The sequence below is a fragment of the Gemmatimonas groenlandica genome, assembly GCF_013004105.1.
GTDB lineage: Bacteria > Gemmatimonadota > Gemmatimonadetes > Gemmatimonadales > Gemmatimonadaceae > Gemmatimonas > Gemmatimonas groenlandica.
Genome location: NZ_CP053085.1, coordinates 3,861,878 through 3,919,548, shown reverse-complemented (window position 1 = coordinate 3,919,548; position 57,671 = coordinate 3,861,878). Strand labels below are relative to the sequence as shown.

Genomic DNA, 57,671 nt, shown 5'->3' with positions numbered 1-57,671 from the left:
CCAGACCACGTTGTGCAAGCCAGGCTGGCCGGGACCCGTGAGTGAGCGAATCGTGTCGCCGCTGGCGTCCTGCACGATCATACGCACCTGGCCACCAGCATTCTCCGACAGCCGGTACCAAATGGAGGCGCCGTACGTCGGGCTCGGGCCCTGAAACACACCCTGTCCAACGTTGCCGCCGTTGATCGTCTGCTCGCCCCACTGGAACGCCGTGCGCGGTGCAAACAGCGTGGCCTTGGCCGCGATCACGGCCGGCGTCAGCTGCTGCAGCGGCGTGATGTCGGCAATCCAGATCGAACGACCGTGCGTGCCCGCAATGAGCTCGCCGTCGCGCGGGTGAATGAGCAGATCATGCACCGGCGTGGTGCCCAGACCGCTCATGAAGCGCTGCCACGACTGCCCGCGATCGATCGACACGTATGCACCCACGTCGGTGCCCACGAAGAGGAGGTTCTGATTCTTCGTGTCTTCACGGATCACGTGCACGAAGTCCGTTTGACCCTTGGGCAGGTTGTTCACGATCGACGTGAACGTGCGGCCGAAGTTCGTGGTCATGAACACGTACGGCGTGTAGTCGTCGTTGCGATGATTGTCGAACGTGACGTAGAAGGTCGCGCTGTCGAAGTGTGACGGCTCGATGCGCGACACGTAGCTACCCGCCGGCACGCCCGTGAAATTCTTCGTCACTTCTTCCCACTGCGCGCCATCATTGCGCGTGAGCCACACGCGTCCGTCATCGGTACCGGCGTACAGCAGCCCCGGGCGCACCGACGATTCGTTCAGCGACACCACGGTACCGAACGTTTCCGCACCCGTCACGTCGGGCGTGATGCCGCCGGTGGTCTTGAGCGCCACGAACAGCTTGGCCGAGTCGGCGTACGACAGTTCGCCGGAGATCGGGAACATCTCGTCTCCATACTTCACGCTCTTGAGCACGCGGTTGGCGCCGAAGTACAGCGTGGCCGGATTGTGCTTCGAGATGATGTACGGCGTGTTCCAGTTCCAACGAAGCGCATACGCCACCGAGTCGGCCCGCTGACGGGTGCGATAGCCTGCCATCTGCTTCTTCTGCGAGGCAGTGGCCGGCTTCGTGGTATCGGGCCACACGGCGTAGATGGAGTCGTTCCACTGCAGGTAGCCCCCGTCGCGCCACGTGGGCTTGCGCAATCCCGTGCGCTCGCCGGTCGCGAAGTTCAGGCGACCCATGTTGCCGCCCTGCGACGTGGAGTAGATGATGTCGGTGTTCGTCTGATCCTGCTGCGTCACGAACCCGTCGCCGCCGCCCACGTTGTGCCACATAGCGTTGGTGACCGGACCCTGCTTGCGCCGACTCGGACCGCACCACGATCCGTTGTCCTGCAAGCCGCCGCATACGCGGTAGGGCACGCCCATGTCGGCCGAGATGTTGTAGAACTGGCCGATGGCGATGGAGTTGGGGAAGAACCAGTTGCCACCGCGATCGTTCGACACGCCGATACCACCGTCGTTGCCGGTGATGATGCGCTGCGGATCATTGGGGTCGATCCACATGGCGTGATGATCCACGTGAATGCCTTCCGTGGTGCTGCCCGCCGTCTTGCCGCCGTCGCTCGAGTACTTCACCGGCGTGGACGACCAGTACACGCGATTCGGATCCTTCGGGTCGACGCGCACCTGCGAGTAGTAGAAAGGACGCGTGTTCTCGGGGCTCATGTAGGCCCACGTCTTGCCGCCGTCTTCCGAGCGATACAGGCCACTGGGCCGCTTCTGCGGCGCGACCTTGGCGTCCTTCTTGAGATTGGGCGCCGTGTCGGCTTCGACCATGCTGTACATCACGTCGGGATTCGAGCGCGCGATCGCGATCTCGATGCGTCCCTTGGTGGTGGCGGGGAATCCGCCGCCCTTCACTTCGGTGAACGTCTCACCGCCGTCGGTGCTCTTCCAGAGCGCCGATCCGGTGCCGCCCGACTTCAGGAAATACGGTCCGCGCACGCGCTCGTAACTCGAGGCCCACACGGTGTTCGGATTGCGCGGGTCGAGCTGCACGTCCACGAAGCCGGTCTTGTCATCGATGAACTTGACGAGGCGCCAGTTCTTGCCGCCGTCGGTGGTTTTGTAGAGTCCACGTTCCTTGTTCGGTCCCCACGGATGGCCGAGGGCGGCCACCCACACGGTGTTGGGATCGGTGGGGTGTACCTGAATGCGACCGATGGACCGCGTGTCGGCCAGGCCCAGGAACGTCCACGACTTGCCGCCGTCAGCCGACTTGTAGATGCCGCCGCCCGGGGAGATGGAATTGCGCGAGTTCGCTTCGCCGGTGCCCCAGTAGATCACGTTGGTGTCTGATGGGGCGATGGCGAGATCACCACCCGACGACACGCGGGCCGTGTCCATCACAGCCTTGAACGTGGTGCCGTTGTTGGTGGTCTTCCACAAGCCGCCGCCGGCGGTGGACACGTAGAACGTTTTCGAGGGCGAGGCGATGCCTTCGATATCAACGATGCGCCCCATCATGTTGGCGGGGCCGATGTTGCGCCAACGCAGGGCGTTGACGACGGCATCGTCGATTGAAGCCTTTGGCGGCAGCGCCGTCTGGGCTACGAGCGGACTGGCCATCAGACCGGTCAAACCGGCACCGAGGGCAAGGACGCAAATATTTCGCATGAGCGAGATGAGCATAGGTGGACCGACACGGCCCGTCGGAACGCGGGCGGGACCAACTATGGGCTACGCCGTGGCGACCCGCAATGTTGTCGCGACGGGGTCTGATTGGCCGGGACGGGTGGCGTTGCGGGCCGCTGCGCGCTGCTAGGCGGTCGCGTGGTGGCTGGATCGCTCACAGCCGGAACAGCCTTACCGCGGATTTTCGCGGGCGCAGCGCGGATCTGCTTCGCGAGTGCGACAAAGGTCGCTGGCACGACGGCCCGGCATTTTTTGATTGAACAACGCGGGCGAGCTCCGCTCGAGGTGCGAAAGAGGCACTCGCGCCGTTTGCTTATCTGTGTTGATTCTGTGTAATCGATGTGATCCGTGTTCCGGCCGTTGCGATCTGTCCGATTCACCACCGGTCGTGTCACGGACAGACCGGAAGCAGCCTTACCGCGGATTTTCGCGGGAACAGCACGGATCTGCTCCGCGTGTGTGACAAAGGTCGTCGCTGGCACGACGGCCCATCATTTTTTGTTGAACAACACCGGCGACCACCGGTCGAGGTGCGATGGATGCCCTCGCGCCGTTTGCTTATCTGTGTTGATTCTGTGTGATCGGTGTGATCCGTGTTCCAGCTGTTGCGATCGTACCGATTCGCCACCGGTTGTGTCATGGACCGATCGCTAACAGCCGGAACAACCTCAACGCGGATTTTCGCGGGCACGGCACGGATCTGCTCCGGGTGTACGACAAAGGTCGAGGCTGTAGTGACGGATTCGCACATGCTTGTATTGAACAACGGGAGCGAACTTATGCGACAATTCTCGACGAGTACGTGGGCGATGCTGGTGCTGCTTGGCGTATCCGCCGTGTCGGTGACGCAGCAATTGCGCGAGGCCTCCTTCAATGCAAAGGGGCGTGTCGCGTTCGAGTCCGAGCCGATGCTGTCGTTGCCAGTTGAGTTCGCTGGACAGTCCGTTCGCATGGTCGATGCACTGCCCCACTCGAAGGACCGCTCGCAGGTCAGCCAGTCCGCTGAGGCGTCGGTGCTCGTGAACGACACCGTCGTGCTTGCAGCGCGAACGGCCGAGGTCCGGGCCGGAATGGAGAATCTCGGCCGATACCACCGATGGATCACCGTCCAGCGATTTGCTGAGCAGACAACGAAGCGATCATTCCTGTTGATTGGCCGTTTGCGTCCGCCGGGACGCCGAATGGACGTCGACTTGGTTTCGATTCAAAGTGATGGCACGCGGTCGATACGATCGATCTCCAGCGACAATCGCGGTGAGAGCTATCCGGTTCACCGCGTTCTCGCTGCGCTCGGCGACGAGAGCCTGGACGTGTATCCGTTCCAGTACTGGACATTCCTGCCGATTCTTCTGCTGCCGCTCAGTGGTCCGTGGATTGGCCTTGGGGTGTCGATCGTGGTGCTTGGGATCAAGGCGCTCACTGGCACGTGGTATCGCCGGAGTAGACCGCAGTAGCATCGACGTTACGCTACGAGCGGGCCGGCACCGGCGTCGCTGGCGTACTGGCAGTCGCGCGGCGAGCCGACGCGACCGGCCGCTATCTCCTTGGCGGCATGCCGCGTGACCGCCCGATACGGATCAAGGTCACGACCGCCGGAAGCAGCGAGGGCGACGCTGGACGCTTCACGATTCGGCTACGACGCGAGTCAACCGCAGCAACCTTCGATTTTCAGTCTCCCAAGTGCCCGTACGGCGACCAGCGGCAGCTCGCGCGACCCGCGGTATGCGCGGCCCGCGCCGTTTGCCTATCTGTGTTGCTTCTGTGCAATCGGTGTGATCCGTGTTCCAGCTGTTGCGATCGTGCCGGTACGCCACCGATTGTGTCACGCAGAGATCGCAAACAGCCAGATCACGGAGACCGCGGATCGCGCCGTAACAACACCGATCTGCTCCGCGTGCGCTACGCCGATGCGGTGGCGTCGACCTGCGGCAGCCGCGCCAGCAGCAGCGCCAGCTCCGCGTGGTCGACGGGCTTGACCAAATGCGCCACGAAGCCGGCATCGCGCGATCGTCGTCGGTCGTCATCTTGCCCCAACCCGGTCAGGGCGACCAGCGCGATGGAACGTCCCCACGGCTCCGCACGAATACGTCGTGCTGCGTCATAGCCGTTGAGCTTCGGCATTTCAAGGTCCAGGACGATCAACTCAGGGCGGAACAGTTCAGCCACCTCGATCGCCTCCATGCCGTCGAACGCCACTCGCGATTCGTTCCCGCGAAGCTGCAACGCGAGGGCCAACGAATTGGCGGAGTCATGATTGTCATCCACCACCAGCACCCGCCGGCCCGCGGCGCGATCCAGCTGTTCGGATGCAACCTCTCGGATGGGCGTCGGTGTGAACGCGTCGACCATGATCGGCAGCCGCACGGTGAACGTGCTCCCCGTTCCCGGTCCCTCGCTCATGGCATCGACCGACCCGCCATGCAGCTCAACGAGTCGTTGTACCAAGTTGAGGCCGATCCCGAGTCCGCCGCGGGCGCGCTCGAGGGTGTGGTCCACCTGACGAAACAGTTCGAAGACGGCGCCGAGCATCGACGTCGGGATGCCAACGCCGTTGTCGTGCACCTGAATCACCGCCTCATCGCCCTGTCGCTGCGTCGTGATCACGATGCGTCCACCAGACGGCGTAAACTTGCCCGCGTTATCGAGCAGATTCCCGAAAACCTGAATGAGCCGAGTCGCATCGGCATCGATGTACAACGGCTCCACGGCAAACGAGACCTGTATCTCATGCCCCGCGCGTTCGATGGCTGGACGCGCCGTTTCGATCGCCTGTTCAATCACCATGGTCAGATCCACGGTGGCACGCTTCAAGGCGATGGTGCCACGGCTGATGCGACTCACGTCGAGTAGCTCATCAACCAGACGGATCATCTGTGTCGTTTGCCGTTCGATGATGCCCGATGCGAACTGTACGACACCAGGAGTGGGCTCACCCTGCGTCAGTATATCGAGCGCGTTGCGAATCGGCGCGAGTGGATTGCGCAGCTCGTGGGCAAGGGTCGCCAGAAACTCGTTCTTATGGCGGTCCGCTTCGGCTAATACACCGCCGGCACGCTGCGAGTCGATCGCGGCTTCGCGCAGCGCATGCATATCTGTGCTGGAGCCGACCCACATGATCAGCTCCCCGCTGGTGTCACGCATCGGGATCGCCCGGCTGATATGCCAACGATAGGTTCCGTCAGCGCACCGGAAGCGATGCTCGATGTGAATGGGCGTGCCATTCGGGAGATCCCGTTGCCAGATGCTTATCGTCATCGACAAGTCGTCGGGGTGAATCAGTGCGGAGCCGCTCCAGTCTCGTATATCGGCGGCCGGCAATCCCGTGTACTCCATCCATTGCGGGTTGAGATACCCGATCTCTCCCTCCGGTGATGCCGTGAAGATCTTCTGCGGCATCGAGTCCATCACGAATTCGAGTTGGCGCTGCGACTCCGCGCGCGCTTCGTCGGCTCGAATGCGATCGCTGATGTCGATGAACGAACCGATCGCACCCGTTGTCTCACCGTTCGCGTTCGACTGCGCCGCGATACTGAGCGACACCGGGAGCCGCGAGCCATCGGGCCGCTCGATAAGCACATGCAGGTTGCGCACCGGCGCGTCGCCGCTGAGGACCGCGACCATCGGATTGTTCGCGTCGAGCAACGCGGTTCCATCCGGCCGCCAAAGCCGGATGGCGCCGTCATACCTGTCCTGACCGTGCTCCGGTTGCCGACCCCAGACCTCGACCGCCAGTGCATTGTACGACAGCAATACGCCCGACGCGTCGCAGGCGAACATGGCGATCGGCGCGGACTGGAAGAGCTGTCGATACTGCGCCTCGGAATCGGCGAGGCGCCGTTGCGCGAACACGCTCGCCGAGGTGTCGCTGAAATAGCACACCACGCCGAAGCCGCCCTCGGGCAGCGAGATGCGGTTGATCTGCCACGCGTAGTATTCGGTCACCCTGCGGTCGGCGCGCATTTCCGTTTCGTGGGGTGTCGCGAACGGCTCGCCGGTTTCCAGTGTGTGCCGAAAGATCTTCACGAAGCCGTCCGCACGTTCGGGCGGCCAGACAATGTGCATGACCTCGTCGAAATCGCGACCGATGACACTCGCAATCCCCTCGAACGTCGACTGCGCTGCGGGGTTCATGGCGCGCACCCGAAAATCGGCGTCGATGAGGAATACGCCGAGCGGGGCCTCATTCAACAAGGTCTCGAACTGCGCGCTGCGACGCTGCAGCGCAAAATCGGCCTGCTTCCGCTCGCTGATATCCATGAAGACAACTGCGACCGTGTGATTCGCCGCGAGCCCGACGCGCGTCACGCTGATTTGAAACCAGCGACCCATTGCCTCCGATCCGGTCTCCGTTCGCTCCTGCACACCCGTCGCCGCGACACGTCCATACAGATCATTGAACCACTGCTCGCCACCAGGAACCAGTTCACTCGCGCACTTGCCCACGGGATTGCGCACACCGGTGTGTCGTTCGAAAGCCGCATTCGCTTCGAGGATCCGATGATCGACCGCGCGCCCCGTATCGTCGTACAGCAGCTCGACGATACAGAACCCCTCGTCCATGGCGTTCAGCACTGCCTGGTGGCGATCCACGATCGGGACTGACGCCGATACCTCGAGTCTCTCTGCGGCCATCGGCGGCAAACATCCTGATCGGTTGGGAAAAGCGATGGTGGCGGAGGGCCACCGTCTGAATATGGGATGGGCAAGACGTCCGCGCTTGCCGCGACCGCGATGTCGCGGCAGGCGAACCCGACCGGTGGCGAGGTCTCGTGGTCAGTGAACGACCGTCGCTGGCAGCGTCTCTCTAGACGGGAGACGGCACCAGATGCACTGAACCACGCACCAGCTCCGCCTCCTCACGCTCCTCCAGCGCCGGTGCCAGCAGCTTGTACAACACCGGCGTTACCAATCGCGCAATAAGCGTGCTCGACACCAGTCCGCCGATGATCACCCACGCCAGCGGCGAATAGAGACCCGATCCCTGAAACGCGAGCGGCAGGAGCCCGCCGATCGCCGTCATCGTGGTGAGCACGATCGGCAAGAAGCGGATCTCGCCAGCCTGCTGAATGGCATCATCGAGACTCACCCCTTGTCGCCGAAGTTGGTCGGTAAAGTCCACCAGCAGAATGCTGGTCTTGATCTCGATGCCCACCAGCGCCACGAAGCCGATCATCGCCGTGAACGACAGTGTATAGCCGCTCAACAGCAGCGCCACGATACCGCCCACCAAGCCCAGGGGAATCACCGATGCCACCACCAGCGTGGTGCGGAAGTCGCGGAACTCGAGCACCAGAATAGCGAGAATGGCGAACACCGCCACGATGATCGCGCCGCCGATGCCGCCGAAGCTTTCCTCGCGACTCTCGATCTCACCGGCCGGATGCATCACGTATCCCACCGGCAGCGCGATGGAATCGAGCGCGGCCATCACCTGCTTGGTGACGGCGTCGGTGTTGTACCCAGAGCGCACGTAGCTCGTGATCGTGACCGAGCGCTGGCGATTCACATGATCGATCGTGGTCGGCGACGCGCTGAAGCGCATGGTCGCGATCTGCGAGAGCGGTATCATCGCCCCCGTCACGCTCGCGACCTGAATGCGATCGAGTGCCTCGGGCGCCGGACGGCCGTTGTGCGCGATACGCACCATGAGCGGATACTCGTCGCCGTTGGCGCCCCGGATCTCCCCTGCCTCCAGCCCCGCGATCCCTAACCGGAGCGTGCGCTCCACTTCCACGCTCGGAATGCCCAGCAAGCCCGCCTTCTGCTTGTCGACCACCAGCGTGAGATCCGAGCGCCGCAGCCGTACGGGGTTGTTCACGTACTGCGTGCCCTCAGTGCGCTTGAACACGGCATCGTACTGCGCGGCGATCCGCTGCAACGTATCGAGGCTGGTGCCCTCAATGCGCATCGCGATCGGCGCGTCGATGGGCGGTCCGTTCTCGAACTCCTTCAGTTCAATGCGCGCGCCCGGATACAACGCCAACCGCTGCCGCAACGAGTCGAGCGCCAGTGGCGTGCGCCCATTGTCATACTCCTTCAACAGCACGATCAGCTGCCCACGATTCGGCGCCTCGGCCCGCTGGAACACATTGTAGTACACCGCCGGATTGTCCTTGCCTACGTTCGCGAACACCCCTCGCGTAGCAGGATGCTGCCGGATCACCGCTTCGGCATAGCGCGCCGCGCGATCGGTTTCCGCGAGCGACGTGCCTTCAGGCGTTTCGATGTCCACGTGATACTGTGGCGTGCCCGCCTTCGGGAACAGCGAGAAGCCCACCGCCGGTACCATCGCCACCGATCCCACCACCAGCAGCAGGGCGAGCACGAGCGTCGTGCGCGGCGCCGCCAGCGCACGATGCAGCAGCGGCGCGTAGGTGCGATGAATGCCGCGATCGAGCCACTGCAGCACCCGATTGCCCTCGGCGTGCTCGGTGCGCGGCATGAGTCGGCTGGCTAGCCACGGAATGATCGTGAGCGAGACGAACAGCGACGACACCACGGCGAACACCACCGCGATCGGCAGCGACCGGATGTACTTTCCCGCCAAACCGGGCAGGAACAACAGCGGCAGGAAGGCGAAGATCAGTGTGCCCGTCGCACCCAACACGGCCACGCCGATTTGCTTGGTACCTTCAATCGCCGCCTCGGTGCGCGTGTATCCGTTGCGCAGAAATCGCGAGATGTTCTCGACCACCACGATCGAGTCGTCCACCAACAACCCTAGCGCAATCACGAAGCCCACGATGGAGAGCTGATTGATGCTGTAGCCCGTGGCGTACAGCAACATCACCGCCATGGCCAGTGACAACGGAATCGAGATCATCACGATCACCGACGCCCGCGTGCCCAACGGCAACAGCGTGATCAGCACCAGCAGGAGGGCAATGGCAAAGTCTTCACCCAGCCGTGCAAGGCGCGTATCCACGTTCTGCGACTGATCGAAGCCGCGCGCCAGTGTGATGCCCGTCGGCAAGCCCTTCTCGAGGGCATCGAGCGCTTCCCACACGTCGGTCTTGACCGCCGACACGTTCTTGCCCTTCTGCACCGCCACCGTCACCCACATCGCGCGCTGACCATTCCATCGACCCATGTGCACCGCGTCGCCATCGCCCCACTGCACCGTGGCGACATCCTGCACGCGCACGATGGCGCCGTTGGCGCCCGCGATCACCGTGCGTTGCACATCCTCGGCGTTCTTGTAGCGACCGGTCGTGGCAATGTTGTAGCGACGCGTGCCGACATCCACCGATCCGCCGGGGATCTGGGCGTTGTCGCTGCCGAGGGCGTTCAGTACCTGCGCCGGCGTGAGGCCCAGTCGCGCCATGCGCCCCAAATCGAGCGTGACCTGCATTTCGCGCGGGGGCGCCGCCCATCGCTCGGCCTTCTTCACACCAGGCACGCGCTCGAGCGCGTCTTCGAAACGCTTGGCCATGTCGTCCACCTGCGCATACGGTGCCTGCGGCGCCACCAGCGCCACCTGAAACACCGTAAGGTCAGAGTTCTCATTGCGCAGCACCTCGAGCCGCTGCAATGCCGATGGCAGTTCGGCGCGCAGCGCGTTCACCTCACGGATGACTTGGTCGTACTTGCGCTCGGCGTCCGACTCCGCCTCGAACTCGATCTTGATTACCGACAGCCCGTCGCTGCTGGTCGACTCCAGCTTCTTCACCTCGGTGAGTGACTTGAGCTTCTTCTCGATTGGCTCGGTGACCAACTGCTCCATGTCTTCCGGTGAGGCGCCCGGATACACGGCCACCGTGGTGAAGATCGGCACCGGGAAATCGGGATCCTCGGCGCGTGGAATCGCCATCCAGCTCGTCACGCCAAGTGCGCCGAACATGAGGAACAGCAGCACCGTGAACTGCCACCGCTTCACCGAGAACTCGGCCAGCTTGCCCAGGAAGTTCATGGCAGCACCGCCGTGCGCTTCACCGGCGTGGCCGGTGACGCTGTGGCCTTTAAGGCCGCGTTGAGCGTATCAGCCGTGACGATGCGCACGCGCGCTCCGGGCGTGACATACGGCGCGCCGCGCGTCACGATACGGGTGTCGGGCGCGAGCCCTTCGATCGTGGCGCGGTCGCCGCGTACGCCCATCACGCGCACGCGCTGCGGCTGCGCAATCAACTCGCCTGGCGCCTCACGCGCAGCCGCTACGGTGTACACGGTGGCCGCATCGCGATCCGCTTCGAGCAACGCGTCCACCGATATCGAGGCGCCTCGCGTGGCAGCGTCTGTAGACGCTCGAGCGGCGATCGAAACCGCGCCCACGAGTCCACTGGGCAGCGCGTCGGCACCGTTCACCGTGATCTCGACGGCATAGGTGCCCGTGCGTGGGTCAGCCGAGCGACCCACCAGCTGCACGCGGCCGGTGAAGGTGCGCGATGGCAAGGCATCGAAGTGCACCGTGGCGGCGTCTCCCAGTTGCACACGCAGCGCATCGCGATCGGGTAGCCCCACGCGCAGCACGCGACCGCGACGCGAGCCGCCGAGCTGGAGGATTGGGGTGCCCGCCGACACGTTCGAGCCGGCCGTGACGAGGCTCCGCAGTACGATGCCTCCTTCCGGCGCCACGATGGTGGCGTACTCGCGATTCACCTTGGCCGAGACCAGATCCGACCGCGCGGCCTCGAGCGCCGACGTGGCGTCTTGCAGCTGCGCGAGCGTTGCCACACTGTCAGCCGCCAGCCGCTGCACCCGGGCCTGATCACGCTGGGCCTTGTCGAAACCCACCTGCGCTTTGTCCACGGCCGCATTGATCTCACGCAGGTCGAGCGACGCCAGCAACTGGCCGCGTTGCACCGTCGCTCCCTCATCGATCAGGACGCGCGATACCACTCCGCCGATCTTGAACGCCAGCGGAATTTCATCGCGCGAGCCGAAGGTGCCCGTGGCGCTTACCGCGTTGGCGGGTGTAGCGCTCGTGACGGTGGCGACGCTCACCGACACCGCCGGTGCACGAGCGGCGGCGTCCTGCTCTGCTGCCGGAGCGCTATCGCAGGCCGCCAACAGTGGCACCATGGCCGCCGACAGTAGCATGGTGGGGCGAAGCATGTGCGTGGTGCGCGGGTTGTTGATGGCTTTTGTCATGATCGTGGGGGTGGAGGGGTTAGGCATGCGTGGTCCTCGGCTCGGCGCAGCGATTCAGTTGGGGAGCGCGCGCAAGGCAGCAGCGCGTTCGAGTTCCACCACACGGGTGGCGAAGGTGAAGCGCGTGATCACCTGGTTGATCGCCGCCGACGTGAACGCTGTGCGTGCGCTCAGGAACTCCACTGGCGTGGCGAGTCCCTCGGCGAAGCGGCGCTGCACCAACGCGAAAGCGCGCTCGGCACTGGCTACGCGGTCATCGGCGGTAACAAGCGTGCTGCGCGCCGACTGCACGGCGTCGTACGCGTTCAACACCTGCAGGCCAATGGCGCGCTCGACTTCACGCTGGCGGTATTCCGCTTCCGTTCGCGTCGCGCTGGCTTGTTCGCGGCGGGCGGCGTCCTGTCCACCGTTGAAGGCGTTCCACGACAGCACCACCGAGGCGAGGCTCACGTCGCTGCGAGTATTGAAGCGATAGCGATCACCCTGCACGCCGTAGCTGGCGGCCAGTGCCAGGCTTGGCAGGTAGGCCGCCGTAGCAATGCGCTGCTGCGCGCGGGCCAACGAGATACCAGTGCCGGCCTGCGCGAGTTCTTCGCGATGCGTGAGGGCATGGGCCAGCAGCGCGCTTCGCGACAGCGTGTCGACGGCAAGCAGTGTGCTGTCGTCCACGAGCGAGATGGCCGCGTCATCGTCACGATTGCGAAGCACATTGAAGCCTCGCCGGGCGGCGTTGCTCTGCCGTCGCGCTTCCTCGATTTGCTGGAGCAGCTCGCTTCGCTCAGCCCGCGCACGGAGCAGCACGTCGGGAGTGGCTTGTCCGGCACCGATTAGGCGCTCGCTCACCCGTACGTTCTCGTCGAGCACCGGCAGCGTAGACTCGAGTGTCTCGACGGCGCGCACGGTGCTGGCGTAGCCGAGCCAAGCCTGCTGAATGTCGGCGGCGAGCTGTCGCATGGCGCCCTTGCGGGTGGCGCCGGCCAGGTCGCGTTGGGCCCGCGCGGCGGCACGCGCACCGAACAGGGCGTCGTTGAAGAGCGGCTGCGTGAGCTCGAACTTGGTTTCTTGCCGCAGCGGGAGCGAAGCGTTCACGTTGGTCGGAAAGCGTGACTCGCCGACGAGCTGGTTGAGCGCGCGGTACGCCGGATTGATGAAGTCGCCGATGTTGATGACGCCGCTGAATTCGGAGTAGCGCGCGTTCAGGCCGACGGAGGGGAGGAATCGCCCGTTGGCCTCGCGCACGCCGGCGTTGGCGCGGGTGAGCGCGGCCGACTGCTGCGCGAGGGCGAGGTTGGCGGCGAGCGCCTCGGCCACATAGCGGTCGAGCAGTTGGCGGGCGGTGGGCGGACTCTGCGCTTTGGCCGAAGCGGCGCCACCGACCGTAAGCGCGGCAGTGAGGCGTAGAAGCAGCCAGTGACGCATTCTGAACATCGGTAGTGTGTAGAACATAGATCGTTAATAGAACAGTGTTAAGTCGATGGGCCAAAAGAAGACGCCGAGGCGTCGGGTGGAGCTAAGAACCGGATGGAATTCCGTCAGGCAGAGTTTCGGAGGCTTCCGCGGATCATCGCGTCACACATGGTGCGGACCGTTTCGCGGGGGTCGCGGAACACGATGTGGGGTTCGTTGCAGTGGGTAAACCAGAGAGAAATGATGCCGTGGATGCCACCCCAGAACATCTGGGCCAGCTCGGGGGCATCGCTCAGCTCGGGGCGATAGACGCCTTTCTCGATCCCTTCGGTGACCGTCTGGAGGAGAAACCCGTAGGCGTCCTCGTCGGGCGACTTCACGATATTTCCGGCCGCATCCACCATGGGATGTTTTAATGATGTCATGAACATGAACCGATACTGGCTCTGATTATCGAGCGCAAAGTCGGTGTACGCCAAGCCCATCCGCCGTAGCCGCTCCACCGGATCCTCGATGCGGCCGATCTTGTACATGGCCTGACCGAGCGCGGTGAAGTCGGCCATGCATAGCTCCACGATCAGGGCGTCCTTGTCCCGAAAGTGGTGGTAGATCGCGGTTGGCGTGTAGCCGATTTTGGCCGCGATCGCCCGCATCGTGGTGGCCTCCACGCCATCGGTCACGAACAGCTCCCGCGCCGCGTCCAGGATAGCCTGGCGCGTCTCGGCCTTTTGCCGTTCCCGGCGGGCCAGCGAAGCGGTGCGGATGGCGGAGGTGTTCATGACCCGAAAGGTGAGAGGTTCACTTAACGCTGTCAAGTGGCTGAGGCAAAAGCTCAGCTGTGCTGCCTCGGAACATGAAGTACAACGCCCCCACAATACACAGCGCCGCCCACAGATAGTCCAGCTTGAGCGGTTCCTTCATGTACAGCACCGCGAACGGGACAAAGACCGTCAGCGCGATCGCCTCCTGAATGATCTTGAGCTGACCCAGTGAGAGCTCGGTATAGCCGATGCGATTGGCCGGCACCTGCAGCATGTACACGAACAGCGCCACGCCTCATGCGAGTGGTGTGACGGTGACGTGTCCCGCATCACCGCACGGAACACTGGCTGGGACGAAACTCCGCGAGCCAAGCGACGCGCTGACGAGAATAGTGTAGCATTCACCACCAGCCATGCCGACCAGCTTGCTCACGCCCGTTCCGTCTCGCGCTCCTCGTGACCGCTTCATCGCGGTCGCGGCTTTAGTCGTACTCGGCTTGGTCGCCCCGTGGCAACCGATGTCGGCCCAGCCACGGCTCAGCGCCGCGCGGCCGCAGCAGGCACTGGCCGGGGCGTGGTCGCTACCGGACGCCGAGTCGCTCGTGTCGAAGGCAATCTACCGCATCATCTCTCAGGACCGGCCGGCCGGCGTCCCGATCGCGGAGTACAGCGCGAAACGATTCGGACGGGCGGCCACGAGCGAGGCGGTGCGGCAGTACAATGGTCAAACACTAGCCACGATCGCGTTCGCCCCGATCGCCGACTGGCCCGAGACCCGCGCCCTCGACATCGACCCCTGCCCAGCGGTGGGCGGCGTGGGATGCGCCACCCCTACCGGTGTGTGGGTAGCGATCACGCGCATCGAGCGCGGTGAACTCCCGCACGAGATCAATCTCTCGTACACCACCCACTTCACCGCCGCCCCCGCCCTCGATGGGCAGCTGCCGCAGACGAACCGTTACACCTTCTGCGAACGCTGGCTCCGCGTAGGCGGCACCTGGAAGTACGATGGCTTCGTGAAAATGGTGCCGCAGTAGTCGCGTGCTTCTGCAGTTCAATCCGCGGGCATCGGCGACAATCCGTGGTAGAGCTGTTCAGGAAGACAAAAAGGAACAGACTTACCGCTGATCAACGCGGGTGACTCACGAATTGCTCTCACCAGCGCGACGACCACTCATGCAAAATATTTTGGCAGTTCAATCCGCGGGCATCGGCGACAATTCGCGGTATAGCTGTTCGTGGAAACGGCAAAAACCAACAACTTTACCGCTGATCAACGCGGACAAATCACAGATTGCTCTCGCCAGCGCGACAACCACCGCGGCGAGCACTCATGCAGAATATTTTGGCAGTTCAATCCGCGGGCATCGGCGATAATTCGCGGTAGAGCAGTTCGTGAAGCCGCTACAACGACTCCGCTTTCGACATGACCGTGTGTCGCCGCCCCAGCCAGATTGCCACGACCAGCCACACCGCGCTCATCGGCGCCGCGATCAGTGCGATGGAACTTACCGCGAGACCGGCGGCCGACATGCCGGCGTAGCTCCACGCGCCGATCTGGTCGCCGCTGCGGTACGCGAAGGTGTCGATGAAGTTCTTGGCCTTGTACTTGTCCTCGGCGGGGATCACCGAGAACAACACCTCACGGCCAGGGTTCGCGAACGCATAGTTGCCGGCGCGACGAATCACCGTGAAGGCCACAAACAGCGAGAGCGACGGCCAGACGCCGAGCGCGCCGAAGCCGATCACGCTCACCAGCGGCAGGATCGCGAGTGTCATCCCGACGCCGATCCACTTGATCACGCGACCCGAGATGAACAGCTGCGCCAGCACCGTCAGCAGCTGCACATAGAAGTCGAGATTCGCCAGGAACGCCGTGCGCGACTCACGATCCGCGAACTTCGCGCCTACGATCTCGGCTTGCTGGAAATACAGCACCGTCGTGCCGATCGTGAACAACAGCATGAAGAGACAGATGCCAAGCAGGTACGGAGAGCGCAGCACATGCGTGATCCCCGCCAGGGAGCCACCACCCACCGAGCGCTTTGCCTCTTCGCGATCGCGCGTTTCCGCACGGAAGCTGGGCGGAAATTTGCGGAGCATCTGCACGCCGCACTCGAGCAGCAGCACCGACATCAACATCAGCATCGGCGTTCCCACCTGCGTCGCCATCAGCGAGGTGAACTTCGAGCCGAACATCCCACCCAACGTGCCACCGACACCGATGAAGCCGTAGAGGCGCTTGCCCTGATCGCTGTAGAACGTGTCCGCCATGAAGCCCCAGAACACCGAGGGCACGAAGAGGCTGAAGACGCTGATGAAGATCCAGAAGGCAGGACCGAGATACTTCTCTTCGGCGGGACCGGTACTGTATACCGCGAAGGCGAACACCACGAGCAAGCCGGCAAACACCCGGTACACGATCGGGATGAAGCGTCGCACCGGAAGGCGCGACACGATCGTGGCGTACAGCGGATTGGCCAGCAGCGTCGCAATCAGCGTGCCCGTGAAGAGCCACGGGAGCTTGGCCGTACCGGCGGCTACGCCGATCGCGTCGCGAATGCTACGTAGAATGAAGTAGCTCGCCAACAAGAAAAAGAAGAAAGAAAATGCGAGTAGCGTGGCCCGCCACTCGCCTTCTTCCACCGTCACCAGCTTCGCCATGACGCGACGGATCACTTGGCTCCGGATTGCTGGGCGTGCCACGCGGCCAAGACTTCACGCTCGCGCTCAGGCGCGATACCAGCCCGCAACTTCTCCTGCTCCGCCGCCGGACGTGCGTGATACCAGGTGAGCGCATCACGCACCGTGGTGGCCAGCGGACGGAAGGTGAGCCCCGACGCCAGCGCTTTCTCGATCACACTCGTGCTGAACGCCACCGTACTGGCGCCAGTGAACGACCACACCGGCATCTCCACCCACGAGCGTACCTTCTGCGCGGTGAGGAACGACGTCGGCACCCACGTGAAGCGCGCGTCGTTGTTGAAGCACGCCTTGATGCCGTACAGCAGTTCGCCGATGCCACACACCGTGCGTGGACCGACGGCATTGAACACACCGCCCGTACGGCTCTCGCCCAAACGCACCATCCACTCGGTGAGATCGCGCACGTCGATCCACTGCGCCGGATCGTCAATTGTACCCGGCGCCAGAATCTCGCCGCCCTTCTCGATGCGCACCGGCCAGTAGGTGAACCGATCGGTGAGATCGCCGGGACCCACGATCAGCCCCGGCCGCACCACCGTGGCGCCGGCACCGAATGCGTCCTGCACCAGCTGCTCGCAGCGCACCTTCTTGTTGCCATACGGCGCAGCGGCCGCATCGGGGCCACTGATCGGCGCCGGCTCCTGCGTGGGGTGCGTCTCGTCGGGAAACGAGCGCGTGAAATCTTTGTACGCTGCCGTACTGCTCACAAACACGTACTGCGCCACCTTGCCCTTCAGGACCGCCGCCGCGTTCACGATCCACTGCGGATTCGTGGTCGGCAAATCGTACACCACATCCCACGTGCGCCCTTTCAGCGCCTCGTGTCCGTTCGGATCGCTGCGGTCGCCGATCAGCTTCTCGACCTTCGGAAACAACCCCGGCTTGGTCTTGCCGCGATTGAACAGCGTAACCGTGTGACCACGCGCCAAGGCGTGCTCCACCAGATGCGGGCCGATGTAACCCGTGCCGCCCAATACCAGCACGCGCAACGGTGCGACGACACGCGCAGTGCTCACTTCCCCACCTTGGCGTGCCACGCCGCCAACACGGTCTTCTCCTTCTCCGGCGCCAGCCCCGCCCGCGCCTTCTCCTGCTCGGCGGCCGGACGCGTCTTGTACCAGTCGAGCGTGTGCTTCGCCGTATCGGCCAGTGGCCGCAGAGTGAGCCCGGCGGCGAACGCCTTGCTGCAATTCACCGACATGAAGCCGGCCGTGCGCCCCGTGGGCGGCATCCACACCGGCATGTCACTCCACGCCCGCACCTGGTTCTCCGCGAGGAAATCGGCGGCCACCCAGGTGAAGCGTGCGTCGCTACTGGTCACGGCTTTGATGCCGTACAGCATCTCCGCGATGTTCGTCGGCGACTTCGGGCCCGTGGCGTTGAAGGTGCCGATGGCGTGATTCTCCGCGACGCGCACCATCCACTGCCCCAGATCTTCGGCGTCGATGTACTGCACCGCGTCGTTGGGCGTGCCGGGCGCGAGAATCTCACCGCCCTTGTCGATGCGCACCGGCCAGTAGGAGAAGCGATCGCTCAAGTCGCCGGGTCCGACAATCAATCCAGGACGCACGACGGTGACCTTGTCCTCGCCGAACTGCGCCTTCGCATCGAGCTCGCACTGCACCTTGTTGGGTCCGTAATTCGCACCGTCGTTGCTGGCCCAGACCGACGGATCGCCCGGCTTGTGCAGCGGACCGCTCTCGTCCATGCCCACGATCGAGTTGTCGCTGAAGACCGAGATCGTGGACACGAAGATGTACTGGCCCACGCGTCCCTTGAGCGCTTCACCGGCGCCACGCACCCACATCGGATTACGCGTGGGATTGTCGATCACGACGTCCCACGTTCCCTTCTTCAGTCCATCGTGCCCGCCGGACACATTGCGATCGCCGATGATGCGCGGGACCTTCGGAAACAGCGTCGCGTTCGTCTTGCCGCGGTTGAACAGCGTGACGTTGTGCTTCCGCGCCAGCGCGTACTCCACCTGATTCGGTCCGATGAAGCCGGTGCCGCCCAAGATGAGAATACGCAACGGCTTGGGCTGCGCCGTGCCCGCTTCCGGGCGATACACCAACGGGCGCAGACCGTCGGCGGTAAACGCGTGAGCGGCCGTGGGAAGACCCAGACCCACCGCGCCACCGAGCAGCGCAGAGTGCTTCAGGAAAGTGCGGCGATCGAGGCTCATCAGCGGCGTCCGTCGAGTTGTTGGATGGTCTTCGTGGAGGCTGGACGCGCTTTGCGCAGTAAGGCCGACACCGATTCGGCACCCTTCAGGGCACGCAGCACGTTCTCGCCGGCGAGTCCCTTCAGTTCCGTGTCGGTCCAGCCGCGCTTCAGCAGTTCGGCGAACAGCGTCGGATACGTTGAGACATCTTCGAGCCCCTGAACGGTTTCCGTGATGCCGTCGAAATCACCGCCGATGCCTACGTGCGCCGCTCCGGCGATCTGCTTGATGTGATCGAGATGGTCGGCCACGTCATTGATCGTCGCGATCGGGGTGGGGTGCGTTTCGCGCCACGCCGCCACCGCCTTGAACTGCGCGTCGTTGTCTTGGGGATAGCGTTTGGCGATCGAGTCGCGCACGGCCGTCACCTGCGCCCCGTAGTTCGCCACCGTTTGCGACACGAAGCCCGGCACGAACGTCATCATCACCACGCCGCCATTCTTCGGCAGGCGGGCGAGAATGGAGTCGGGCACGTTGCGCGGTACGTCGGTGACACCGCGGGCGGCGGCATGCGACCAGATCACCGGCGCCTCCGTCACCGACAGCGCCTGACTCATCACCGCCGGTGACGTATGCGCCAGATCGACCAGCATGCCGAGCCGGTTCATTTCGCGAACGACTTCCTTGCCGAACGCCGTGAGTCCCTTGTTGCGCGGCACATCGTTGGCGGCATCGGCCCAATCGAGCGTCACGTTGTGCGTGAGCGTCATGTATCGCGCGCCGAGTTCGTAGTACGAGCGCAGGGCCCCCAGCGAATTCTCGATCGCGTGGCCGCCTTCCATGCCCAGCAGGGAGCCGATCTTCCCCTGCGCGTACGCCTTGCGCACATCGGCGGCAGTGAACGCCGGGACGAACACATCGGGATAGCGCGCAATGGTGCGCTTGGCGATGTCGATCTGCTCGAGCTGAATGCGCGCGTAGCCTGAGTCGCGCACTTCGCCGGGGATGTACACCGACCAGAACTGTCCGCCCACCATGCCTTTGCGCAGGCGCGCGATGTCGGTCATGCCAGCCGTCTTGCGACGCAGATCATACGCCACGACATCGAGCGGATCCTTCGCCGCTTCACGCATCGCCCACGGCAGATCGTTGTGCCCGTCCACCAACGGCGTGTTGCGCAGCAGTCGTCGCACATGGGCGACACGCGCCTCGAGCGAGGCGTCCTTCATGGAAACGGCCGTGGCCGCGGCCGGCTTCTTCGCGGCCACCTGTGCGGTAGCCGCCATGGGCATGCCCATGGTCAACCCCAAACCCGCTACCCAAAACGCACGACTGTTGTTCGTCAGCATCCGATTCGCTCCAGATAGTGCGGCAGCATCTTGCGCCACCACGGCCAGTCGTGGTTCACGTCATGCCCCCACAGATCGAAGGTATGTCCGATCTGCTTGCGATCGAGCAGGTCGTGGAACACGCGGGTCGCGTCGGGCTTTTCGTACGCCCCCTGCCCGGCCACGATCGCGATCCGGGTGTGATGTCGCAGCGTATCGAGGGCGCCGCCCTCCATGTTCGCGACGTACCACATCGGATTGTTGAAGTAGCAGTTGTCGTCGGTGTAGCCCTTGAAGTAGCTCGGCGACAAGTCGTAAAAGCCGCTCATGCCGATCAAGCCGCCGAAGAGGTCGGGGCGACGGAACAGTGCGTTGGCGGCGTGGAAGCAGCCGAAGCTCGCACCGGTGGTAATGGCCCGCGCTTGTCCATCGCCGCAGACGTGGCGGATATACGGCACCACCTCGTCTTCGATGTAGCGCGAATAGAGGGCCTGACGTCGGCCTGCTTCCGGCACCGGCAAGCTGCGGTCCATCCACGCGAGCTTGTTGATGCTGTCGATCGAGAACACGCGAATGCGTCCCTGCATCAGCAGCGGCTCGATCGCCTTGATCAACCAGAAGCGCTCGTTCTCCAGAAAATCAGCCGCGGCCGTCGGGAAGAGCAGGATGGGCTGACCGCGCCATCCGTACGACACGATCGGCATTTCCAGACCGAGCGCGGGGCTGCGCCAGCGATCAATCCGCTTGGGCAGCGAGGGGTCGACAAACTGTGGGGACATGGTGGGGAAAGCTCACCCCAGTGCCGCGTCGGGGCCAGTGCAGCCGGTGCGGACCGTTGCCGGCCAGTGACCGATCCGTGGTCAATTACGCGCCGGTTCGGTACTACCACGCCTCAGGTTGAACCGTCCGAGCACATAGCCACGGACGTCACCGACCACTGGAGGCCACATGCTCGCTCGCGCATTCGACGCGTCGAACACCCCCTACCTGACGCCGGCTGGCGACAGATCGCACACGGTCGCACCGCTCGAGGCCGACGTCTTCCCGCACCACGTGGACGGCATTCCGCCTGGTATCGTCGAAACCGGCAAGTACGTGCTGCGCTTCGCGTGGTCCCGCCAGGATCTGCATGCGGTGCAGTCGCTGCGATACCGGGTGTTTTGCGAAGAGCTCGGTGAAGGAACGCACGACGACGCCACGACGACGGCAACAACGGCGGCGGCGACGAATGCGCGTGAGGCCGATGAACGGGATCCCTGGTTTCACCACCTCATGATCTGCGATCGCAGCTCCGGTGCCGTGGTCGGCACCTACCGTCTGCAAACCGCGATCATGGCCGCCACGCGTCATGGGTTCTACAGCGCCACGCTCTTCGAACTTGGTGCCGTACCGGGAAGCCTGCTCATGGGCGCCGTCGAAATCGGGCGCGCCTGCGTAGACCCCGCCCATCGATCGGGGCGTGTCCTTCGTCTGCTATGGAAGGGGATCGCGCGCTATCTGCAGTGGAACGACAAGCGCTACCTGTTCGGTTGCTGCTCGCTCCCCGGTGTCGACGTGGAGCCGGCCGTCGAGGCCTGGCGGGCACTGCATGCGCGCGGCGCGTTCCACGACCGGATTCTGGTGCGTCCGCGTCCTGCCGCGAGAGCACTTCCCGATGACGGCCGCGCTCGACCGCTGATCGACGCCGCGTCGCTCAGCGCCACCCTCCCGCCGCTGTTCGAAGGATATCTGTCGCTGGGCGCCAAGGTGTGTGGCGCACCCGCGCTCGACCAAGCCTTCGGAACCACCGACTTTCTCGTGTTGCTCGACGTGCGCGACATGGATGCGCGGAGCTACGCGTCGCTGTTCGGCTGATGCGCGACGTCGCCTGCCGCTTCGTCCGCTTCGGCGTACGATGGCTCTGTCGTGGCGTGCTGCGACTGCTGCGTATCGACGTGCACACGGTCGGGCAGTTGCCGCCCGGACCGGCGCTGCTGGTGGCGAACCATCTCTCGTGGATCGACATCGTGGCCATGGTGGCGCACTACGACTGCACCTTCGTCGCAAAGAGCGACGTACGCGAGTGGCCGTTGGTCGGGGCGCTGGGCGAGGCACTCGGGGTGATCTGGATTGATCGCCGCCGGAAACGCGATCTGCGACGCGCCGTCACGCGGCTCAGCGAGGCGCTGCAGAACGGCCGTCGGGTCGTGCTCTTCCCCGAGGGCACCACCTCGACCGGTCGGCAGGTGCTGCCGTTCCGCTCGTCGTTGCTGGAAGCGGCGGTGGTCAGCGGGGTGCCGGTGGTCCCTATGGCGCTGTCGACCTACGCCGCCGACGGCCAGGGCGAGACCCTCTGCTGGGTGGGCGACGAAACGCTATTGGCGCATCTGCCACGGGTCGCCGCCCTGCGGCAGGCGACGTTTGAGATCCGCATTCTCACGCCGATGGCGGCAGGTCCGAGCCGCAAAGTACAGAGTGCCGGCGCCCGAGCGGTCATTGTGACCGCTCGACGACTACGTCTGCGCCGTCAGCCCGCCGTTGGAAACGGCGTCAGCTTTTTCGCGAAACAGAACTTCCGGCCAATCGAGAGCTCTGAGCGGGAGATCGCGCGATAACGGGCGATTTTCTCGGGATAGCGCAGAATCGTGGATTCGTGAAATCCCATGCGCAGAAAGAGCGGTTCGGCCAGAGAAATGGCAAACAGCTCCGGGTAGCCGCGCTCCATAGCGAGCTTTTCGGCAGCCGTGATCAGTCGCTGGCCGAGGCCATGTCCCTGGGCGTCGGGCGCCACTGCGAGCGACACCAGTTCGACCAGCGAGGGGGAGTACTCGTCGAGCGCCACCTGGCCCAACAGCTTCCCGTCGGCGCCGCGCACCACCTGATAGTCGGCGAGGTGGCTCACCACGAAGGCTTCACTGCGATGCAGCGTGAGTCCGTCGGGGGCGAACATGTTGTTGAGCGCCACGATCTCAGGCACGTCATCGTCGTGCGCGTGCTCGACGCGCAGGGGCCAGGCCGAGCTTTCTACCGCGGCCGTTTCCGTGTCGGTGGCCATCAACGCGACGCGAACACCCGGGTCTTGCCGGCCTTGTCGAACAGCACCACGTCGTAGGCATCCTTCTGCGATCCCTGCTCCATCCCGGGAGAGCCCATCGGCATGCCGGGCACCGCCAGTCCGCGCGCCACCGGCTGCTCGCGGAGCAGCTTCTGGATCAGGTCGGCCGGCACGTGCCCTTCGATCGCGTAGGCACCGACCCGGGCCGTATGGCAGGATTCCAGGGCCGCCGGCACACCGAACGACGCCTTCACGCTCGACATGTCGGCTGTGTCGCGCACGGTGACCACGAATCCGGCCTTTTTCACGTGGCTCACCCATTCGGTGCAGCAGCCGCAATTCGGGTCTTTGTAGACCGTCATGGGCGGCAGCGCGGCCGCCGTCGGCCGCTTCGGGGTGGGCTGGGCGACCAGTTCGCGCGCGCCAACGACGGCCGCCAACGAGGCGAGACCGAGCTGAGCGGCGGTGGCGAGAAAGTCGCGGCGGCTGGGCGGCAGGGGGGCGTCCGGATGCTGGCTCATAAGAGAAGTATAGCGAATTTCGAGATGAGGGAATCCTGACTGAAGAATGCGGATTCCAGATCCTGAAGAACCACGGTGCCAGGCCGATACTGGGGAGGGTACGGTCGTGATGGCCAAAGCCATCGCGGCCCCGTGGTATCCAAGCAATGAAACCGACTGGCGACGATGTCACCGTTTCGCCGATACCCCCGATCGTGGCCGTTGGCTCCATCAGAGATTCGAATGTCCCACTCCAAAACGAACACGGTGCTTGGTCGAAGCCGAGTGTCCGCCGACCGCATGCTCGGTCTGGTCCTCTTGGCTCATTTTCCGATCGCCCTCGCGCTTGCGACGCTTCACGGCGCCTGGACGACGGCGTTCGCCTTCGCCCTGCCCATTTCGCTCGGCGCCTTCTGGCTCTCGCGATGGGACGCCGGCGCGCTCTGGACGCGCATGGTGATCGGCACGGCTTTCATGGCCTATTCGGGCATCTTCATTCATCAGGCCCACGGCATGATCGAGGCGCACTTCCACGTGTTCGCCTCGCTCGCCTTCCTGCTGGTGTACCGTGATTGGCGGGTGATCGTGGCGGCGGCCGTCACGATTGCCGTGCATCATGTCGGCTTCCATGTCATGCAGAGCATGGGCGTGGGGGTCTACATGATGAATCACACCGTCGGTGGCCATGCCATCGTGGTCGTGCATGCCCTCTTCGTGGTGTTCGAGAGTGCGATTCTGGTCTGGATGTCGCTGCAACTGTCTCGTGAGGCCTCGACAACGCAGGATGTGTTCGAGTCGCTCGAGGCGTTGGGTGAGGGACGCGTCGACCGCGAGCCGGTCGGTGATGGCGTGGCGGCCGCGGTGCGCACGGTGATCGCGGCGGTCCGTTCGCTGGACCACGGGGCTGCCGAGCTGGGTCTGGCGGTGCAGGAACGCCGAGCGATGCGCTTCGGTGAACAGTCGCAGTTGCACGGCGCCTTCCAGTCGATGGCCACCCGCATGGTGGATGCCTCGCGCACCGTGGAACAGCTCCGCGCGAGGAGCGAGTGTGACCAGGTCAACACCCAGCGTTTCCTCGACACGCTCACGCCGGCCATCGTCTCCATGCGCGACGGCGACCTGACCAGCGTGATCGGGACGGGTTTCAGCAAGACGTACGATGTGACGGCCGCGGCCATGGATGGCGCGTTGCAGCAGCTGCGCGACGCGATCGGCGAACTGCGCTCGTCGTCCGAACAGATCGACGGGGCCTCCGGTGAGATCGCCATCGGCGCCGACAACCTGGCGCAGCTCACGTCGGAACAGGCGGCGTCGCTCGAGGAAGTGGGCGCGAGCCTCATGGAGCTGGCCTCGCTGAGCCAATCGAACGCGGCCAACGTGGGAGAGGCCCGTTCGGCCACGCAGGATGCGAGCGCTGCGGCGGGCAACGGTGTGAGCGAGGTGCAACGCCTGATGACGGCGATGGACGAGACGCGCACAGCGGCCCGCGAAACCGCGAAGATCGTGAAAACCATCGACGAGATCGCCTTCCAGACCAACCTGCTGGCGCTCAACGCGTCGGTGGAGGCGGCCCGGGCCGGCGACGCCGGTCGAGGCTTTGCGGTCGTCGCCGACGAAGTGCGGGCGCTCGCCTTGCGCTGTGCCGACGCCGCGCGGACCACAGCCGAGCTGATCGACCAGGCGGTGCAGCGGGTGGAAGGCGGCGTGTCGATTTCGAATCAGGTGGGCACGCAACTGCGCGAAGTCTCCACGCGCATCAACAGCGTCAACGCGATCATGGAGTCGATCGGGCAGGCGACGAGTTCGCAACAGGAAGGGATCAACCAGATTCGCGATGCGGTGACGGCGCTCAATGGGACGGTGCAGAACGCGGCCGCGAACGCCGAGGAGTCAGCGAGTGCGGCGCAGGAGCTGAGTGCGCAGGCGCGGGCGCAGCGGGCGCAGAGCGAGCGCTTCGTGGTCGATGGGGCGCAGAGGCGCCGATCGGTGCGCAACGCGGCCTAAGGACGGGAATCTTGCGATGGGTGTGAGCGGGCGTGACCAGATGGTCACGCCCGCTTCTCGTATCTGGCAGTCAAGAATCGGGGATTCCCCGACGTGATTCGGTGGGCTTCCTGACGGGCGGACGAAGTGTGGCGGCCTACACTCACCACTCATGACGCCCCTTCCACGTATTGCCAGAGGCATTCGATGACCCCCGCACCAAGCGCGGCCGCGTCGGTCGTGCCGCGCGCGTCGGCCGCGACGCTCGACCGCTTCTCGTACGACGACGCCATCGTACGCAAGTTCCTGTTCGCCACGCTCATCTGGGGCGTCGTGGGCATGCTGGTCGGTCTCCTCATCGCGCTGCAGCTCGCCAATCCCATATTCAATTTCAACGTCGAGTGGCTGTCCTTCGGACGGTTGCGTCCGTTGCACACCAACGCGGTGATCTTCGCGTTCGCCGGCAATGCCTTCTTCACCGGCTGCTATTACTCAACGCAGCGGCTCCTGAAGGCGCGCATGTTCTCCGATGGGCTCAGCAAATTCCATTTCTGGGGTTGGCAGGCCATCATCGTGAGCGCGGCACTCACCCTGCCGCTCGGCTTCACGCAAGCCAAGGAATACGCCGAACTCGAGTGGCCCATCGACATCGCGATTGCGGTGGTCTGGGTCGCGTTCGCGGTGAACTTCTTCGGCACGCTGATCAAGCGGCGTGAGCGGCACATTTACGTCGCGCTGTGGTTCTACATCGCGTCGATCGTGACCGTCGCCATTCTGCACATCTTCAACAACCTGTCCATGCCGGCCGGGCTGTTCAAGAGCTACAGCATCTACGCCGGTGTGCAGGACGCGTTCATGCAGTGGTGGTACGGGCACAACGCCGTGGCCTTCTTCCTGACCACGCCGTTCCTCGGCCTGATGTACTACTTCATGCCCAAGGCCGCCGAAGGGCCGGTGTTCAGCTACAAGCTGTCCATCCTGCACTTCTGGTCGCTCGTGTTCATGTACATCTGGGCCGGTCCTCACCACCTGCACTATACGGCGCTCCCCGAGTGGGCGAGCACCGTCGGCATGCTCTTCTCGGTCATGCTCTGGGCGCCCTCGTGGGGCGGCATGATCAACGGCCTGCTCACGCTGCGCGGTGCCTGGCACAAGGTCGCGTCGGATCCGGTCCTCAAGTTCTTCGTGGTCGGCATCACGGCGTACGGCATGTCCACGTTCGAAGGCCCGATGCTCTCGATCAAGAGTGTCAACGCGCTCGCCCACTACACCGACTGGATCATCGCCCACGTGCACACGGGCGCCCTCGGCTGGAACGGCTTCATGACGTTCGGCATGGTGTACTGGCTGCTGCCGCGGCTCTTCCAGACGGAGATCTACAGCAAGAAAGCGATGGAGCTGCACTTCTGGATCGGCTCCGTGGGCATCGTGCTGTACGTCGTCGCGATCTACAGCGCCGGCGTGACGCAGGGCCTCATGTGGCGCGCCTTCGACGAGACGGGACGCCTGGCGTATCCCGACTTCGTGGAAACGGTGGTCAAACTGCTCCCGATGTACTGGATGCGTGTGGTCGGCGGCTCGTTCTTCATCGTCGGCATGTTCATCTTCGGCTGGAACATCATCATGACGTGGATGCGCCGTCCGGCGCACTACGAGGTGCCCATCATCGAAGCGGCGCCGCTGTCGCCGAAGTACGTCGACGACAACCCGGCCGTGCCGGCCAACGGTCTCTGGGCGCGCTTCAATCAGGTGCAGTGGCACCGCGCGTGGGAACGCGCGCCCATGCTGTTCACGGCGCTCACGATCCTCGCCGTGGTCGTGGCCTCGTTGTTCGAGATTCTCCCCACGTTCCTGATCAAGTCGAACGTGCCCACGATCGCCTCGGTGAAGCCGTACACACCTCTCGAGCTGGCCGGTCGCGACATGTATATCGCGGAAGGCTGCTTTAACTGCCACTCGCAGATGGTGCGTCCGTTCCGCTACGAGACGGAACGCTTCGGTGAGTACTCGAAGCCGGGTGAGTCGGTGTACGAGCATCCGTTCCTCTGGGGCTCGCGTCGTATCGGACCAGATCTGGCTCGTGAGGGCGGCAAGTATCCCGACCTCTGGCATGTGCGCCACTTCGAGAATCCGCGCGCGGTGACCGCCAAGTCGATCATGCCGGCCTACTCGCACTTCCTGACCAAGACGATCGACTTCGAGCAGATCCAGTCGCGCGTCGATGCGATGGCGATGGTCGGCGTGCCCTACGGTGATGCCGTGAACAAGGCACCGGCGATGGCTCGCGAACAGGCAAAGACGATCGCCGCTGCGATCGTCGAGCAGGGCGGTCCGCGCGGGCTCGAGGACAAGCAGATCGTGGCGATCGTCGCCTACATGCAGCGACTGGGTCGTGACATCAAAGTGCAGAAGACTGCGTCGAAGGGGGCACGGTGAAGCTTTCCGACATCATGAGCTACGCCGATCTCTCGAACTACGCCGAGGTCGCGCTGGTGCTCTTCCTTGGAGTGTTTGTCGCCATCACGATCCGCACGTTTCTACCGTCACGGAGCCGCGAGCTGCATGAGGCATCGCTGCTGCCACTCGAGGATGATCACGTGATCAGCCCTCGCTCTCAGGAGCGCTGACCGATGTCCAGCCAGGACCCGAAGGACAACAAGGATTTCAAATCCACCAACGACCGGCTCATCGAGCACTCGTATGACGGCATTCAGGAATACGACAATCCGATGCCGCGCTGGTGGCTCCTGACGTTCGCTGGCACGATCATCTTCTCGGTGATCTACGTGTTCAACATCGGCCCGGTCGGCAACGGCAAGGGACGCATTGCGGACTACGAAGACGACGTGAAGAAGTTTGCGGCGGCGCATCCCGCACCCACCGGTGAAATCTCCGGCGACAAGCTGCTGGCGATGGTGAAGGACAAGGACGCGCTGCATGAAGGTGAGGAGGAGTTCAAGAAGTACTGCGCTTCCTGTCATCGCATGGACGCCGGCGGTCTGATCGGCCCGAATCTCACCGATAACGCGTGGATTCACGGCGGACGGATCACCGACATCTACAAGACGGTCACGAATGGCGTTCTCGAGAAGGGCATGCCAGCCTGGGGCACGATGCTCAAGCCTGAGCAAGTCGAACAGGTCGTGGCCTATGTGGCATCGTTGCAGGGATCGAATCCTGCGAACCCGAAAGCCCCGCAAGGACCACCGGTTACCCCGTGAGCTCAGCTGCACCATCGGGCGTAGGTCGGCCCCCTTCGGGGCGGGTACTCCCCACGCTCAACGAAGACGGCACACGCCGCTGGATCCGCCCCAAGCCCTCACACGGCGCGTGGTGGAAGAAACGACAGATCGTGGCCTATTCGTTGATGGCCGTGTTCTTCGCGGCCCCGCACCTGCGCCTGTTCGGCAAGCCCGTGTTTCTCATGGATCTGCCACACCGCCAATTCACGCTGATGGGCTACACGTTCCTGCCCACCGATACGCCGCTGTTCATGCTGGTGATGGGCAGCGGCGTGATCGGCATCTTCCTCATCACCGCGCTCTTCGGGCGCGCGTGGTGCGGCTGGGCCTGTCCGCAAACCGTCTATCTCGAGTTCCTGTTCCGCCCGATCGGCCGCTGGTTCGACGGCGGCTACACCGGTTCGCGGAATCTCGACAAGAAGGGCTCGTGGTTCACACCGCGGCGCATCGCGAAGTACCTCACGTTCTTCGCGATGGCGCTCTTCGTGTCACACACGCTGCTGGCGTTCTTCGTGGGTACCGATCAGCTGTATGACTGGATGTCCAACCCGCCGTCGGAGCATCCCACGGCCTTCTTCTTTGTCGTGCTGTTCACCGGCTTGGTCTGGTTCAACTTCACTTACTTCCGCGAACAGACCTGCCTCATCGTCTGTCCGTACGGTCGCTGGCAGGCGGCCTTGATCGATCGGCAGTCGGTGATCGTAGCGTACGACGACGTGCGCGGCGAGCCGCGCGAACATGCGGGCAAGACACGCGATCCACAGGCGGGCGACTGCATCGACTGCGGGGCCTGCGTGCAGACGTGCCCCACCGGCATCGACATTCGCCAAGGTCTCCAGATGGAGTGCGTGCACTGCACCCAGTGCATCGACGCCTGCGACGACATCATGACGAAAGTGGGAAAGCCCACCGGGTTGATTCGCTATTCGTCACAGGACGCGATCGCCGGCAAGCCGCGGCATCTGCTGCGCATGCGTACGATTCTCTATCCGGTGGTGCTCGCCATCTTGATCGGTGGCCTCATCACGGCGCTCTTTCTGAAGGAATCGGCCGATCTCACTGTACTGCGCGGTGGGCTCGACGGCCCGTTCACGGAAGAAGCAGACGGACGTGTCTCCAATCAGATCCGGATCAAGATTACCAATCGTCGCAGCGAGGCGATGCCGTACACGGTCACCCTCGACGGGATCGCCGAGGCGGGTATCCGCCCCGATGAGATCACCGTGGTGGCTCCCGAGAATCCGCTGAAGGTCGATGCTGGTACCACGCGGAGCACCAGCCTGTTCGTGCTACTGCCCCGGCGGGCCTTCACGAATGGCGAGCGCATGATCACCATCAGCGTTACCGACGGCCGTCGCTATCAGGAGTCGGTGCAGTACCGGCTGCTCGGCCCGGTCGGCAACGCTCCAACGGGCAAATTCCGATGAAAGCGGGCATGAGCTGGCCCATCGGCATTACGGCCATCCTCGGGGCAACGGTTGCCGCGAATCTGGTGATGATGCGGATTGCGAATAACGACCCCTCCTTCTCGGTCGAGCCGGACTACTACAAGAAGGCGGTGTTCTACGACTCCACCATGGCACAGACGCACCGCAATCTCGATCTCGGCTGGGGCGTGCAAACCTTCGTCGACTCCTTCGTGCCGGGAAAGCCGACGCGCCTACGCGTGGTGCTGCGTGACGAGAAGGCGTTGCCACTGCTCGGCGCGGCAGTCGAAGCGACCGTGCTGTTCAACGCGCGCGCCAACGACGTGACCACTGCCACGCTGACCGATGAAGGAGCTGGCGTGTACACGGCCACCGTGCCGATCAACACGCCCGGCGAATGGGAAGTGCGCGTGAGTGCGAAACGCGACACGTCGCACTTCACCTCGAGCACGCGCATCACCGCCGTACGAGCCACTGTGCGCGCTGCCGGTACCGGGCGCTAGTCGTGATCGGTACGGCATCGGGCATTCTGGTAGCCAGCCTCGTGGGGAGCGTACACTGCGCCGGCATGTGTGGCGGATTCGTGTGCTTCTATACGGGCTCTGGCAGCGGCACCGATGCGGCGGCACTGCGCGCGCACGCGATGTACAACGTGGGGCGACTCACGTCTTATCTCACGCTCGGCGCGATCGCCGGCGCGATCGGGGCCGGTGTGTCGTCCTTGGGGGCACTGGCTGGAGTGCAGCATGCCGCCGCGGTCGTAGCCGGGGCGCTGATGGTGGGTTGGGCGATCAGCACCATCGCGGCCCAGCGTGGCGTGCGGCTCGGTGCGCTACGTGTGCCCGAGTCGTGGCAGCGCGCCATGGGTGGCGTCCTGCACGCCGTGCGTGAGCAGCCGATGGCCACGCGCGCCTGGCTCACCGGCCTGCTGACCACGATGCTCCCGTGTGGCTGGCTGTATGTCTTCGTGGCGACCGCTGGCGGCTCGGGAAGTATCCGTACCGGCGTGCTCACGATGGCGGTGTTCTGGCTCGGAACCGTACCGGCGTTGCTCGCGGTCGGACTCGGTGCGCAGCGGCTGTTTGGTCCGCTACGCCAACGGCTGCCGCTGCTCAGCGCGGTACTGGTGCTGGCGATGGGACTGCTTTCCATCACGGGACGCTTCTCGATGCAACACGCGGGTGTCATGTAATGCACACCACTTTCATGCCGTCGGCGGCCGCCGACGTGCTCTGCGCGCACTGCGGTCTGCCGGTACCCGAAGGGCTGCTGGAAGTCGACGCTGAGCAGCAGTTTTGCTGCAGCGGCTGCCATACGGCCTTCGGCATTCTGCACGCGCACGGGCTCGATTCGTATTACGGGTTCGCCGAACGTCGTGAAGCGCCGGTGCGGGCGTCGGGGCGCAGCTACGACGAATTCGATCATCCCGCATTTGCCAACCTGTACGTCACGGCGCTGCCCAACGGGTTGTCGCGCACCGAGCTCTATCTCGAGGGCGTGCACTGCGCATCCTGTGTGTGGCTGGTGGAACGCGTGCCGCTGCTGGTGCCGGGCGTCCTGCGGGCTGAGCTCGATGTCCGTCGCTCCTTGGCGGTCGTCGAGTGGGATATCGCCACGGTTCCGCTGTCCCGCATCGCGCAGTCGCTGGATACCCTTGGCTATCCGCCGCATCCGTTTCGCGGCGTGGCGCGCGCCGACATGCGCAAGCGCGAGGATCGCGCGATGCTGGTACGCATCGGTATCGCGGGCGCCATCGCGATCAACGTAATGCTTGCAGCGCTGGCGCTCTATGCCGGCGAACTCAACACGATGGATGCCAGTTTCACGCGCTTCTTCCGGTGGGTGAGTTTTGCGATCACCGTGCCGGCATTCATCTGGCCGGGTCGCGTGTTTTTTACCGGTGCGTGGGCATCGTGGCGCACGCGCGCGCTGCATATGGACCTGCCGATCGCAATCGCGCTCGCGGCCGGGTTCGTGCGCGGGGCGATGAATACTGTCACTGACTCCGGTCCGATCTACTTCGACGGACTGGCGCTGCTGATCTTTGCGCTACTCGTCGGGCGCTTCCTGCAGCAGCGCGGTCAACGCATGGCCGTCGATGCCGCCGAAGAGTTGCATGCGATTGCACCCAGCACGGCACGCATCGTCGACAACGACCTCGTGCGCGACATTCCGAGCGAAGCGCTGCTGCCGGGAATGCTGCTGGATGTGCGCGCGGGCGAGTCGTTCCCCGCCGACGGTGTGGTGATACGCGGGCATTCGAGTGTAAACGCCGCGCTGCTGACCGGTGAATCGCGTTCGACGTCGGTCAGCGTTGGACAGATGGTCTTCGCCGGCACGTTGAACGTGGAATCCCCGCTGCGCGTGCAGGTCGAACAGGCCGGCGAGACGAGCCGGATCGCGAAGCTCATGCGGCAAGTCGAAGACAGTGCCAAGCGTCGTGCGCCGATCGTGCAGACGGCGAATCGCATGGCGGGGATCTTCACCGCGGTCGTGTTGCTGGCCGCTGCAACGACCTTTGTGATCAAGTCACAGCTGTCGGCGGCGCATGCGCTCGATGATGCGATCGCGCTCTTGATTGTGACGTGCCCGTGCGCGCTTGCTCTCGCCACGCCGCTGGCGATCACCGTAGCGGTCGGGCGGGCCGCGCGTCGCGGTATGCTGATCAAGGGCGGTGACGCGCTCGAACTGCTCGCCACACCCGGCATCATTGTACTCGACAAGACGGGCACCATCACCGAGGGACGCACAGCGCTCGCTGCGTGGCATGGTCCAGATTGGGTGAAGCCGCTGGTGCTCGCACTGGAAGACGGATCCTCGCATCCGCTGGCCGATGGGTTCCGTCGCGCGTGGTCCGGGTTTCCCATGGCCACGGTGTCCGCGTCACGACACTTCGCCGGCGGCGGCCTCGAAGGCACCGTCGATGGCCACATTGTGCGTATCGGATCGCCGCGTTTCGTGCGCGAATCGACGATTTCGATCGATGAATCGATGGAACGTGTGATGAATGACCTCGATCGCACACTTACGCCGGTCCATATCGGAATTGATGGCGTGCTCGTTGCTATAGCTGGTCTTGGCGATCGTGTGCGCGATGACGCACTCGACTCGCTGCAGCAGTTGCGTGGACGCGGATGGCGGACCGTGATGCTGAGTGGTGATGCCCAGGACGTGGTTGCGTCGGTGGGTCGGGCGCTTGCCTTTGAAGCGCAAGACTCCATCGGCGCAGTCTCGCCCGAGGGCAAACTGGCTTTTGTCGAACGACTCAAGGCCACGTCAGGCCGCACCGTTGTCATGGTGGGTGATGGTGTGAACGACGCGGCGGCGATCGCCGCCGCGCATGTCGGCATCGGAGTGCACGGTGGCGCCGAAGCGTGTCTCGCCACCGCCGACGTCTATCTCACGCGTCCCGGACTCGGCGCGCTGGTCGAACTCACCGAAGGCTCGCGCCGCACGTTGCGGGTGATTCGCCGCAATATTGCCCTCTCGATCGGCTACAATCTCATCGGAGCCAGTCTCGCCGTGTTCGGCCTCCTGACCCCGCTCATCGCCGCGATCCTCATGCCGACGAGTTCGATCACCGTCGTGCTGGGCTCCTGGTACAGCACCACCTTTGCACGATCCACCACTACGGAGTCGGTGTCATGAGCGTCATCTATCTGGTCTTACCGCTGGCCTTGATCCTCGTGGGCGGCGCGGTCGTGGCATTCGTGTGGAGTGCCAAGAGCGGGCAGTATGACGATCTGGAGACGCCCGCCGTGCGGGTACTCCACGACTGAACACTGGGGCGAACGTGTGAACGGACGGGGAAGCTGACCACTGTGGCGAACGTGTGGGCGGCGGGGGGAGCGGCGCTACGATGCCGCCCGTAGGAATAGCCGAGCTCGCTAGTCCTGTCGTAGCACCGCTTCCGGTGAGAAGTCCCACCTACGCCCCCGTGTTCGACTTCCGGCGGGAGATTAAGCGATTGCCCCCGTGGCCCCTCTGACGATGCGTGGCAACCGTGGCCACATTACCGCAATGAGCAACGCCCAGACGAGTTCCCATCGGGATGGACCGGAGCGCCGCCACAATCCTCGGTTACGCGAGTTGGTGGATGAGATGCTCGCCTCCATTCGCGCGGCCGCGAATGTCGACCTGTGGTCCCCCGAAGAGCGCGACCGCTACGAGGCCGATATGGCCCGGATCATGAAAACCGTGCGGACCCACGCCGTCCGCGGCGAGACGCGCGCGCGCCTCGACTAGCGGGTCGCCACACTGCACGCTGATGAGGATGCCGCGCTCAAGGCGCGGCTCGACGCGATTTGCGCCGATGGATGGAGCATCTGGGAGCGATTCGAGCGCAACGTGCGCGACCGCGACTTCCATTCCTTCGTCGCTGCCGACTACGACGCGGTGCGGACGGCCTTGTGGGCGCACCGCGCCCCCGGCGCGCGCTTTCTCGAATGGGGATCGGCTTCCGGCGTCATCACCATCATGGCCGACATGATGGGCTTCGATGCCTACGGCATCGAGCTCGATGCCTCGCTGGTGACAACGGCGCGTGCCCTGGCCGGGCGCTTCGACTCACAGGCCAAGTTCGTGACCGGTAGCTTTCTTCCCACCGGCTACAAGCGACTTGGCGGCGACGACGCATCCGACACTATCGGCGACGGGCCATCGGGGTACCTCCAGCTCGGCCTCGCCCTCGACGACTTCGACGTCGTGTTCGGCTACCCGTGGGATGATGACGCCCCTCTGATGCACGATCTCATGCGACAATACGGACGACGGGACGCCTTGCTGCTGCTCAACGACACCGAACGCGGTGTGCGCGCCTTCCGCAGCGGTCGCGAACTGACCACTCCACGGTGACGGTGCCCGCAGCGACGGCACCCACGCGCCCGACCGGACTGCGACGCGAGCTCGGCGTCATCGCGCTCGCGTCCACGGGCATCTGTTCGATGGTGGGCGCCGGCATCAACATCGTCCCGTTCGCGCTCCAACGCACCGTGCTCGGTGTCGGCGACTGGGTACTGGTGGCGTACGCTCTGGCCGCCGTCCCGGCCGTACTCGCGGCGCTCTGCTACGCGATGCTCGGCAGCGCCATGCCGCGCGCCGGCGGATCATACGTGTACGCCAGCCGCGCGATCGGCCCGTACGCTGGCTTCCTCGCCAGCTTCTCGCAGTGGTTCGGCCTCTGCATCGCAATCGGCGTGGTCTCGTACGTCATTCCCCCGTTTCTGCGTGACATCGCGGCCGCCGCGCAGTGGATATCGTTGGCGACGGCACTCGATCACCGCCCGCTGCGACTCGCGCTCGCGCTCGCCTTCCTGTGGACGTTCGTGTTCGTGAATCTGCGCGGTGTGCGCGCCGTGGCGAATACGCTCCTCCCGCTCATGGTCATCATGTTCATCTGCGGGGGGTTGGTAATCGTCACCGGCTTCTCGCACTCGGCAGACGACTACATCGGATTGCTGGCGTCGCAACAGCGCGCGCTGCCACCTGAGCCCGCCCGCGCCTCGTTCTGGCTCGTGGTGCCCCCCGCTGCCGCGATTCTGTTCTCGAGCTTCATCGGCTTCGACGCCATCGCCCAGGCCGGTGGTGAAGCGAAGCACCCCACGCGCTCCATACCACTCGCGATCGGCCTCACCATCGCTATCGTGGGCGCGTTCTACTTTCTGTTCACGGCCGCGGTGTATCACACGGTGCCGTGGTGGCATGTAGCGGCCGAGAGTCGCGTGCGCGATGTCACCGCGCCCGGCTTGCTCGCACCGCTCACGTCGCCGCTGGTAGCGATCATCATGGTTTCAGGTGCGGCGGTCTCGCTCATCAACGACCTGCCCGGCATGCTGTTGGGCGTGTCGCGCCTGTGCTTCGCCTGGGCGGAAGATGGGGTGTTTCCGCAAGGACTCGCCGCCGTGCACACCCGATACGGCACGCCGCATGTGGCGCTGTTCGTGTCGGCGGTGCTGGCCACGATCGGCATCTTCGGCGGTCACTTTGCCGGCGACTTCTTTTTGGGCGTCGACATTCTGGTGACCGCGATGCTGGTGAACTTCATCATCATGGCGCTGTCGGTACTACGACTACCGTCGCGGAATCCAGCGCTCGCGCGGGCCATGCGGGTGCTGCCGTCGCGCGCGTTGCAGATCGTGGTGTCCGGTACGGCCGTCGTGCTGCTGTCGGTCCTGCTGGCGGTGCACACGTGGCGCGACCTGCACACGGATGTCAGCGTGTGGTACGCGCGCTCCACACCCGTCTGGATCATCGTGATGGTGATCGGCAGCGCGATCTACTGGCGCGAAACGCGGGCCCTCGCGCGCCGCGGCGGCGACTTGAAGGCGATCACCGCAGTACTTCCTTCGGAATAGATGACCACGATTCCCCGTTACACGCTCGCGCCCGGTCTCGAGATCTCCCGGGTGTTGACCGGTCTCTGGCAGTTGGCCGACATGGAGCGCGATGGACGCGTGTTCGACCGCGACGCGGCCGCGCACGCGATGGCCGAGTATGTCGAGCACGGATTCACGACATTCGACATGGCCGATCACTACGGTTCGGCCGAAGAAGTGGCGGGTATCTTCCGCCAGCAGGTGCGACCCGATGCGTCGGTGCAGTGCCTCACCAAGTGGGTGCCCGAGCCCGGCCCGGTCACGGAAGCTGATGTGCGCACCGCTATCGATCGCGCCTGCGCACGACTACGCACCGATCGCATCGATGTGCTGCAGTTTCACGCGTGGACCTTCGCCGATCCGCGCTGGCTCGATGCGTTGTGGTATCTGGAAGCTGAGCGCGATGCCGGACGCATCGGCGCGATCGGCCTCACCAACGTCGATACCGCACACCTGCGTGTGGCCGTGGCCAGCGGCATTCGCATTGCGAGCAATCAGGTGAGCGGATCGCTGCTCGACACGCGCTTCACCACCAAGCTCGCCCCGTACGCGTTGGCAAACGGTGTCGGGTTGCTGTGCTACGGTACACTGCTTGGTGGATTTCTCAGCGAGCGTTGGCTTGGTGCCGCCGAGCCGGACTGGGACACACTGAGCACCTGGTCGCAGATGAAGTACGGCCGGTTCATTCGCGCCGCCGGTGGCTGGGCTCCGTTTCAGGGCGTGCTTCGCGCCGCGCACACCCTGGCCGCGAAGCACGGCGTGTCGATTGCCGCCGTGGCCAGCAAATGGGTGCTCGATCAGCCCGGTGTGGCGGGCGTGATTATCGGTGCGCGGCTCGGACAGTCGGCGCACGTCGCCGATACCGCAAAACTGTTCACGTTCACGCTCGACGAGAGCGATCGGCGCGCCATTGCCGACGCGCAGGCGGCGCTCACCGCCATTCCCGGTGACTGCGGCGATGAGTATCGACGCGCGCCATATCTCACGGCCAGCGGTGACCTCAGCCATCATGTGTCGCAGTTTCCTGCGCCGTTCACCACGCGGCCTGGCGTGAACGGACGCACGCTGGCACTCAGCGGTACCGTGTGGGAGCCGATGGCCGGCTACAGCCGCGCCGTGCGCAAAGGCCAGTCCATTTCCGTGTCAGGCACCACCGCCACGCATGGCGATCGCCTCATCGGTGGCACCGACGCAGCGGCGCAGGCACACTTCGCGATCGACAAGATCGCCGGTGCCATCCAGTCCCTTGGAGGCACGCTGGAGGACGTCGTACGCACCCGCGTGTTCGTGTCGAATGTGGACCATTGGGAGCCCGTCGCGCGCGCCCATGGCGAGCGCTTCGGCCACATCCTGCCGGCGAACACACTGGTGGAAGCGCGGCTCGTCGGCGCCGAGTATCTAGTGGAAATCGAAGCAGACGCTATCGTGGCAGACGCGATCGTCTCCGAATCCTGAATCTCCTTCACGCCGAGCTTGCTGCCATGACGATCCGTTTCCGCTCTCATTCGCTGGTAGTCGCCGCAGTCGTGGCGTCGGCCGGGCTCTCGGCGTCGCCCGCCGCCGCGCAGGGTAAGGCCGTCGATCCGCTCGCGGCGGAAATCGAAACGCGCATGACGACGGTCATGCCGAAGGTGATCGCCTGGCGTCGCGACATTCACGAGCATCCCGAGCTGTCCAATCAGGAAGTGCGTACCGCGGCCCTGGTCGAGAAGCACCTGCGTGCGCTCGGCCTCGAAGTGCAGCCGAACGTGGGCAAGACTGGGGTGATCGGCATTCTGCGCGGCGGCAAGCCGGGGCCCGTGGTCGCGCTGCGAGCCGATATGGACGCGCTCCCCGTGACGGAACTGGTGGACCTGCCCTTCAAGAGCAAAGTCCGCACGATGTACAACGGCCAGGAAGTCGGGGTGATGCACGCGTGCGGCCATGACAATCACGTGGCGATCATGATGGGCACCGCCGAAGTGCTGGCGGGCATGAAGGAGCGCATTCCCGGCACGGTGAAGTTCATCTTCCAGCCGGCTGAGGAAGGACTGGGCGGTGCGCAGTCGATGGTGAACGACGGCGCCCTGGAAAACCCGCGTCCCTCGGCGATCTTCGGTCTGCACGTGTGGCCGTCGGCACTCGGTTCACTCAGCACACGCGCCGGTGGCTTCATGGCCGCCGCCGATCAGATCGATATCGTGGTGAAGGGACGGCAGACGCACGGATCCGCACCATGGTCCGGTGTCGATCCCATTGTGATCGCGGCGCAGATCGTCATGGGACTGCAGACGGTGGCGAGCCGGCAGATCGATGTCACGTCGGCGCCGGCGGTGATCACGATCGGCATGATTCAGGGCGGCAATCGCGGCAATATCATTCCCGACAGCGTGGTGATGATCGGCACCATCCGCACCTTCGACCCTGAGATGCGCAAAGACATTCACACGCGCGTGAAGCGCACCGTGGAGGACATCGCGCACTCCGGCGGAGCCACGGCGCGGGTGACGCTCTCCATCGGCGGACTCATCACGCAGAACGATGCGTCGCTCCTCGAGAAGATGACGCCCACGTTGCAGCGGGCGGCCGGCGACGGTGGATTCAAGACGATCAATCCGGTCACCGGCTCCGAAGACTTCCCCGCCTTTACCAAGGACATTCCGGGACTCTTCTACTTCCTCGGTGTGGCACCGAAGGGAATGGATCAGAAGTCGCAGGCGGCGAATCACTCGCCGTTGTTCTTCGCCGACGAAGCGGCGTTGCCCACGGGTGTGCGCGCCATGACGAATCTGGCCGTGGACTATCTCAGGAGCGGCGGCATCGCGACGGCCAAGCCGGCCATGAAGCAGTAACGCGCAACGCGTCGCTATGCCTCGAAGAATGTCTCTGAGTGGATCAGCCAGCCCATCTCGCTGAAGCGCCACTCGGCAACATAATTGCCACCCTGCTCGTGCATTCCCGCTTTCAGGCGCCACCGGCCAACCCAGCGTCCTCGTTCAGTGGCGCGTATCGGGTCGGCCAGCCTGACCTGCTCGATTGTGCGCACGTACGTCACGAAGGCCTTGTCGGCAAACTGTTCGGCGAAGGCATCGCGCGACGCGTCGCGTCCCTTCAGCGTGGGGCCACCGGCCACGCCGACCACGATATCCGGTGCCATGAACGACACCGTGCGGTCGGCGTCATGCGCGGCAATCGCCTGATTGGATTGCTCGCGCAGCGTGCGAATCTGTACGTCTCCCGTCATCGTCACGCCGCTCACATCGTGGCGCGCTTCTTCGGCTTCACGTACTGATCGAGCCACGCCGTCATTTCGGCGAGCGCCTGACCAACACTCTCGCGGGCGCGATAGCCGTGTGCTTCGCCGGGCAACTGCACGTAGCGCGTAGTGGCGCCATTGCCCTTCAGCGCCTGATACATGCGCTCACTCTGAATCGGATACGTGCCGGTATTGTTGTCGGCCATGCCATGCACCAGCAGAATCGGATCCTTGATCTTGTTGGCATACGTGAACGGTGACATGGCACCGTACAACTCGGGCGCATCCCAGTAGGTGCGCTCTTCGCCCTGGAAGCCGAACGGCGTGAGGGTGCGATTGTACGCACCGCTCTCCGCCACGCCGGCGCGGAACAGCCGCGTGTGAGCGAGCAGGTTCGCGGTCATGAAGGCGCCATACGAGTGTCCGCCCACACCGATGCGATCGCGATCGGCCACGCCCATCGCCACGATCGTGTCCACCGCGGCCTTCGCGCTCGCGGTGAGCTGCTCGACGTACGTGTCATTTGGCTCCTTCCCATCCACGCCCACGATCGGCATAGTCGGGTTGTCCATCACGCCGTAGCCCTGCGTGAGCATGAACAAGTGCGACGCACCACTGGGCCGCACGAAGCGGTACGGCGAGCCGACCACCTGTGACGCCGCTTCACGCGAGCGGAACTCGAGGGGATACGCCCACAGGAAGAACGGCAGCGGGCCGTCCTTCGCCTTGTCGTAGCCGGCCGGCAGATAGATCGTGGCCGACAGCTTCACGCCATCGGGACGCGTGTACGTGATCAGCTGGCTGGTGACACCGGCAAATACGGGCGCCGGATCGGTGAACTGCGTGAGTGCGCGCGGTGCGATGCGGCGCACGAAATCGCGCACGAAATAATTGGGTGCATCGGCCTTCGACTCACGACGCGTGAGCGCCACGGTACCATTCGCGTCGAGCATGCCGATGGGCTGCTCGTAATACGGCGCGGCGCTCTGGAACAGGCGCGTCTTGGCCGCCGTGGTGAGGTCGAAGCGATCCACGAACGGACGGTCACCTTCCGGTCCGGCGCCGAGTCCGGTCAGGAACGCGACCTTCTTGTCGGGCGTGGTCAGCAACACCGTCTGCCCGCGCGCGTCGCGTGTGGTGAGGAAGTCGCCGGGATCCGCGTAGCGATCTTCGCTCGAACGCTCCCACAGCAACCGCGGCGCCTTGGCGCCCGACGGATCGATGATCCACGCGCGCGCCTTGCGCGTCTTGCCTTCGTTCTCGCGGGCGATGGCGAGACCCGCCGTGCCCCAGGTGATCGCGCCGGCGCGCCAGCTCGTTTCCAGCAGCGTCTTCGGCGTACCCGTGAACGGCGCCTCGAGCAACGCAATGCGATCGCGCTTGTCGGCCTTCGAATCGCTGTCACCGCCATCGAGTGCTTCCGTATACGCCAGCGTGGCAGCGACATCGCGACGCCACTGCACGTTGCGGATGCCAGCCAGGGCGCCGTTGCCACCCCACGGCACACGCTCGATGAGCGGACGCGTCACGATCGACTTCACCACCGCGCCGTCCATCGACCACACTTCGGTGCGCGTCGGGAAGTAGTTGAGCGGCACCGTGTACGAGAACGGACGTGACAGGGTGCTCACGAGCAGATAGCGGCCGTCCGGTGACGCGCTCACATCGGTGCGCATGCCGGGCGCGCCAAGCGTCTTCACCGTGCCATCGAGCGACACGATCGCGAGCTGACTCGTGCCATAGTGTTCGAAGATCGCTTCGTCGAACGGGCTCTTGAGCAAGTCCTGATACGTCGCCGCGCGGTCACTTCGTCCGGTGAGTGCTTCCTGAACGATCGGCCCTTCCGGCGCGGACGTCATGGCCGGCCCAGCACCACGTGCGGTCGGCACGAACGTGCAGGTGAGCGACGCGGTGGACACCCACGAACACGGACTACCCAGAATCGCCGTGAGACGCTGCGACGTGAGCGGCTTGGCCTGCGCCGTCGCGACATCGGCGATCCACAACGTGATCGCCTCGTCGCTGGTCACGGTGAAGGCGATCTTCTGACCATCGGCCGACCACGACACGTTTTCGATGCTGCCGCCAGCGGGAATCGACGCCTGAATCTTGCGCGCCGCACCACCGCTCACGGCCTGGAGCGACAGACCCGTGTAGCTCTGCCCGCGCGTCGGGCCGCTGGTCTTCGGGTCGAAGCGCAAACCGGCCAGACGATACTCGAACGCGGCGACTTCACTGATCGGCGGCAGCGCCGGACGTTCCAGCAGCAGCAGACGCTGACGATCGGGGCTCATCTGCACCAGCGGCGTCGCCGGCTGATCGAGAATCCGTGCAATCGGCTGCGGCGGCTGCCGGTACTGCGCCTGCGCCACAGCCGGCGAGAAGGCGGGCGCGAGCGCCGCGAGGACCGCGATGACGCGCGGTGAGCGAGAGAGGAGAGTCACACGCGTTCCGATGTTCGAAGTGAAAGCACGACCTGCATGAACGAACGGCAGTACTGGCGCTTACCGCAGCTTCATCACCAACCCATTGTGCGCCTTGATCACGCCGGCTCGCCGAATGTCGAAGCCGTTCTCTTGGCAGTACAGCCCCATCTGGCGTACATCCATGAGCTCTCGATAGCCGTGGTTCATCCAGTCGGCCATGAGATTGTAGAACACGCGCGACTTGAACTGATTGCGCGGCGTCGTCATCACCACGGTGCCGCCCGGTTTGAGGAATCGCCGGTGCATCTCGAGGCACTCCGCCTTGTGCGCGTCGGGGAAGTGCTCGAGCAGCCCGATCGAGACCACCACGTCGAACTCCTGCCCGTACTGCAGATCGCGAATGTCGGCGACCTCGAAGTGGATCGGCATCTCATCGCGGTACCACACGCGCTGATGACCCGTGGTGGGGTCGACGCCGAGGAACGGATAGTCGAGCGGGAACTTGCCGAAGCGATCGGTAGCGCAGAAGGCGTCGTAGTCCACCAGCACGATCTCGCCGCCCGGATACATCGCCGCCAGCTGCATGGCTTCGTATCCGTCGGCCGCACCCAGAAACAGGATGCGCGGTTTCTTCACCTCGAGGCCGGCGAACAGGGCACGCTTGCCGCGGGGATCCCACACCGCGTCCTCCACCCGCATGATCTTGTTCCAGACCGCCAGATACGCGATGTCCTGCAATGCTTCCTTGGCTTCGTGCATATCGAAGCGCGACAGGGCCTCGCCAAACTGCGCTTTCGCCTGGCGTTGCGCGTCGGGCACATCGGTGAGGAAGAACTGATGGAACGCGGTGTTGAACAGGCGCCAGCCGTCGGCGATGGGCAGCGGTTGCTGGTGTGTCTGCTCGTAGCTGGTGCGCGCGCTCGACCACTTCTCGGTGCGATACGGGCGGCCGACATCGCGCCACGTCAGCGTCGTCCAATCCATCGCGCTCACATCGTCGAACAGGTCGGGCGCCTGATCGCGCAAATCGATGCGATACTGGCCCGTGAGTTCGTGGTGGCCGATGTCGTGACGCGCGCGACGCGGTCGTCCCCACGGGCGACTGGTCTGAGCAGGAAAGGCGCGGGTGCTGGCCGCGGCGGTTTCGGGGGCGATCAGCGTTGCCATACGAGACCCGGCGTGAGAATGTCGACTCGTGGAGTCTGGGTTCTCGGTGGGCCCGGCGCCAGTGCCCGCGCTGCAGGGTCGGCAGCACGAGAGCGGCGGTCAGCCAACGGTCGACCGCCACACGCCGCTTGACCAATCAATATTTGTTGGTTTATACTTCACCCATGTATACGACCACCGCCTCCGACCTGACGATTGCGGCGCGCCTCTTCCACGCGCTGTCCGACGAGACGCGCCTGGCGATTCTTGAGATGCTGCAGAACGGCGAACGGTGCGTCTGCGACCTGCAGTCCGACCTTGATGCGGCCCAGTCTCGGCTGTCGTTCCACCTCAAGGTGCTGCGGGAGGCCGGTCTGGTGACCGACCGGAAGGAAGGTCGGTGGTCCTACTACACCATCGTGCCCGAGTCGCTCGCAGCGGTGCACGATCTCGTGGTCGGAATGCGGCCCGCGATGGTCGACGGATGCCGGCCCTTGCCCATCAACGCCCGCTGCTGCGGATAGCTCGACCTCGTTCTCTCGCTGCTTTGCGTTCGACCCATCAACATTTCTTGCTCGGAGGCTATGAATGACGACGACCAGCAGCCCCACCAGCATCTCACGCGGTCCGACGACCCCGACGGACTCCGCCCTCACGACCTTGGTACAGGAGAAGTACGGCGACGCGGCGCGGCGCGTTCTTTCGGCAGGCGAGGTCGCGAGCTGCTGCGGCCCGGTCAACTCGTGCTGCGGCGGCGACGCCTTCAACGGCAGCGTCGACCCGATCACGTCGAACCTGTACGTGAACGGCGAGACCGATGAACTCCCCTCGGCCGCGGTCCTTGCTTCCCTCGGCTGCGGCAACCCCACGGCCCTCGCGGAGCTCAAGGCCGGCGATGTCGTGCTCGATCTCGGATCGGGCGGCGGGATCGACGTGATCCTCTCGGCGCGGCGCGTAGGACCGACGGGCAAGGCGTATGGGCTCGACATGACGGATGACATGCTGGCGCTCGCGAAACAGAACGCCACCGAGGCGAAGATCGAGAACGTGGAATTCCTCAAGGGCCAGATCGAGGCGATCCCGCTCCCAGACAACTCGGTCGACGTCATCATCTCCAACTGCGTGATCAACCTGTCCGGCGACAAGCGGCGCGTGCTCGCCGAAGCGTTTCGCGTACTCAAGCCCGGCGGTCGCTTCGCGGTGAGCGACGTGGTCACGCGCGGTGCGATGCCCGACGACATCCGGCGCAACATGGAGTTGTGGGTCGGCTGCGTGGCCGGTGCGCTTGAAGAGACGGAGTTTCACTCGCTGCTGTTCGAGGCGGGATTCACAGGCACGGACATCGAGCCGACGCGGATCTACAAGCCGGAAGACGCGCTGCAGTTCCTGACCGAGTCGGGCCTCGACACGGCGAACGTTGCCGCGATGGAGGGGAAAATCATGGCCGCCTTCGTGCGCGCCACGAAGCCTGCGACCGCGCCGGTGTCAGCAGCCGCGGCCGCCGATGGTAAGAGCTGCTGCGGCCCCACCTGCTGTACCTGAGGCGATCATGTCGACCTCATTGACCATGACGCCGACGTTTCGTGGGGCGACAGTCGGTGACACCAACGCGATCCTGCAACTGCTCACCGCTGCAGGTCTGCCCGTCGCTGGCGTCGCCGACCTGCTTTCAACCGACGCGCGACAGTTCGTCGTTGCCGAGGCCGACGCGCGCGATGTCGTCGCCGTCGCCGGACTGGAGGTCTGCTGCAACAACGCGCTCCTGCGCTCGGTCGCAGTGCGAAGCGACTGGCAACGGCACCGCCTCGGCCACCAACTCGTGCAGCGTATCGTCTGTGAGGCGGAGTCTCGCGGCATCGAGGCGCTCTACCTACTTACCATGACGGCCGAGCACTACTTCCCGCGCTTTGGCTTCGACGTTGTCGCGCGGGACGCTGTGCCCGCCGAGATCGCGAACACCCTAGAGTTCAAGAGCGCGTGTCCGGCGTCAGCCGTGGCGATGACCCGAGCGCTCGTGACACCGATACCTAGTCCGTCATGACCACGGATGCGGCCGTGCGCGCCGCGACCGCAGCCGACGTGCCGACCGTGACGGCGATCCACAATGCGGGCATTCGCAGTCGGCGCGCCACGTTCGAGACGGTCGAACGGACGCCGAACGACGTGCGCCCGTGGCTTGACCACCCGCACCCGTTCCTCGTCGCGACCGCACCCGATGATGCCGTGGGGGTACTGGGATGGGTGCGCGCGTCATCATACAGGGCACGCGCGTGCTACGCCGGGATCGGCGACTTCTCCGTGTACGTCGCAGAGCATGCACGCGGACAGCGCATCGGCGACGCGCTGCTCTCGGCATTCATTCCGGCGTGCAGCGACGCGGGCCTCTGGAAGCTTGTCGCACGTCTGTTCCCTGCCAACACGGCGTCGCGCGCCCTGTGCGCGCGGCACGGCTTCCGCGAGGTGGGTACCTATGAGAAACACGCACAGCTCGACGGCGTGTGGCGCGACGTGTTGATCGTCGAACGCCTGCTGCCTACGACCCTCACCCCATGACGATGACTGATACCGTCAATCCGGCGACTACTCGCCCGATTTCGGTGCTGGTGCTCTGCACCGGCAACTCCGCACGAAGCCAGATCGCCGAGGCGCTGCTCGCGACGCGGGGTGAGGGTCGCATCGTTGCCTCGAGCGCCGGCTCTCATCCGGCGCCGCGCGTGAATCCGTATGCGGTGGAGACATTGCGTGAGCACGGAATCCCGTGGGAGGGTCGCACGCCACAGCACATCGATGCGGTGGCCGAATCGCACCACGACCTCGTGATCACCGTGTGCGACAACGCGCGCGACGCATGTCCGTTTCTGCCGGGTGCCGCCGCGGTGCACTGGGGTTTGCCCGACCCGGCGGAGGAGACCACGCCCGAGGCAGCACGCCGCGCGTTCGACGCGACGTTCGACGCCCTCGACCGGCGCGTCACCGCGCTGCTCGCACTTCCAGTCGAATCCTTCGATGCGGCCACTCTCACTGAGCAGGCACGCCGTATTCACGAGTTGTCATGAGCGACGCGGCCGGTCGGCCCGACCTTCGGTGCTACTTCGCCGAGGCGCTGGGCACGTTCGCGCTCGTGGCTATCGGCCCGGGCGCGGCCATGGTGAGCGCGTCGAGGGGCGCGTTCGGTCATTCGGGCGTCGCGCTCGCGTTCGGCCTCGCGGTGGCTCTCATCGTGGCGGCCAGCGGACATCTGGGCGGAGCGCACATCAATCCAGCGGTGACACTCGGCTTCTGGTCGGTCCGGCGGTTCCCCACCCGCGACGTGCTGCCGTACATCATCGCGCAGTGTACCGGGGCCATCGCGGCTTCGGCGCTGCTCGGCTGGCTCCTTGGACCCGTGGGCAGCTACGGGGCGACGACGCCCTCCGTATCCCTCGCGCGGGCGTTCGTGATCGAGATGGGGTACACCGGGCTGCTCGGTTTCGTGATCATGGCGGTGGCCACTGATGACCGCGCGCCCGGCAGCGTCGCGCCGTTCGTCCTTGGTGCGACGGTGTACGCCGGCGCCTTGGTCACGGGTCCGCTCACCGGCGGAAGCTTCAATCCCGCGCGCACGCTGGGGCCGGCCGTTTTCGGCGGCATCTGGACCGCGCACTGGCTGTACTGGGCGGCCCCGGTTGTTGGCATGATCGCGGGAATGCAGCTGTACAACGTCGTACGACGGGCGAACGTCCCCTCGGTGGCATCGCGCGGCGTGGCGACCGGCGTCGAGGCCCCGCTGTAGGCGCACACCGGTGGATACCCACCGGTGTGCGGAGCGCGCACGGCTACCGTCGCTGTGTGCCCGTGGTGTCCGTCAGCGCCTTCAAGAACGACACCAGCGCCCGCTGCTCGCCCGCCGACAGCTTCAGCGCATCCGGAGGAAGGGTCTGGTTGTCCAGTTCAATACCGATGCCAGCGCCACCACCGCGATTGTAGAAGTCGACCACTGACTCTAGCGTCGGATACGCCCCATTGTGCATGTAGGGCGCGGTCAGCGCGACGTTGCGCAGGGTCGGCGTGCGAAACGCGTACTTGTTCGGCGCGGAGATGGAGATGCGATATCGACCCACATCCGGATCGATGCGTCCGCCGTTCGTCACGGCACGTACCGGAACACCGAGCACCTCCAGCTCCGACTTCTGGAACATCGGCGGCACCGTCCCATTGGTCAGCGGCAGAAAGTGGCAGGTCGCACACTTGCCTTTACCCACGAACACGTTGAAGCCCGCCCGCTCATCGGCATTCAACGCTGTGGTATCACCACGCAGCGCACGGTCGACCGGACTGTTCAACGACGTGAGGCTACGCATATAGGCCGCGAGCGCGGCGCGAATGCGGGTGGGCGTGACCACGGTATCCAGGGCGCCCGCCCGACTCACGAACGCCGCACGGAACTGCGCGGCCAGCGCGCGGTCGCCGGTCAGTGACGTGGACACATCCGAGAGACGCGCGTGCATTTCGTCGACATTCTGCACCACTTCAGTGACTTGATCTTCGAGGTAGGTCGTGCGCAAATCACTGAACGAACCGACTTGCAGCCCGATGTTGATCACCGTGGGCGTGTTGCGTGGCAGCGGTTGTCCCGATCGACCGGGACTTGCTTTCAGGCCGTCGGTGAACGCCCGTCCCGGGATATGGCACGAACTGCACGCGCGCGAGTTGTTGCCCGAGAGTCGCGTGTCATGAAAGAGGGCACGGCCCAGCGCCACGCGCGCAGCCGGCTCCTGCCGCGTGTCGATCGGCGCGAACGCCAGCACATCGAACGCATCCGCATCGAACAGCGTGACAGCCTGCATACGGAACGCACGACGTTCGTCGGGCTGACCGATACCGAGCGCCACCCGCTGTGCGTTGAGCGCGCGCGTGAGGGGATTGGCGTGCCGCACCAGAAAATCCAGATGGTCAAAGGCATCGCGGCTCGCGTTGATGCGCAACGCACGCTGTGCTCCGATCAACGCCGAATCCACCGCTGTCCATCCAGTCGTCTCGGCGCGGTACGGTGCGATGGCACGGGCGATGCCCTCCAGCGCTGCGTCCGCCTCCGGCAGCGAAAGACCGGCGACGGGCGAATCGAAGCCCGTGATCCCGAGCGACACCACGCGGGCCATTTCGAGCTTGACCGCATCCCACACGCGATCATCCGTCACCACCTGGACGCCGATCATGGTGCGCGCCCGCGTAAGGATCTGACGCAGCGTGCGGACCTCCGTCTGCAGCGCCTCGCGCTCGGCGCGCGGATCGGCGCTGAACAACGCTTCTTCGACGACCTGAAACCCGGTGGGAGCAGTCACGATGTTCGGGCCCTCGTGCTCTTCCGCGTGCGGTAGCGCAGGGCCATTCAGCTCGCGCGAAGTCGACGGCGCGTAGTACTCGAGCGCGAGTTCGACATGCTTGAACGACGATCGCGCCGATGTGAAGAGCTCGCGGGCACGTTGCACCTCGTCACCCGTGTCGAGCGTCGACACCGCGCTGTCCAGTCGCGCAACGCGCGCAACCAGCGAATCCATCTCGACGCGCCACGAAGCCAGCGCGCGCCCCGCGCGCTCGTCGCTCCGTTGCGCCTCCGCATCCTTCACCACGGTATCGGCACACGCCCCACCGGCGACCGATACACCCACGGCGACCACCACGGCTAATACACGACGCACGAAAGACACTCCGCTAAAAAGACAGCACAGGCCGGCCGGGAGGCATGCTCCGAGCCGGCCTGTGACACCACACCGTTGCGCCGTTAGCGCGGCAATCCCTTCACAATGACCAGCTGGCTCGCCTGATTTTCCGTTGGGCGCACCGTACCGCCATCGACACCCTGATACTTCGTGCCGCGCCACGAGTGGGGCTGCAGTGACAGCATGAACGTGTTCTCCTGCCCCAGCTCCGCCGACACGTCGACCATGGCACCGTACTCCCAGCCCGCCTTCCCGGCCGGACGCGCACCAACGGCGTTGTAGATCGCCGCGTCGGCCGCCGTACGGCGATGGTCGAGCTCGATCACCGGGCGCACGTCCTTCGTGGCGATGTTGTACTGGTAGATGTAGCCGTCGTGCGTTTCGTCACCGTAGCCGTTGTCGTCTTCCTGCGCGTACACGTAGTTCGTGCCCACGTAGATGTTGTCAACATTCTGGAATAGCTTCGCCGGTCCGGTGCGATCGTCACCATCCATCACCAGCTCGAGCGTGCCGTTCAGCGGGTTGCTCTCGTCGAGCTTCACGCGATACACGCGCCCGTACTTGCTGCGGCTGTAGTCGGCGTTGATGCCCGTGTTGTTCTGGCCAGTCACCGTGAAGTAGATCTCGCGGTTGTTGGCCGCCGATCCCTTCCGGTAGTCTACGTCTTCCACGCGGGCAAAGCGCATCGCGTTCACGGTGACCGTGGCCAAGTTGACCCCGCGACCCGTGAGCGTCTTCTGATTCGGGATCTGACGGAACTGCACGGGATACGTCTGCCCGACGACCATGTCGCGCTCGCGCGTGTTGTTGTCGGTGCGTGCCAACACGTACAGGTTGCCGTTGTCGAGATCACCCACCGTGTTGGCGACGTACATCGCCAGCTGACCGCCTTCGGCGCCGGAGTCGTCGTCACCGATCATGATCACGGTGCGGTTCGGATAGGCAACCTTGGGGAGCGGGAGCGACTGCTCGGAGTTCCAGCGACCGAGTGCCGAGAGATAACGCGGCGTATTGGCCGGCGCCGACGGATCGACCGCCAGGATTTCGGACTCTTCGCTGCTCTCGCCGTTGGTGAGGAAGAGCGGGCCAAAGCCATGCGTTTCCTGCGTCGCCAGCGTGGCCGAGCAAAGGCGGTAACGGCCGGCCGTCGAGTTCACGATGTAGTCGCCCGACACCGGCTTGAGCGTCGCGTCGAACTTCACGCGCGACACCGAGAAGTTGTCTTCGTGATTCACCAGCACCGTGAAGCTGCCGTCGGTGTTTCGCGTAAAGCCGGCGCCGTCGGCCGAGCCGCCGAACACATAGCTCGGCGAACCCGGCAACACATCATCACTGCCGATCAGACTATAGATCTCGACGCCGGAGACGAGTGACTTCGCGAGCACCGGCGTGACCGACTGATTCTTGAGCGCAACGGGCGCGATCGGCTTGATGTCGGTGCCGGCATCGTCGCTGCAGGCGGCAATGAACAATCCGCACGATGCGGCGAGCGTGCGTGAAGCAAAAGCGGTAGGAATGCGCATGCGCCCTGCGTCCTCGATATGATAGTGCATAGCAGAATGAGACGATCAGAAGCGTGATCGTATCGGACGAGTCACATACGATGGCTCCGGCGACGATTCCCTCACGCTTGCGTCACCAAACGGTCACCATGCGGTCGCGGAATGGTGATGGGCCTGCTGTCTGGACGGCCGAGTACAATCCTTGTATCTCGCCGTTTGTGCTCGACCACGATGCGCCCAGACTTCGATTGTGACATCCTTCACACGACGAGACATGCTTCGCGTCGCCGCGGCCATGCTTCCGACCATCGGCTGTCGCGGCGTCATGACGGGGACGGACGAGACGCTCCCGGACGCGATCCCGCCGGACGCCGTCGTGCTTTCAAGCGACGCGATCTACGTGCGCGTCGATCGCATCCCGGCGCTCTCGGCCGCGGACAGTGCCGTCGTCTTGCTGGCCGCGCGGATCATCGTGATTCGTACCGGCCCCGCTACATTTCGCGCGCTGTCGGCGGAATGTCCACACGCCGGTTGCGGGGTATCCGTGGTCGATCGACCACGCCTCATCTGTCCATGCCACGGCTCGGAGTTCGACTTCACCGGACAACGACTCGCCGGGCCAGCCGCGACAGGGCTCGTGCTACTGCAGTCGGAGTACGACGGCGTGCGCGCTGAACTGCGCGTCCTTCGCGCTGGCGTGCCTCAGCTCAGCCCGAACTCTTCGCGCGCCTGACGCGCCGCGCGGTGCTGCACATCGTCGGCGCCCAACGCCGCGCCAGTGGCCTCGCCGGCCTTCACGAGCGCCATCGCATCTTCGCGGCGCGCCAGTAGCGTCCAGAACTCGCCCGCGTCAGGATCGGCTCCTTCATCGGCCGGCAGCAGCGCATACATCGCCTTGTACATCATGCTGAACGCGAAGAACAACGCGAGCATGTCGGGAAGCACCAGCACCAACCGCGTGATCGCGTTCACGTTGGCGACTTGGTCATTGAACGCCGGCGTGTTGAACGGCGCCACGACCATACGGTAGTTGATCACATAGTTCACCAGGCCGGCACCAAGATTCGTCACGCCGATCAACACACCGGCGCGCTTCATGGCGGTCAGTACGGTCGGCTCGCTCAGCAGCCGGTCCATCTGCTTTTCGCGCTCCGGCGTATCGGGACCAAGCCCCTGCAGCGCGATGGAGCGCGTGACGGGTGTGCCCAACATTGCGGTCACGCCGAACACGAAGAACGCGAGCACATAGCTGGCGCTGTCCTTGAACGCGAACAGCGCGCCGTCCACGTACCAGAACGCGAGCGCCCCACGCATCACCGCCGACAGACCACCGTACGTCGTGATGAAGTTGAACCGGCGGGTGATCACGAGCAGGTCGAGCATCACCCAGACCACCGGCACCAGCGCCGCCAGCAGGTACGCATTGAGCGTCCCGAGCGGTCCGGTGCCGTATTTCAGGATCACCACCGGTGCGACGGCACCGATGAGGATATCCAGGGCGAGCTTGAGTGTCTTGGACATGGACACGGAATCTCACTGGGGGGCGGGGGTGGGCGGTACCCGCGAGGAAGGCGAACTGCCAACGGCCGAGGAAGCAGGGAGGAGGGCGTTCGGGCGGAGGAGGCGGCAACGTCGCGCGCAGACCCTGCCTCCTCCACCCTGACACCCTCCCTCCTGCCTCCTAAGCCCTTGGCGGTTAACGATCTACCGGCTTGATGCGACCGCCAGACCCAGCGCCCCATTCAAGTACCGCACAAACGGCGTCATCGCCGCATAATGCTTGGCCAGCGTCTGCGGCAGCTTGGGGCTCGTGACCTCGTCCGGCGTGAGCTCGGTCCACGCCGTGTACGACTGATAGCGCAGCCACGCCGCGGCCGGATGATCGGCGGCGAATCCGCGTGGAAGGCGCGTCAGCATGCCGTCGGTATCCAGGTCGCCGAAGCGGCGCCGGAACGTGCGCCCGTTTACGATCTCCTCGAACCCTTCCAGGTCGTCGGTGAGCGCCTGACGGATCTTGGTGACCGCCGAGCGCGGCGGCATCCAAATGCCGCCACCGCAGAACGACTTGCCGGGCTCGATGTGGAAGTAGAAGCCCGCGCCGCCGTGCACCGCCTCGGTGCCTACCCCGCGTCCGGCGTCGCGATGAAAAAACCAGCAGGCCGCGTGCGTTTTGTAAGGCGCCTTGTTCTTCGAGAAGCGCACGTCGCGATGAATGCGGAACACCGACTTCTTCGGTGAGCCCACGATCTCCGGCGCAATCGTGGCAAGGTGCACATCCACCTCTTCCACCAGCAGCGCCAGCGGCCGCTTGATCTCGCGTTCGAAGTCGGTACGATGCTCTTCGAACCATTCCTTGCGGTTGTGCTTCGCGATGCCACGCAGGAAGGTGAATGCCTTGGGCGTGAACTGCGTGAAGCTGTCGCCGATCTGGTCTTTCATGCCATCCCCGAGGACATCGACATCGCCAGCGCGTCATTCGACGACGTCGTGGCGGGAAAAAGAAAGCGCAGAAACAACCCGGAACGCTCGCCCCACGCCCGCTCGTCATGCAGCGCGCCATCCGCTTCCATGTACAACAGGTCGTGACCGGGCTGCCAGCCTTTGCGCAACAGCATGCGATACAGCAACCGCGTGCCTTTCAGCATGCGCGCCTCTCCAGTGCCCACGTCGAGCCAGATCTTGAGCTCGGGACGCAGGCCGTTGTTGGCCACCAGCTGACGTACGATCCAACGATCGTCCCACCACACACTGGGCGACAACAAGCCGATCTTGCCGAAGACCGCCGAATGCGTGAGGCCGAGATGCAGCGTGAGCAGGCCCCCGAGTGAACTGCCGGCCAGCCCCGTGTCCCGCGCCCCGCGACGCGTACGCCAGTTGTGGTCTACCCACGGCTTGAGTTCGTACACCAGCATCTGCCCGTAGCGATCGGCCAGACCGCCTGCATCGTGCGCGTTGTCGCGCGTCGGCGTGTACTCGTCGATGCGATCGCGCCCGGCATTGCCGATGGCCACGATGATCATCGGTTCGATCACCTGCGCATGCATGAGGGCGCGGGCGGTGGTGTCGATGCCCCACTGCACACCGAACGGCGACATGGCGAGATCGTCGAACACGTTCTGCCCGTCGTGCAGATACAGCACCGGATACCGTCGGTCGCTGTTCAGGTCATAGTCGGGCGGCAGACAGACGATGACGTCGTGCGGATGCGGCAGAAAGCGCGACCGGATCTCCGTGAAGTGCAACAGAGAACCCACCACCCGGGGAACCGGCGGTGTGGGGTGCAGTTCGTCGGAGAGCCCCGCATGGACCACGGTGGAGAACGTGTTGGGGCTGGGGAAGCCGTTTGGAGGCGAACGTGTGGGGGCGACCGGGAGTACCGGGGGCCGGTGGACCACGGTGGTCGCAACCTAAGCGGTGGGGGTGGTGCGGGGCATACCTTGAAATGCGCGGCGCGTGCGCTACCCCTGACTCGGTCAGACCGGGTCGCTTACGCTCCCGGTCTGGACGAATGAATCGAGATTCGACAGGGCGCGCATGCCCATGTTCGTGCGCGTCTCGATCGTGGCGCTACCCAGGTGCGGCAACAACACGACATTCTCGAGCTCCTTCAGTTCGGCCGTGACACTCGGCTCGAATTCATACACATCGAGACCGGCGCCGGCGATCTTGCGCTCCTTGAGTACCGAGGTGAGCGCGGCCTCGTCGACCACGTCGCCGCGTGCCGTGTTCACGAGGTACGCGTGCGCCGGCATGAGGGCCAAGGTGCGCGCGTTCATCAGGTGACGCGTTTCCGGTGTGGCGGGGCAATGCAGCGACACCACATCCGCACGCGCCAGCAGCGTCTCCAACGAGTCCACCCGCTCGGCGCCATCAGGGCCCGCCGTGGCCGGGTCATCGATGCGCGGATCGCGCGGCGCATGGTAGATGATCTTCATGTCAAACGCCGCCGCCGCCCGGCGCGCCACGGCGCGACCGATTCGACCATATCCCACGATGCCAAGCGTCTTGCCGCGCAGCGTGCGTCCCAGCATGAACGTCGGACGCAATCCCCCCCACGCGCCGTTGCGTACGTGGCGCTCGCCTTCACCCAACCGGCGCATCGTCATCAGCATCAGCGCGATGGCAATGTCGGCCGTATCGTCGGTCACGACGTCGGGCGTGTTGCTGATCGTGAGGCCGGCGCGCTTCGCCGCCGCCACGTTGATGTGGTTCACTCCGACACCCACGTTGCACAGCATGCGCGCCCGGATGCCCGGTGCATTGAAGATCTCTTCGGTCCACCGGTCGGTCACCGTCGTCATCACGATGTCGGCCTGCTGCAGCACCTGCTTCAGCTGATCGGGGGCGAGTGCCAGATCCGTCTTGTTGAACAGCGCGTCGTAGCGCGCGGCGATCTCCGCTTCCACCGCCGCCGGCATCTTCCGCGTAACCACCACGCGAACGTTCTTCGTGTCCGTCGAGAGGGCACTCATGCGCCGACTCGCCACTGTTGCAGCGCAGCACCGACGCCGCTGCCGAGCATAATGGGAATGCCGGCATCACACAGCGCCATCTCCACACCCGACAGCGCACCCGCCAACGTAAGGCTGTTCGTGTCGCCGAGGTGACCGATGCGGAACACCTTACCGGCTACTTCGTTCAGTCCCGAACCGAGCGAGATGTCGTAGCGCGTGAACGCGATTTCGATCACCTGTCGCGCGTCGTGTCCATCTGGCACCATCACCGCCGTGAGCGAATTCGATGCGATTTCCGGACGCTTCGCACACTGACGCAGCCCCCAGGCATTCACCGCCGCTCGCACGCCGTTCGCGAGGAACCGGTGACGTTCGGCCACCGCCGCCATGCCTTCGTCGAGCAACATCGTGAGCGCTTCGTCGAGGCCGAACAGCAGCGACAGCGCCGGCGTGCTCGGGAAGAAGCCCTGCGCGTTGTTCGCCCGCATCGCGCGTAAGTCGAAATACGCGCGCGGCATCGTGCACGTATCGACCCGCGCCAGCGCCTTTTCGCTCATGTAGAGAATGCCAAGACCCGCCGGTAGCATGAAGCCCTTCTGCGTGCCGGTGATCGCACAGTCCACGCCCCACGCATCGAACTGGAACTCGAGACTGGCAATCGAGCTCACGCCGTCCACCAACAACAGCGCCGGATGCTTCGCGCGATCGATCGCCGCGCGCACCGCCGCCACATCACTGGTGACGCCCGTCGCCGTTTCGTTGTGCACTAGCAGCACACCCTGAATCTCGTGCGCCGTATCGGCGGCCAGAGCCGCTTCGATGCGCGACGGATCAGCCACCTCACCCCATGGCTCTTCGAGCACGTCCACCTGATAGCCGAGCGCACGTGCCGTTTGGATGAACAGGTGCGAGAACTGTCCGAAGCGCACCGCCAACAGTCGTCCGCCGGGGTTCACCGTGTTCACCAGCGCCGCTTCCCACATCGCCGTGCCGGTGGCCGGGAACACGAACGGCTCACCCTTCGTCTGATGCACGACCTGCGGCAATCGCGAAAGGATGGATCGCGTCAGCGCCGGAAATGCCGACGAGCGATGATCTTCCATCGCTCGGTGCATGGCGCGCAGCAGGCGGTCGGGAACGGGTGTCGGTCCCGGGATCTGAAGAAAGTGCCGTCCGGCCATCGATTACGTCGGAGAAGGAAGCGTGGTCTCGACGGCCGGGTCGTCCAGCTCGTCGTCATCGTGTGCGTCATCAGCTGCATCGTCGTGCGCTTCAGCATGCGACTCGTCGATGGGCTCGATCGACTGCTCGGGGTCGAGCACGCGCAGCAACCGTCGGCACAGCCGCGCCAGACGCGCGCGTTGGTCACCGCTCAGTTCGGCCATGATCGCCACGATCGCATCACTGCGCGCCGGGGCCGTGCTCACCAGCACCGCACGCCCGTCGTCGGTGAGATAGACCGAGATGAACCGTCGATCGGTGGCGTGCCGCTCACGGCGCACCCAGCCGCGCGCTTCGAGCGCGTCGATAATGGCCGTCATCTGGGCTTTGCTGCGTCCCAGCGCCTCGGCCAGCTCCTGCTGATGCACCGGCCCACGCGACTGCAGCGTTTCCAGCACCCCGAACTGCGACGCCGAGAGCCCGAACGGATGCACCGCCTGCTCGACTTGCGCGGACGCCATCGAGGCGGCGCGCTGCAGCGTCGAATAGGCATCGAGGGCGCGGCGGCGTTTCTTCTCTCCCTTACTCATGCGGGCGTTGGTGGTCGGAGGACGTGAACATCGGGAGAGCGGAACAGCGCACTAATTGCGGGTCACGCCGGCATGACGCATCGCCATCCGCTCGGCCAGCACTGTCGCGACCGCCATGATCGTTTCCTGCGGGTTCACACCGAGCGCAGTGGGAAGCAGCGACCCGTCGGAAATGTACAGCCCACGCACACCGTGCCGCTCGCCTTCCGGCGTCGCACCCGATGTCGACGGATCGGTACCCATGCGACACGTGCCATTCACGTGGGCCGAGAAGAGCCCAATGCGATTCGGACCGACCGAGCCTTCCTCGAGCCGCGCCACATCGGCCGCCGCACGAACCACGATTGGCGTGGAATGCATGGTGCCCACTTCACGCGCGCCGGCGGCGAAATGCAGCTGTGCCGTGGCCGACAACGACGCGCGTACGCGCCGCTGATCTTCCCGCGTGAGTGCGTACTCGATCGACGTCTCCCCACGACGGTTCACCCGCACGCGACCGCTCGATCGAGAGCGTTCGGCCCCGTCGCGGGTGAGCCCGATCAGCACGCCCAGCTGGTTGAACGATGACATCAGCTCCCGATGCGACCGCCCGAACCCGGGCATGGCTGCCGCCGTGAACGAAGGATGCATCGGCGGCGTCTCGATCCAGAAGCCGAAGTCGGTGCCGCGCCAACGCAAATGTTCATCACACATGGTGGTGAGCGGAATACCGGTGCTCGTCACGATCTCGTGATCGTAGCGTCCCCAGACCGCCGTCGTGGGGTGCAGGCGCAGCCACTGGCCC

50 protein-coding genes and 1 pseudogene (2 of these 51 running past the window's edge) are annotated in these 57,671 nt (G+C 64.7%); 25 read left to right on the top strand and 26 right to left on the bottom strand.

The genetic code is table 11. From position 1 onward, the window contains the following. On the bottom strand, nucleotides 1–2,643 hold the 5' portion of the coding sequence (locus HKW67_RS16710; protein WP_171223432.1) for a WD40/YVTN/BNR-like repeat-containing protein. It extends 582 nt beyond the left edge of the window; 2,643 of the gene's 3,225 nt are visible here — the first part of the coding sequence; its start codon is at nucleotides 2,641–2,643; its stop codon lies off the left edge, out of view. A 797-nt stretch (nucleotides 2,644–3,440) separates the two neighbouring features. Here HKW67_RS16710 and HKW67_RS16705 point away from each other — a divergent pair. After that, nucleotides 3,441–4,115, top strand: coding sequence for a hypothetical protein (locus tag HKW67_RS16705; RefSeq protein ID WP_171226472.1), 675 nt, complete (start codon nucleotides 3,441–3,443; stop codon nucleotides 4,113–4,115). Between the two features lie 445 nt (nucleotides 4,116–4,560). On the opposite strand, the gene HKW67_RS16700 is transcribed toward HKW67_RS16705, so the two are convergent. The 6 genes and pseudogenes from HKW67_RS16700 to HKW67_RS16675 all read right to left on the bottom strand — a co-directional run. Further along, the gene (locus tag HKW67_RS16700) at nucleotides 4,561–7,293 is read right to left on the bottom strand and encodes a hybrid sensor histidine kinase/response regulator (protein ID WP_171226471.1); all 2,733 of its coding nucleotides are present in this window, start codon (nucleotides 7,291–7,293) and stop codon (nucleotides 4,561–4,563) included. A gap of 172 nt (nucleotides 7,294–7,465) precedes the next feature. Beyond that, nucleotides 7,466–10,570 (bottom strand): efflux RND transporter permease subunit, encoded by a 3,105-nt coding sequence (locus HKW67_RS16695; RefSeq protein ID WP_171226470.1) that lies wholly within the window; start codon nucleotides 10,568–10,570, stop codon nucleotides 7,466–7,468. Then, nucleotides 10,567–11,775 carry an efflux RND transporter periplasmic adaptor subunit gene (locus HKW67_RS16690; protein WP_171226469.1) on the bottom strand — a complete coding sequence of 403 codons (1,209 nt, stop codon included), beginning with the start codon at nucleotides 11,773–11,775 and terminating at the stop codon, nucleotides 10,567–10,569. The genes HKW67_RS16695 and HKW67_RS16690 overlap by 4 nt, the downstream gene beginning before the upstream one ends. A gap of 27 nt (nucleotides 11,776–11,802) precedes the next feature. Continuing rightward, nucleotides 11,803–13,194 carry a TolC family protein gene (locus HKW67_RS16685; RefSeq protein WP_206044463.1) on the bottom strand — a complete coding sequence of 464 codons (1,392 nt, stop codon included), beginning with the start codon at nucleotides 13,192–13,194 and terminating at the stop codon, nucleotides 11,803–11,805. 86 nt (nucleotides 13,195–13,280) lie between these two features. Beyond that, nucleotides 13,281–13,934, bottom strand: coding sequence for a TetR/AcrR family transcriptional regulator (locus HKW67_RS16680; protein ID WP_171226467.1), 654 nt, complete (start codon nucleotides 13,932–13,934; stop codon nucleotides 13,281–13,283). A 19-nt stretch (nucleotides 13,935–13,953) separates the two neighbouring features. Further along, a pseudogene (locus HKW67_RS16675) lies at nucleotides 13,954–14,211 on the bottom strand (DMT family protein); the annotation flags it as partial. A 118-nt stretch (nucleotides 14,212–14,329) separates the two neighbouring features. Between HKW67_RS16675 and HKW67_RS16670 the strand changes: the two are divergent. Then, nucleotides 14,330–14,953 carry a hypothetical protein gene (locus HKW67_RS16670; RefSeq protein WP_171226466.1) on the top strand — a complete coding sequence of 208 codons (624 nt, stop codon included), beginning with the start codon at nucleotides 14,330–14,332 and terminating at the stop codon, nucleotides 14,951–14,953. Between the two features lie 367 nt (nucleotides 14,954–15,320). On the opposite strand, the gene HKW67_RS16665 is transcribed toward HKW67_RS16670, so the two are convergent. The 5 genes from HKW67_RS16665 to HKW67_RS16645 are packed head-to-tail and all read right to left on the bottom strand — an operon-like array spanning nucleotide 15,321 to nucleotide 20,893. Then, nucleotides 15,321–16,595 carry an NTP/NDP exchange transporter gene (locus tag HKW67_RS16665; protein ID WP_171226465.1) on the bottom strand — a complete coding sequence of 425 codons (1,275 nt, stop codon included), beginning with the start codon at nucleotides 16,593–16,595 and terminating at the stop codon, nucleotides 15,321–15,323. Next, a complete protein-coding gene (locus HKW67_RS16660; protein ID WP_230981041.1) occupies nucleotides 16,592–17,638 on the bottom strand; it encodes an NAD-dependent epimerase/dehydratase family protein in 1,047 nt (348 codons plus the stop codon). Before HKW67_RS16660 ends, HKW67_RS16665 begins: the two co-directional genes overlap by 4 nt. After that, nucleotides 17,635–18,807: a twin-arginine translocation signal domain-containing protein gene (locus HKW67_RS16655; protein ID WP_171226464.1), complete on the bottom strand. Its 1,173-nt coding sequence runs from the start codon at nucleotides 18,805–18,807 to the stop codon at nucleotides 17,635–17,637. Before HKW67_RS16655 ends, HKW67_RS16660 begins: the two co-directional genes overlap by 4 nt. Further along, the gene (locus HKW67_RS16650; protein ID WP_230981040.1) at nucleotides 18,807–20,084 is read right to left on the bottom strand and encodes a dipeptidase; all 1,278 of its coding nucleotides are present in this window, start codon (nucleotides 20,082–20,084) and stop codon (nucleotides 18,807–18,809) included. Before HKW67_RS16650 ends, HKW67_RS16655 begins: the two co-directional genes overlap by 1 nt. Before the next feature lie 44 nt (nucleotides 20,085–20,128). Beyond that, nucleotides 20,129–20,893, bottom strand: a complete 765-nt coding sequence (locus tag HKW67_RS16645) for an esterase family protein (protein WP_171226463.1) — start codon at nucleotides 20,891–20,893, stop codon at nucleotides 20,129–20,131. Nucleotides 20,894–21,062: 169 nt separating this feature from the next. Here HKW67_RS16645 and HKW67_RS16640 point away from each other — a divergent pair, with 169 nt between their 5' ends. Further along, complete coding sequence (locus HKW67_RS16640) at nucleotides 21,063–21,968, top strand: GNAT family N-acetyltransferase (protein ID WP_171226462.1); 906 nt, start codon at nucleotides 21,063–21,065, stop codon at nucleotides 21,966–21,968. Next, nucleotides 21,968–22,708 (top strand): lysophospholipid acyltransferase family protein, encoded by a 741-nt coding sequence (locus HKW67_RS16635; protein WP_171226461.1) that lies wholly within the window; start codon nucleotides 21,968–21,970, stop codon nucleotides 22,706–22,708. The genes HKW67_RS16640 and HKW67_RS16635 overlap by 1 nt, the downstream gene beginning before the upstream one ends. Here HKW67_RS16635 and HKW67_RS16630 read toward each other — a convergent pair. Together HKW67_RS16630 and HKW67_RS16625 are read right to left on the bottom strand one after the other, a co-directional pair. Continuing rightward, nucleotides 22,621–23,148: a GNAT family N-acetyltransferase gene (locus HKW67_RS16630; protein ID WP_171226460.1), complete on the bottom strand. Its 528-nt coding sequence runs from the start codon at nucleotides 23,146–23,148 to the stop codon at nucleotides 22,621–22,623. The two genes, HKW67_RS16635 and HKW67_RS16630, sit on opposite strands and share 88 nt — an antisense overlap. After that, nucleotides 23,148–23,669: a DUF411 domain-containing protein gene (locus tag HKW67_RS16625; RefSeq protein ID WP_171226459.1), complete on the bottom strand. Its 522-nt coding sequence runs from the start codon at nucleotides 23,667–23,669 to the stop codon at nucleotides 23,148–23,150. Before HKW67_RS16625 ends, HKW67_RS16630 begins: the two co-directional genes overlap by 1 nt. 222 nt (nucleotides 23,670–23,891) lie before the next feature. On the opposite strand from HKW67_RS16625, the gene HKW67_RS16620 reads away from it, so the two are divergent. From HKW67_RS16620 to HKW67_RS16555, 14 genes are all read left to right on the top strand, one after another. Continuing rightward, on the top strand, nucleotides 23,892–25,652 hold the full coding sequence (locus HKW67_RS16620) for a methyl-accepting chemotaxis protein (RefSeq protein ID WP_171226458.1): 1,761 nt from the start codon (nucleotides 23,892–23,894) through the stop codon (nucleotides 25,650–25,652). A gap of 186 nt (nucleotides 25,653–25,838) precedes the next feature. Continuing rightward, nucleotides 25,839–28,067, top strand: coding sequence for a cytochrome-c oxidase, cbb3-type subunit I (ccoN, locus tag HKW67_RS16615; protein WP_171226457.1), 2,229 nt, complete (start codon nucleotides 25,839–25,841; stop codon nucleotides 28,065–28,067). After that, nucleotides 28,064–28,258, top strand: coding sequence for a cbb3-type cytochrome oxidase subunit 3 (locus tag HKW67_RS16610; RefSeq protein ID WP_171226456.1), 195 nt, complete (start codon nucleotides 28,064–28,066; stop codon nucleotides 28,256–28,258). Before ccoN ends, HKW67_RS16610 begins: the two co-directional genes overlap by 4 nt. 3 nt (nucleotides 28,259–28,261) lie before the next feature. After that, nucleotides 28,262–28,852, top strand: coding sequence for a cbb3-type cytochrome c oxidase N-terminal domain-containing protein (locus HKW67_RS16605; RefSeq protein ID WP_171226455.1), 591 nt, complete (start codon nucleotides 28,262–28,264; stop codon nucleotides 28,850–28,852). After that, nucleotides 28,849–30,300 carry a cytochrome c oxidase accessory protein CcoG gene (gene ccoG / locus HKW67_RS16600; protein ID WP_206044461.1) on the top strand — a complete coding sequence of 484 codons (1,452 nt, stop codon included), beginning with the start codon at nucleotides 28,849–28,851 and terminating at the stop codon, nucleotides 30,298–30,300. Before HKW67_RS16605 ends, ccoG begins: the two co-directional genes overlap by 4 nt. An 8-nt stretch (nucleotides 30,301–30,308) precedes the next feature. Beyond that, entirely contained in the window at nucleotides 30,309–30,803 is a 495-nt protein-coding gene (locus HKW67_RS16595; protein WP_171226454.1) for a FixH family protein, read from the top strand. A 2-nt stretch (nucleotides 30,804–30,805) separates the two neighbouring features. After that, entirely contained in the window at nucleotides 30,806–31,492 is a 687-nt protein-coding gene (locus HKW67_RS16590; protein ID WP_171226453.1) for a sulfite exporter TauE/SafE family protein, read from the top strand. Continuing rightward, nucleotides 31,492–33,948, top strand: a complete 2,457-nt coding sequence (locus HKW67_RS16585) for a heavy metal translocating P-type ATPase (RefSeq protein ID WP_171226452.1) — start codon at nucleotides 31,492–31,494, stop codon at nucleotides 33,946–33,948. The genes HKW67_RS16590 and HKW67_RS16585 overlap by 1 nt, the downstream gene beginning before the upstream one ends. Then, entirely contained in the window at nucleotides 33,945–34,079 is a 135-nt protein-coding gene (gene ccoS / locus HKW67_RS16580; RefSeq protein ID WP_171226451.1) for a cbb3-type cytochrome oxidase assembly protein CcoS, read from the top strand. The genes HKW67_RS16585 and ccoS overlap by 4 nt, the downstream gene beginning before the upstream one ends. A gap of 313 nt (nucleotides 34,080–34,392) precedes the next feature. After that, entirely contained in the window at nucleotides 34,393–34,545 is a 153-nt protein-coding gene (locus HKW67_RS16575) for a hypothetical protein (RefSeq protein ID WP_171226450.1), read from the top strand. Nucleotides 34,546–34,647: 102 nt separating this feature from the next. Beyond that, nucleotides 34,648–35,154: a class I SAM-dependent methyltransferase gene (locus tag HKW67_RS16570; RefSeq protein WP_171226449.1), complete on the top strand. Its 507-nt coding sequence runs from the start codon at nucleotides 34,648–34,650 to the stop codon at nucleotides 35,152–35,154. Next, nucleotides 35,151–36,653 carry an APC family permease gene (locus HKW67_RS16565; RefSeq protein ID WP_206044460.1) on the top strand — a complete coding sequence of 501 codons (1,503 nt, stop codon included), beginning with the start codon at nucleotides 35,151–35,153 and terminating at the stop codon, nucleotides 36,651–36,653. Before HKW67_RS16570 ends, HKW67_RS16565 begins: the two co-directional genes overlap by 4 nt. Further along, nucleotides 36,654–38,129 carry an aldo/keto reductase gene (locus tag HKW67_RS16560; RefSeq protein WP_171226448.1) on the top strand — a complete coding sequence of 492 codons (1,476 nt, stop codon included), beginning with the start codon at nucleotides 36,654–36,656 and terminating at the stop codon, nucleotides 38,127–38,129. Between the two features lie 26 nt (nucleotides 38,130–38,155). Then, nucleotides 38,156–39,505: an amidohydrolase gene (locus HKW67_RS16555; RefSeq protein WP_171226447.1), complete on the top strand. Its 1,350-nt coding sequence runs from the start codon at nucleotides 38,156–38,158 to the stop codon at nucleotides 39,503–39,505. 14 nt (nucleotides 39,506–39,519) lie between these two features. On the opposite strand, the gene HKW67_RS16550 is transcribed toward HKW67_RS16555, so the two are convergent. The 3 genes from HKW67_RS16550 to HKW67_RS16540 are packed head-to-tail and all read right to left on the bottom strand — an operon-like array spanning nucleotide 39,520 to nucleotide 43,502. After that, a complete protein-coding gene (locus HKW67_RS16550) occupies nucleotides 39,520–39,954 on the bottom strand; it encodes a YybH family protein (protein ID WP_171226446.1) in 435 nt (144 codons plus the stop codon). Beyond that, nucleotides 39,909–42,353, bottom strand: a complete 2,445-nt coding sequence (locus HKW67_RS16545) for a S9 family peptidase (RefSeq protein WP_171226445.1) — start codon at nucleotides 42,351–42,353, stop codon at nucleotides 39,909–39,911. The genes HKW67_RS16550 and HKW67_RS16545 overlap by 46 nt, the downstream gene beginning before the upstream one ends. A gap of 60 nt (nucleotides 42,354–42,413) precedes the next feature. Then, nucleotides 42,414–43,502: a class I SAM-dependent methyltransferase gene (locus HKW67_RS16540; protein WP_171226444.1), complete on the bottom strand. Its 1,089-nt coding sequence runs from the start codon at nucleotides 43,500–43,502 to the stop codon at nucleotides 42,414–42,416. Nucleotides 43,503–43,666: 164 nt separating this feature from the next. On the opposite strand from HKW67_RS16540, the gene HKW67_RS16535 reads away from it, so the two are divergent. From HKW67_RS16535 to HKW67_RS16510, 6 genes are all read left to right on the top strand, one after another. Next, nucleotides 43,667–44,005, top strand: coding sequence for an ArsR/SmtB family transcription factor (locus HKW67_RS16535; protein WP_171226443.1), 339 nt, complete (start codon nucleotides 43,667–43,669; stop codon nucleotides 44,003–44,005). A gap of 64 nt (nucleotides 44,006–44,069) precedes the next feature. After that, nucleotides 44,070–45,023, top strand: a complete 954-nt coding sequence (locus HKW67_RS16530; protein ID WP_171226442.1) for an arsenite methyltransferase — start codon at nucleotides 44,070–44,072, stop codon at nucleotides 45,021–45,023. A gap of 7 nt (nucleotides 45,024–45,030) precedes the next feature. Then, entirely contained in the window at nucleotides 45,031–45,522 is a 492-nt protein-coding gene (gene arsN2, locus HKW67_RS16525; protein WP_171226441.1) for an arsenic resistance N-acetyltransferase ArsN2, read from the top strand. Continuing rightward, a complete protein-coding gene (locus tag HKW67_RS16520; RefSeq protein ID WP_171226440.1) occupies nucleotides 45,519–46,034 on the top strand; it encodes an arsinothricin resistance N-acetyltransferase ArsN1 family A in 516 nt (171 codons plus the stop codon). Before arsN2 ends, HKW67_RS16520 begins: the two co-directional genes overlap by 4 nt. Continuing rightward, nucleotides 46,031–46,537, top strand: coding sequence for an arsenate reductase ArsC (locus HKW67_RS16515; protein WP_206044459.1), 507 nt, complete (start codon nucleotides 46,031–46,033; stop codon nucleotides 46,535–46,537). Before HKW67_RS16520 ends, HKW67_RS16515 begins: the two co-directional genes overlap by 4 nt. Then, nucleotides 46,534–47,253: an MIP/aquaporin family protein gene (locus HKW67_RS16510; protein WP_171226439.1), complete on the top strand. Its 720-nt coding sequence runs from the start codon at nucleotides 46,534–46,536 to the stop codon at nucleotides 47,251–47,253. The genes HKW67_RS16515 and HKW67_RS16510 overlap by 4 nt, the downstream gene beginning before the upstream one ends. Nucleotides 47,254–47,296: 43 nt before the next feature. On the opposite strand, the gene HKW67_RS16505 is transcribed toward HKW67_RS16510, so the two are convergent. Both HKW67_RS16505 and HKW67_RS16500 read right to left on the bottom strand, forming a co-directional pair. Continuing rightward, entirely contained in the window at nucleotides 47,297–49,159 is a 1,863-nt protein-coding gene (locus tag HKW67_RS16505; RefSeq protein WP_171226438.1) for a cytochrome c peroxidase, read from the bottom strand. 83 nt (nucleotides 49,160–49,242) lie between these two features. Beyond that, nucleotides 49,243–50,703, bottom strand: coding sequence for an alkaline phosphatase PhoX (locus tag HKW67_RS16500; RefSeq protein WP_171226437.1), 1,461 nt, complete (start codon nucleotides 50,701–50,703; stop codon nucleotides 49,243–49,245). Between the two features lie 253 nt (nucleotides 50,704–50,956). On the opposite strand from HKW67_RS16500, the gene HKW67_RS16495 reads away from it, so the two are divergent. Further along, nucleotides 50,957–51,415 (top strand): QcrA and Rieske domain-containing protein, encoded by a 459-nt coding sequence (locus tag HKW67_RS16495; RefSeq protein ID WP_171226436.1) that lies wholly within the window; start codon nucleotides 50,957–50,959, stop codon nucleotides 51,413–51,415. On the opposite strand, the gene HKW67_RS16490 is transcribed toward HKW67_RS16495, so the two are convergent. The 7 genes from HKW67_RS16490 to HKW67_RS16460 all read right to left on the bottom strand — a co-directional run. Next, nucleotides 51,385–52,203, bottom strand: coding sequence for a VC0807 family protein (locus tag HKW67_RS16490; RefSeq protein ID WP_171226435.1), 819 nt, complete (start codon nucleotides 52,201–52,203; stop codon nucleotides 51,385–51,387). The genes HKW67_RS16495 and HKW67_RS16490 overlap by 31 nt on opposite strands. 183 nt (nucleotides 52,204–52,386) lie before the next feature. Continuing rightward, nucleotides 52,387–53,121 carry a DUF2461 domain-containing protein gene (locus tag HKW67_RS16485; protein WP_171226434.1) on the bottom strand — a complete coding sequence of 245 codons (735 nt, stop codon included), beginning with the start codon at nucleotides 53,119–53,121 and terminating at the stop codon, nucleotides 52,387–52,389. Then, nucleotides 53,118–53,993, bottom strand: a complete 876-nt coding sequence (locus tag HKW67_RS16480) for an alpha/beta hydrolase (protein WP_171226433.1) — start codon at nucleotides 53,991–53,993, stop codon at nucleotides 53,118–53,120. Before HKW67_RS16480 ends, HKW67_RS16485 begins: the two co-directional genes overlap by 4 nt. Before the next feature lie 162 nt (nucleotides 53,994–54,155). Next, nucleotides 54,156–55,154 (bottom strand): 2-hydroxyacid dehydrogenase, encoded by a 999-nt coding sequence (locus HKW67_RS16475; RefSeq protein WP_171226432.1) that lies wholly within the window; start codon nucleotides 55,152–55,154, stop codon nucleotides 54,156–54,158. Further along, nucleotides 55,151–56,317 carry a pyridoxal-phosphate-dependent aminotransferase family protein gene (locus HKW67_RS16470; protein ID WP_171226431.1) on the bottom strand — a complete coding sequence of 389 codons (1,167 nt, stop codon included), beginning with the start codon at nucleotides 56,315–56,317 and terminating at the stop codon, nucleotides 55,151–55,153. Before HKW67_RS16470 ends, HKW67_RS16475 begins: the two co-directional genes overlap by 4 nt. A 3-nt stretch (nucleotides 56,318–56,320) precedes the next feature. Beyond that, the gene (locus HKW67_RS16465) at nucleotides 56,321–56,887 is read right to left on the bottom strand and encodes a MarR family winged helix-turn-helix transcriptional regulator (RefSeq protein WP_171226430.1); all 567 of its coding nucleotides are present in this window, start codon (nucleotides 56,885–56,887) and stop codon (nucleotides 56,321–56,323) included. 51 nt (nucleotides 56,888–56,938) lie between these two features. After that, a protein-coding gene (locus HKW67_RS16460) for a GMC family oxidoreductase (RefSeq protein WP_171226429.1) crosses the window boundary here: on the bottom strand, nucleotides 56,939–57,671 show its final stretch. 1,394 nt of this gene lie beyond the right edge of the window; only the last 733 of its 2,127 coding nucleotides appear in the window; the start codon falls outside the window, past its right edge; the stop codon is at nucleotides 56,939–56,941.

What these genes read in the sequence shown, in the direction of transcription:
- HKW67_RS16705 (WP_171226472.1), top strand. Translation starts at nt 3,441, where the DNA reads ATGCGACAATTCTCGACGAGTACGTGGGCGATGCTGGTGCTGCTTGGC.
- HKW67_RS16700 (WP_171226471.1), bottom strand. Translation starts at nt 7,293, where the DNA reads ATGGCCGCAGAGAGACTCGAGGTATCGGCGTCAGTCCCGATCGTGGAT.
- HKW67_RS16695 (WP_171226470.1), bottom strand. Translation starts at nt 10,570, where the DNA reads ATGAACTTCCTGGGCAAGCTGGCCGAGTTCTCGGTGAAGCGGTGGCAG.
- HKW67_RS16690 (WP_171226469.1), bottom strand. Translation starts at nt 11,775, where the DNA reads ATGCCTAACCCCTCCACCCCCACGATCATGACAAAAGCCATCAACAAC.
- HKW67_RS16685 (WP_206044463.1), bottom strand. Translation starts at nt 13,194, where the DNA reads ATGTTCTACACACTACCGATGTTCAGAATGCGTCACTGGCTGCTTCTA.
- HKW67_RS16680 (WP_171226467.1), bottom strand. Translation starts at nt 13,934, where the DNA reads ATGAACACCTCCGCCATCCGCACCGCTTCGCTGGCCCGCCGGGAACGG.
- HKW67_RS16670 (WP_171226466.1), top strand. Translation starts at nt 14,330, where the DNA reads ATGCCGACCAGCTTGCTCACGCCCGTTCCGTCTCGCGCTCCTCGTGAC.
- HKW67_RS16655 (WP_171226464.1), bottom strand. Translation starts at nt 18,807, where the DNA reads ATGAGCCTCGATCGCCGCACTTTCCTGAAGCACTCTGCGCTGCTCGGT.
- HKW67_RS16650 (WP_230981040.1), bottom strand. Translation starts at nt 20,084, where the DNA reads ATGGGCATGCCCATGGCGGCTACCGCACAGGTGGCCGCGAAGAAGCCG.
- HKW67_RS16645 (WP_171226463.1), bottom strand. Translation starts at nt 20,893, where the DNA reads ATGTCCCCACAGTTTGTCGACCCCTCGCTGCCCAAGCGGATTGATCGC.
- HKW67_RS16640 (WP_171226462.1), top strand. Translation starts at nt 21,063, where the DNA reads ATGCTCGCTCGCGCATTCGACGCGTCGAACACCCCCTACCTGACGCCG.
- HKW67_RS16635 (WP_171226461.1), top strand. Translation starts at nt 21,968, where the DNA reads ATGCGCGACGTCGCCTGCCGCTTCGTCCGCTTCGGCGTACGATGGCTC.
- HKW67_RS16630 (WP_171226460.1), bottom strand. Translation starts at nt 23,148, where the DNA reads ATGGCCACCGACACGGAAACGGCCGCGGTAGAAAGCTCGGCCTGGCCC.
- HKW67_RS16625 (WP_171226459.1), bottom strand. Translation starts at nt 23,669, where the DNA reads ATGAGCCAGCATCCGGACGCCCCCCTGCCGCCCAGCCGCCGCGACTTT.
- HKW67_RS16620 (WP_171226458.1), top strand. Translation starts at nt 23,892, where the DNA reads ATGTCCCACTCCAAAACGAACACGGTGCTTGGTCGAAGCCGAGTGTCC.
- ccoN (WP_171226457.1), top strand. Translation starts at nt 25,839, where the DNA reads ATGACCCCCGCACCAAGCGCGGCCGCGTCGGTCGTGCCGCGCGCGTCG.
- HKW67_RS16605 (WP_171226455.1), top strand. Translation starts at nt 28,262, where the DNA reads ATGTCCAGCCAGGACCCGAAGGACAACAAGGATTTCAAATCCACCAAC.
- HKW67_RS16595 (WP_171226454.1), top strand. Translation starts at nt 30,309, where the DNA reads ATGAGCTGGCCCATCGGCATTACGGCCATCCTCGGGGCAACGGTTGCC.
- HKW67_RS16585 (WP_171226452.1), top strand. Translation starts at nt 31,492, where the DNA reads ATGCACACCACTTTCATGCCGTCGGCGGCCGCCGACGTGCTCTGCGCG.
- ccoS (WP_171226451.1), top strand. Translation starts at nt 33,945, where the DNA reads ATGAGCGTCATCTATCTGGTCTTACCGCTGGCCTTGATCCTCGTGGGC.
- HKW67_RS16560 (WP_171226448.1), top strand. Translation starts at nt 36,654, where the DNA reads ATGACCACGATTCCCCGTTACACGCTCGCGCCCGGTCTCGAGATCTCC.
- HKW67_RS16555 (WP_171226447.1), top strand. Translation starts at nt 38,156, where the DNA reads ATGACGATCCGTTTCCGCTCTCATTCGCTGGTAGTCGCCGCAGTCGTG.
- HKW67_RS16540 (WP_171226444.1), bottom strand. Translation starts at nt 43,502, where the DNA reads ATGGCAACGCTGATCGCCCCCGAAACCGCCGCGGCCAGCACCCGCGCC.
- HKW67_RS16535 (WP_171226443.1), top strand. Translation starts at nt 43,667, where the DNA reads ATGTATACGACCACCGCCTCCGACCTGACGATTGCGGCGCGCCTCTTC.
- HKW67_RS16530 (WP_171226442.1), top strand. Translation starts at nt 44,070, where the DNA reads ATGACGACGACCAGCAGCCCCACCAGCATCTCACGCGGTCCGACGACC.
- arsN2 (WP_171226441.1), top strand. Translation starts at nt 45,031, where the DNA reads ATGTCGACCTCATTGACCATGACGCCGACGTTTCGTGGGGCGACAGTC.
- HKW67_RS16520 (WP_171226440.1), top strand. Translation starts at nt 45,519, where the DNA reads ATGACCACGGATGCGGCCGTGCGCGCCGCGACCGCAGCCGACGTGCCG.
- HKW67_RS16515 (WP_206044459.1), top strand. Translation starts at nt 46,031, where the DNA reads ATGACGATGACTGATACCGTCAATCCGGCGACTACTCGCCCGATTTCG.
- HKW67_RS16510 (WP_171226439.1), top strand. Translation starts at nt 46,534, where the DNA reads ATGAGCGACGCGGCCGGTCGGCCCGACCTTCGGTGCTACTTCGCCGAG.
- HKW67_RS16500 (WP_171226437.1), bottom strand. Translation starts at nt 50,703, where the DNA reads ATGCGCATTCCTACCGCTTTTGCTTCACGCACGCTCGCCGCATCGTGC.
- HKW67_RS16495 (WP_171226436.1), top strand. Translation starts at nt 50,957, where the DNA reads ATGCTTCGCGTCGCCGCGGCCATGCTTCCGACCATCGGCTGTCGCGGC.
- HKW67_RS16490 (WP_171226435.1), bottom strand. Translation starts at nt 52,203, where the DNA reads ATGTCCAAGACACTCAAGCTCGCCCTGGATATCCTCATCGGTGCCGTC.
- HKW67_RS16485 (WP_171226434.1), bottom strand. Translation starts at nt 53,121, where the DNA reads ATGAAAGACCAGATCGGCGACAGCTTCACGCAGTTCACGCCCAAGGCA.
- HKW67_RS16475 (WP_171226432.1), bottom strand. Translation starts at nt 55,154, where the DNA reads ATGAGTGCCCTCTCGACGGACACGAAGAACGTTCGCGTGGTGGTTACG.
- HKW67_RS16470 (WP_171226431.1), bottom strand. Translation starts at nt 56,317, where the DNA reads ATGGCCGGACGGCACTTTCTTCAGATCCCGGGACCGACACCCGTTCCC.
- HKW67_RS16465 (WP_171226430.1), bottom strand. Translation starts at nt 56,887, where the DNA reads ATGAGTAAGGGAGAGAAGAAACGCCGCCGCGCCCTCGATGCCTATTCG.